We start from the raw sequence: 48514 nt of genomic DNA on the forward strand, positions 1-48514 counted from the left end.
ACAAACAATGGAAGAACCGCCCATGGAAATAGTTACATTTCTAGATAACTTCTCACTCCAATATCCATCTGCTGGTTCAATCGTTACTGTATTTCCTTGTTCGTCCGCAATCGTAACGAATTCAGGCTTTAACCCATCTAAATGAAATGTAACCATTTGTGCTTCAGGAAAAGCTCGTCCCATCGCATCTCCGTCTAAAATTGGAATTCTATTCATTGCAGCAACTGCAACAGGAATAAGGGAATTCACTCCTCCAATTTCAATCGGCATCACAACATCTGTTTTCTTTCCTGTTACTTTTTCAAAAGCTTTTAAAGGGGCTGCCAATTGTTCAAATGAAGGGATTTTTTCAACTAGAACGCTTGGTGAACCCATGCCTGATGCAGGAAGCACCCATTGGTCATCCGTTAACTCGTCTACAGTAATAACTTGAACAGGACCATATTTTTTAATGGCGGAAAGAGCCATCATTTTTCCGATATAAGGATCACCGCCACCGCCAGTTCCAAGAACCGCGGCACCAATCGCAATATTTTCAATATCTTCTTCGTTTAACCACTTCATATTAGATTGCTCCTTTTTGTCCACGTTGTTTAATGATCAGTAAGAAAATCGCCTGACAAATAAATGCAATTACAAAACTGTCCAAGGATGGGATCGTCGTAAATGTGAAAAGCTCCAGTCCAATTGGACGCTCTGTAGTAAACCAGCTGATTAATGTTCCCAGAGCCCATGCTGTTAAAGGCAGGAATTTAAAGGCTTTATCGTTTAATGTGTCAAAAAGCTTTGCCCCGCCAATATAGTAATACGCTGTATATACTCCACCTATTGGAGCAATGAACAATGTCATGATGCTCAAGAAATTAATAAAATAATCATAAATTCCAAGTACTGCGAGAAGAGTTCCAAGTATTCCAGCAATTAAGGTAAGAACCGCTTTGTTCGTACGAGTAAAAATAACAGAAAGACTTAATCCAGATGAATATGCGTTGCTTGTATTAGTTGTCCATTGGGCAAGAATCAGCACCAATATTCCTGGAATTCCTAAACCGACTGTAATCATAATCGTCGTTAAACTGCTTTCGTCCATAATTCTTGATAAAATCATCGCTACAACAATCATGAAGCTATTCCCGAAGAAGAAGCCAAAGAAGGAAGCTAAAACGGCATCTTTTCTCGTTTTTGCCCATCTTGATACGTCTGGTGAAATGACGGCTCCTGTTACGAAAATACTAATAACGAGAGAAATCGCCATACCAAATGAAAAGACATTGTCCACTGGTGCATGAAGTTCGCTAAGACCAAATTTTTTGATGGCTAAAATGACAGCTAAAATAACAAGAATCAGCAATAATGGTACTGACCAGGAACTTAATTTTTCAATAGCTCGATATCCAATAATGGCAGTTGTCATCATTAAGATCCCGCCAATTCCTGCGAGAAGAGGAATAGGAAGCTCAAAACCTAATGCTCCTTTTATAGCTGCAAATGCATTTTCGGCAAAAAATCCGGCTTGAACCCCAAACCATCCTAAGAGCGAGATGGCGATGAAAAAGGAAACGAATTTTGCTCCGGATTTTCCGAATGTAAATCTCGATATCATCGATGTGGAAAGCCCAGTTACGGCTCCTATATATGCACAAAACGCTGCAAGTACTCCCAATATGGCAGAGCCAATAATGACCGAAAGTAAAGCATCATTAAAATTCATACCATTTCCAAGCTCTGCTCCAAAAAGCATAGCAGATAAATCAATACCAACTGCAATCCAAATGAGGCTGATGGAGAACCATTTTTTTCTTTCACTCTCTGGGACAGCTTCTCTTGCGTAATCATTATTCATTGTTGTTTCCCCCTAATAAAATGTCTAAGATGTGTAAAGCTTGTTCGATTTGTTCTGATAATTCTTCGTCATCGTATAAATTAATTTCCCAAAAGATTCCGTCCAATAATAAGATGAATTGTCGAGTTAGGTTAATTGTTTCTTCATCAGATTTTTCCGGATGGTCGCGTTTGATTAGGTGGTGTAAAGAGTCAATCATCCACGCATCAAATTTATTCATATGTTCATGGAGAAACTTTTTTATTTCAGCTGGTGGAGAAGTGATAAGGGAAATATAGGCATTCGTCTCATTCATATTGTTTTTATGGTACTCAACTGTCCCTTTCATCAATGTTGCGAAAATATCTAAGATTGGTTTTTCGCGTACTTCCTCCAGTATGGTTTGCATGCGTTCGAAATGGTTTTCCAATAATTTTTGAAAAGCAGCGACGAATAAAGCTTCTTTATTTTTATAAAAAAAATAAATGGAGGCAGGTTTGATTCCGACCTCTTTCGCGATTTTTTGCATTGTCGCCCCATGATAGTTATGTAGCGAATACTGATGAATCGCCGCTTCCAAAATTTTGTCTTTAGTCAAAATATTCACCACCTAATGATCATTAGGTAAATGATAATACATGTTTTTCTCCAAATCAAGCACATTTTTATTCATAGAAAAGTATATTTATAACCCGAATAAATAATCTATCCTTTATATGATTGTGATAAAGCGCATACATGTTGTATGATTTTGGCAAAGAGAATTAAGGCGGGAGGTGCGGATATTAAGTGCACATTGTCATTGCAGGTGGAAGTGGTTTTGTTGGAAAAGCACTGCAAAATCGACTCTTACAAAACGGGCATGACATTACGATACTTACTAGAAAAAGAGAAAAGGTCGCTGAGTCAAATCGCTTGCGAGCTGTAGAATGGTTAAATCCAAATAGCGAGCCTGAAAAATATCTTAAAAGTGTCGATGCAATCATAAACCTAGCAGGTGAGTCGATTAATGGCATTAGATGGACGAAGGCGAAAAAGAAACGGATCGTTCAAAGTAGAACCCGTGCGACACGAGAAATCGTTAGACTCATAGAAAAATTGGATCCGAAACCAAAGGTGCTCGTAAACGGATCAGCGGTTGGATATTATGGGATGTCAGATGTGGAAACTTTTACGGAGGAATCGAAGCCACACGCTAACGATTTTTTAGCAAGTGTCGTAAGAAGGTGGGAAGACGAAGCTTCACAGGCAGAAAATCTGGGTGTTCGGACTGTTTTTGCTCGGCTAGGCGTCGTCCTTGGTAAGGGAGGAGCACTTCCTCTTATGGCACTCCCTTATAAAATGGGAGTGGGTGGTCGTATTGGCTCAGGAAATCAATGGGTGCCTTGGGTCCATCAAGCTGATGTGGCGGGATTATTGCTTTTTGCCATTGAAAATGAATCGATTTCTGGCCCTCTTAACGTGACTTCACCGAATCTAGTGAAAAATAACGATTTTGGGAAGACGATTGGACATGTCCTCCATCGCCCGCATTGGCTGCCTGTTCCTAGTTTTGCGATGAAAGCGATGCTCGGAGAAATGAGTGAAATGCTTTTAAGTGGACAGTGTGCGATACCGCAAAAAGCGAAGCAAAATGGATATACCTTTCAATATCCTAAACTGGATCAAGCTTTGGAAAATATTTTACGATAATCTACATCTCTGCTATACTAGATATTGATAAAATAATATGGAATGTGGGGGTACCGGTGTGGCCGGTTGAGAGTGCATCCATTAGATGCTGACCCTTTGAACCTGCTCTGGCTCATACCAGCGAAGGGAACATGAATTCATTCATACATAATGAATGTTCTTTCAGGTGTCCAGGTTCTATACTTGGGCATCTTTTTCGTTTATGAGGTTCGCTTTCCAATAACGGAGGGAAAAGTAGAATGAAAAAATGGTTGACTAGTTTGCTTGTTTTGGTGTTACTCACGGGTTGTGGTGGAGTGAAAAAGGAAGACAATGGCGGTCAAAAAAAGGTGACTGTCGTGTTGGATTGGACGCCGAACACGAACCATACGGGTTTATACGTGGCAAAGGAAAAAGGATATTTTAAGGATGAAGGTTTGGATGTCGACATTATCATGCCAGGAGAAGCGGGTGCCGATAATTTAGTCGCATCTGGAAAGTCTGAATTTGGGATTAGCTATCAAGAAAGTATAACTGAAGCGCGTGTACAAGATGTTCCGATTGTCTCAATCGGAGCGGTTATTCAGCATAATACATCTGGCTTCGCTTCACCTGTAGAGAAGAATATTAAATCCCCAAAAGATTTTGAAGGAAAAACATATGGCGGCTGGGGTGCACCGCTTGAACAAGCTGTGCTCGCATCGCTCATGAAAGTAGAAAATGCTGATATCGACAAACTTGAAATCGTGAATATGGGAGACACAGACTTTTTTACAGCAGTAAAACGAGATGTTGATTTTGCATGGATTTATTATGCATGGACCGGAGTCGAAGCTGAACTACGCGGAGAAAAAATCAATATGATTTATTTGACAGATTATACGGATAAACTGGATTATTATACACCGGTTATTTCAACGAATGAGAAAATGATTGAGAATGATCCAGATACAGTAAAAGCTTTTATGGCTGCTGTTTCAAAAGGTTATGAGTTTGCGATTGATAATCCTAGCGAAGCTGCTGATATTTTAATAAAAGCTGTACCAGATCTCGACCCTGAGCTTGTAAAGAAAAGTCAAGAATGGCTAGCTGCTAAGTATCAGGATGATGCACAACGTTGGGGAGAACAGAAACAAGAAGTCTGGAAAAATTATATGGACTGGATGCTTGAAAAGGGATTGCTTGAAAAAGAAATTGATGTTGAAAAAGCATTTACGAATGAATTTTTACCTAAATAGGAGGAGTTTCTGATGGCAAATTCATTAATTAGCATACAAATTATTCCCAAAACAAAAAATGGCGAAAGTGTTATTCCGTATGTAGATGAAGCGATCAAAATCATTGATGAATCAGGAGTGAAATATGAGGTTCATCCACTAGAGACAACAATGGAAGGCGAATTGACTGTGTTAATGAGTGTGATAGAAAAAATGAATGAACGGATGATAGAAATAGGCAGCAGTAATGTCATTTCCCAAGTAAAAATTTTATATCAGCCATCCGGCATTACGATGGATCAGTTGACGGAGAAATATAGCTGATGAGAGATGTGTTTATGAAAGGATGGAGGCCAGCGTTGGTCCTCCTTCTTTTACTTTTCATTTGGGAAGTCGTTGTGAACGTTGCAGAAATACCAGGCTGGCTGTTACCCGCTCCATCGGCAATTTTAAAAGAAATGATCGTTGGCTTCGATCATTTTTCTGCACATTTAATATCTACTATCGGACTTTCAGTTGGAGGATTTATCATAGGATGTTCGATAGGTTTGCTTGTTGCTGTGATATTGCATTTAGTTCCGAAAGTTCAAGAGGCCGTATATCCACTTCTTATTCTTTCACAAAATGTGCCCATTATTGTATTGGCACCATTGCTTGTCATTTGGTTTGGCTTCGGGATTTTGCCAAAAATTATCGTCATTACTCTCGTATGTTTTTTCCCAGTGACGATAGCCGCCTTAGGAGGGTTTCGAAACACACCGCCTGAAATGAAGCATTATATGTTGATGGCTGGCGCATCCAAAAATCAGATGTTTACTAAATTAGAATGGCCAAATTCACTTCCCGCCTTATTTTCCGGATTAAAAATATCCGCAACATATAGCGTGATGGGAGCGGTTATTTCGGAATGGCTTGGGGCTAAAAAAGGAATTGGTGTCTATATGACGCTCGCATCCTCATCATTTCGTACGGATCGAGTTTTTGTAGCAATTTTTATAATCATGATTTTAAGTTTGTTGTTTTTCGGTACCATTACTTTATGTGAAAAATGGCTAGTCAAGTGGAGAAGGGAGGCGTGACGTAAATGGGGTTCCTTGAGATTAAACATATATCCAAAAGCTTTAATGGGCGTAATGTGCTGGATGACATTAGCCTAGAAGTGCAAGAAGGTGAGTTCGTCACGATTTTAGGTCCTTCCGGCAGTGGAAAAAGCACATTATTTCATGTAATTGGTGGTTTGTTGGTACCTGAACAGGGCTCTGTCATGCTTGACGGGGAAAATATTACTGGTAAACGCGGATTCATAAGCTATATGCCGCAGCAACCAGCATTGTTTCCGTGGAGAACGGTATTGGAAAATGTAATGCTGGGACAGGAGCTGCATGAAAAAAGAGATGTTGAAAAAGCAACAGCGATGATTGAAAAAGCAGGACTGAAAGGATATGAGTATTCAAAGCCAAGTGAATTATCAGGGGGGATGAAACAAAGAGCTGCGTTTATTAGAGCATTGTTAAGTCCGCACTCCCTGATTTGCTTGGATGAACCATTCTCGGCTTTGGATGATTTTACACGCCTGGAAATGCATCAATGGTTGTTGTCAATTTGGGCAGAATTTCGAAGGACTATTTTATTTGTGACCCACAACATTGACGAAGCCTTGTTTCTTTCTGATCGTATCATCGTGTTGTCTAGCAATCCAGCTAGGGTTATTCACGAGGTAAAGGTTCCATTTGAACATCCAAGAGAGCGTGATTTACTTTTAATGGACGAATTTTTAACTTTGAAAAAAGAACTTTATGAGGCAGTAGGGAGGTTATGAGAATGGGGAAGATTATAGATGCTCATATTCATTTAGATCATTATAATCAAGAAGAAATTCCTTTGATCATGGAGGAATTGGAAAACATTCATTGTACTAATCTTGTTTCTGTTTCGTTTGACTTGGAATCCTGTAAGAAAAATTTACGGTTGGCAAAACAATTTCCACAAGTGAAACCTGCATTTGGGTTTCATCCTGAACAAGAATTACCTTCAGAACAAGAAGTAATCGAGCTTTTTAACTGGATGTCTGACAATCGGGATGAAATGGTAACTGTTGGGGAAATCGGTTTGCCATATTACTTGCTTAGTGAGAACCCGGGGATTGCTCTCGATCCGTACATACTTTTACTAGATGAATTTCTGAAATTCGCTAAGAGGTGGGACAAGCCAGTTGTGCTTCACGCTGTCTATGATGATGCTCCCATCGTGTGCGATCTTCTAGAAAAGCATAATATTAAACATGCCCATTTTCATTGGTTTAAAGGTGATTCAATTACGATCGAACGTATGATTAAAAATGGCTATTTTATTTCAATAACCCCTGATGTTTTATATGAAGAGGAAATCAAACAGCTCGTTGCTAAATACCCTTTACGTCAAATGATGGTAGAAACAGATGGTCCTTGGCCTTTTGAAGGTGATTTTAAAGGAAAGATGACTCATCCAGCTATGATCCATGAATCGGTTAAGATGATTGCGAAGCATAAGAAAGAAGACCTGCCATTCGTTTATAAAAGTTTATATGAAAATACGAAACATTTTTATAGAATATAAAATATCTTGCTTTTTAGAAAAAGGGTAAATCCTCTCTTATTTGCTAAAATAATAATTGCTATTAATAAGAGAGAAGGTGTTTATAAGAATGAAGAAAAGCTCTTCATTAGTATGGGAATATGTTCAGATCATGTTTGGGGCAACCCTCGTTGGTCTTTCGTATAATATGTTTTTGCTGCCGTCTAAACTAGCAGCGGGTGGTGTGTCGGGCGTCAGTACCCTTTTATACGAGTTGTTTCAATGGAATCCTGCATTCGTTCAAATTAGCATAAATTTACCATTATTTATCATTGGACTTCTTGTTTTAGGGAAAGATTTTAGCGCAAAGACATTAATAGGCACTGTTTTTGTTCCATTGTCTATTTGGTTAACGCAAGGGATGGATCTGCATATTAAGGAACCAATGTTAGGTGCAATTTATGGAGGAATTGTCCTTGGAGTCGGCCTCGGGATTGTATATCGCGGGGGTGGTTCTACTGGGGGAACTGCGATGATTGCACAATTATTAAAAAAATACACCGGGCTATCAAGTGGTTTTTCCCAGTTGCTCGTGGATGGCATCGTTGTTACCGCATCTGCATTTATTTTTAACTTGGAACTTGCCTTGTTTGCGATGATTTCCATTTATGTGACGAGCAAAGTTATCGATTTTGTTCAGCTGCAAACCTCTCCTACAAAGCTAGTGTTAATCATTACGGAAAATGAAGCGAAGATCCAACAGATAATCCGTGAGGAAATAGACCGTGGATTAACAAAAGTGAAATCACTCGGTGGATACACAAACAGAGAAAGAACGATGATTTTTTGCGTAGTCGAGCAATCGGAGGCCGTGTATTTGAAGAAGGTTCTTCAAGAACAGGAACCAACATCCTTTGTTGTTTTTCTAAACGCTTCCGAAATACTTGGCAGAGGTTTTTCAAAAGAAAAAGTGTTTGGTAGCGAAATAGAAACAGATAAGCATTAAATGTTTCATCCCCTTTTATTTAGGTAAAATGAAAAGTAAAAGTGGAGGGATGATGATGAGTCACGAGCGAACCCAAAACAAAATAGACCGAGCCAAGACACTGGAAGAACGAAACGATAAAGACAAAGCATTTAAGAATGATCCGAAAAAGCAAGCCCAGCGTGATCAATTACTCATGCCAATTGATGATATATCGGACAAGCTCGTTGAAGATCGGGAAAAAAATGAGCAAGACAAAAGAGGCTCAAAGTCTTCAAAACAGTTATAACTATACCGCAATCAAGGACCCCAAAAAATCGGGTCCTTTTGCATTTATGGTATTCTATACCGGAATGAAGCAAACTTATTTGGTTTTAAATAATTAAAGCTAATGAATCAGCATACAGAATAATAAATCAATGCTTACACACCTCCGTCGGACAACACTTCATGAATATTGTGTTTCTGTCCTTTTGAAAGCTCCAATTGGACAACAACCATTTTTAACGAATAAAAAGTATCGTCCCATAAGTCTTTCATCGTGTCCTCAAACGCAAAAAAGTCGTTCCCAAGGTAACGATGAAGTGTGCATCGTGCCTTTAAACGAGAAAAAGTGGTTCGAAAGGTAACGATGAAGCCTTCATTATGCCCTTAACCAAGAATAAGGGGGTTGCAAGGTCACGATGGAGCGTCCATCGTGACCTCAGGCAAGAAAAAGTGAAGTTCTCGGTGACGATGATGCGAACATTTCATGCAAAATAAAAACAGCCCAATTACACAAGCTACCCTCAATCCTCTACAATTCAATTTCAAAATTCATGAATGAAAATTAAATTAATATCTTGACATTCCTTTTTTAAACCGATAAGATGATAAATAATTCAAACTTAATGAATATTTCAGGCAGTGATGGAGAGTAGTAGCTGTTTTTTAGCACTATAGAGAGCTGGTGGTCGGTGCAAACCAGTGTGCAGAAATGGTGAATGGGCTTCTGAGCCACCAAACCGAAACTTTTCAAAAAGTAAGTAGGCTTTGGCGCGTACGTCTTTGCGTTAGTAAGACAGGTGATAAGCAGAATGCTTGTTACTGTTAAGAGAGCTGATTTTTGGCTAATAAAGGTGGTACCACGGGTTCCTCGTCCTTTGGATGAGGGCCCTTTTTGTATTTTTTTAAAAGAAAATTGTAAATCGTTGATTAAGAGGAGTACACTTGGAACGACGTAAATAGAGAGCCGGTGATGGTGGAAATCCGGTACGAGCGACCTTGTGGAATGGGCTTAAGAGAGATTTCTTGAATCAAGAGTAGGGAAATCCGGTTTCCTCCGTTAAAAGGATAAAGTATCGGACTATTTTTAAAAAAGTTGGCAATAGCCACTTCATTTTTCCCGGTCCCGTACTTGATGAGATGAAGATCAAAAGTCTTCAATAGAGGTGGCACCGCGGACGATTCGCCCTCTGTAAACACAAAACCAAATTGTGTTTGCAGAGGGCTTTTTTATATTCAAATTGAGAGGAGTATAAACATGAAACTATATTTACAAAAATTGATGAACGGCGAACATTTGACGATGAATGAAATGACTGATGCTGCAAGGAAGCTTTTTTCGGGTGAGATTTCTGAAAGTGAAGCAGGGGCATTACTTGGGCTGCTTGCCTTAAAAGGTGAGACAGCAGATGAAATAGCAGGATTGGTTCATGCGTTGCGTGAAAAATCACCAGCAATTTTATCATTAAAGGATAGTGTGATGGATAATTGTGGAACGGGCGGCGATGGTTCTAGCAGCTTCAACATTAGTACAACATCCGCTTTTGTCATAGCTGGGGCAGGGATAAAGGTTGCGAAGCATGGGAATAGAAGTGTTTCGAGTCAAACGGGAAGTGCTGATGTGCTCGAATATTTAGGAGTCTCTCTTGATAATAGACCTGAAGAAACGGAAGAGCTTTTAGCTGAAAATGGGATTGCTTTTTTATTCGCCCCTCATGTTCATCCAGCGATGAAGGCTGTTATGAAAGTAAGACGTGATCTAAGGGTTCCGACCATTTTTAATTTAATTGGTCCTTTGACAAATCCAGTCGAATTGGATACACAGTTGTTGGGAATCTATCGCCGCGATAAATTAAAGCTGATGGGGGAAGTTTTAAAACAGCTCGGAAGAGAAAGAGCAGTTGTGATTAATGGAGCAGGGTTTCTTGATGAAGGTTCACTTTCTGGGGAAAATCATCTCGTTATTCTTGAAAATGGAAACTTGACTTCCATTACGTTACGCCCCGAACATGTAGGTCTCCCAACATATTCTAATGAAGAAATTATGGGTGGCGATGCCGAACGAAATGCCCATATTATGATGAGCGTTCTTCGTGGTGATGACGGTCCTTTCCGCGATACGGTTCTTTTAAATGCAGGAATTGGGATTTTTGCGAATGGAAAAGTGGACTCCATTCAAGAAGGAATTGAAAAGGCGAAAGAGAGTATTGATTCCGGAGCGGCTTTAGCCAAATTAGAATACCTGATTGAAAGAAGTCAACATACGAAGCAAGGAGTGCTATAAATTGACGATTTTAGATAAAATTATTGAACAGAAAAAAGTTGAAGTCCAAGAGTTGAAAGTAATTTACAGTGTCCAACAATCGGTAAACGAAATTAGACGACCTTCTTTATATGACAGCTTTAGAAATTTAGAGAATATTGGCGTCATTGCAGAAGTGAAGAGAGCCTCTCCATCAAAAGGTGTCATCAATGATGGAGTCGATCCTGTTGCTCAGGCTAAAGCTTACGCACAAGCGGGAGCTAGCGCCATTTCAGTTTTGACAGATCAACAATTTTTTAAAGGGTCGATGGCAGATCTTTCCGCTGTATCAGAAGCAGTAGACTTACCATTACTTTGCAAGGACTTTATGATTGATGAGGTGCAAATTGATGTCGCGAGGGATCACGGGGCAAGCGTCATCCTTCTCATTGCCGCCGCACTTCCAGAAGAGAGGCTCCGCGAGCTATACAATTATGCAAGATCCAGGGATTTGGATGTTTTATTTGAAGTCCATGATGAAAAAGAAGCAGAGATGGCTTTACGAATAGGAGCCCGTATTATCGGAATCAATAATCGCAACTTAAAAACGTTCGAAGTCGATTTGACTGTGACGGAGCGTGTGGCATCCGTTCTGAAACATGCAGATTGCGTGCTTGTAAGTGAGAGCGGCATTCGAACAAAAGAGGATGTAGAACAAGTTGAAGCGGCAGGTGCTAGTGCGATTTTAGTTGGAGAAACATTGATGAGGTCCCCGAATATCGCTGAGACGATGTATGATATTCGCATCCCTCTTTCTAAGGCGGTGAAATAATTGAAGGTGAAAATTTGCGGCATCATATCAGAGGAAGTTGCCGTTGCTGCAAGTGATGCTGGTGCCGACTTTCTAGGGTTTGTTTTTGCAGAAAGTAAAAGAAAAATATCACCTGAAAAAGCAGCACAAATTATTGAAAAAGTGCCGCACCACATAGAAACAGTTGGTGTTTTTGTCAACGAAACATATGAAAATATTATTCATATAGCAGAAAGAGCTAATCTCGATTACATTCAGCTACACGGGGATGAATCTCCGGAGTTTTGCAAGAGTTTGCCGTATCCTGTGATTAAAGCTTTTTCGATCAAAGAAAAAGCAGACTTAAATCAACTAGCTGGATACGATTGCCGCTATTTTTTACTAGATAGTCCAGGTGTAAAATATCGTGGAGGAAGTGGAATTCCATTTGATTGGAGTCTTCTTGAACATTTAGATATTCCGCGGGAAAAAATCATATTAGCAGGCGGACTTGATCGAGAAAATATAAAGAAGGCAACCTCAACAGTTAAGCCAGCCATTGTCGATGTATCGAGTGGCGTTGAAACAAACGGAGTAAAAGACGTGAATAAAATACAACAATTTTTAGTAACAGCAAAATTAGAGGAGCGTGAAGACATTGGCAGTTTACACATCACCTGATGTAAAAGGAAGATACGGTCAATTCGGAGGCAGGTTTGTTCCAGAAACATTAATGACAGCCGTATTGGAGTTAGAAGAAGAATATGAAAAAGCAATTGCTGACCCGGAATTTCAGAAAGAAATGGATCATTATTTAAAACAATATATTGGTCGAGAAACGCCATTATATTTTGCGGGAAATCTTACAAAGCTAGTAGGCGGAGCGAAAATTTATTTAAAACGTGAAGACTTGAACCATACTGGTGCCCACAAAATCAATAATACGATTGGTCAGGCACTTTTGACTCTGCGCATGGGCAAAAAGAAAGTTGTGGCGGAAACAGGAGCTGGTCAACACGGTGTGGCGACAGCGACTGTCTGTGCCTTACTTGGATTAGATTGTATCGTATTTATGGGAGAAGAAGATATTCGTCGCCAACAATTGAATGTGTTCAGAATGGAGCTTTTAGGTGCCGAAGTTCGTAGTGTTTCTCAAGGAAGCGGAACGTTAAAGGATGCCGTCAATGAAGCACTTCGCTACTGGGTAACAAATGTTGAGGATACTCATTATATTCTTGGTTCTGTTGTAGGACCTCATCCATTCCCGAGAATTGTCCGTGATTTCCAAAGTGTTATTGGAAGTGAGACGAAAAAACAAATGCTTGAACAAGAAGGCAAGCTTCCAGATGCAGTTGTCGCGTGTATTGGGGGCGGAAGCAACGCAATGGGGATGTTTTATCCTTTTATTGAAGATGAGGAAGTAAAAATATATGGAGTAGAGGCTGCCGGCTCTGGAATTGAAACAGGTAAACACGCAGCCGTTTTAACAGATGGAAAAGCCGGAGTTTTACATGGTACACTTACGTATCTTTTACAAGATAATCACGGCCAAATTCAAAGTGCCCACTCTATTTCTGCAGGTCTTGATTATCCAGGGGTAGGACCTGAACATGCCTTTTTAAAAGATTCCGGTCGTGTCACGTATACATCTGCTACGGATCAAGAAGCTTTGGCTTCTTTTCAAATGCTTGCTAAAACAGAAGGAATTATTCCAGCTTTAGAAAGTTCGCATGCAGTCGCATATGCATTGAAACTTGCGAAAGAAATGAAGGAATCTGAAACGCTTGTCATCTGCTTATCCGGTCGTGGAGACAAAGATGTCGAAGCCGTGAGAGAGGCAATTGGAGGTGCTATCAATGGGTAAATCTAAAATCAATGCAGCGTTTAAAGGGGTTTTGGATAAAGGCGACAAGGCGTTTGTTCCATATATTATGGCTGGTGACGGAGGACTTGAAAATTTAAAGGAGCAAATTTTATTTTTAGAAAAAAGCGGTGCAACCGTAGTGGAGCTTGGAATTCCTTTTTCCGATCCAGTTGCAGATGGTCCAGTCATTCAAGAAGCAGGATTAAGGTCGTTGGCAAACGGAACGACATTGGAAGGAGTACTCGAAAGCCTACTGGACTGGAAAGAAGAAAGGCAGATTCCAATCGTTTTGATGACATATTTTAACTTAATCTTTTCATATGGAATTGAAAGATTTGCCAAGCGCTGTGAGGAAGTTGGAGTGGATGGTTTAATTATTCCGGATTTACCTTTTGAAGAGGACGAAATGGTTGCTCCTATTTTTTCCAAATATGAACTTGCTTTAATCCATTTAGTCGCCCCAACAAGCCCGCGAAACAGAATTGAACAAATCGCTAAAAAAACGGAAGGTTTTTTATATGCGGTAACGGTTAAAGGAACGACGGGAGTTAGAAACGAGTACGAGGAAGGATTAGCTTCATATTTAGAGCAACTAAAAGAATACTCATCTGTTCCGGTACTTGCTGGATTTGGTGTATCATCTCCGGAAAAGGTAAGAGAATTAGGTGAATATTGCGATGGTGTGATTGTCGGAAGTAAAATCGTCGAGCTTTTGTTTAAAGGAGAAAGAGAAGAAATTACTAATATTATCGTAGCTTCTAAAAAAAGTACAATCCAATCGTGATGTTTTCTTGTGCAAAATAGTGGGTAAATATTATGCAAAGCTAAAAAAGGAGGCAACTTCTAATGTCTAAAAATATTAATCCACTATTTTGGGTAGGACTAGGAATTGCCGGGGCTTCCTATTTATCGAAACAGGAGAATAGGGAGAAAGTAATGGAGTTTTATCAAACGGCTAAACAAAAAGTAGTAGACTTTTTATGCGAACAAAACCCTAGTGCTTGTGAAGACCTTTTGGAAAAGGCGGGGAACCCTGACCCCCACGATTTAGGCGATACGCGAATGGTTGGCGAAGGTGCAATGTATGCGGTCGATTATTACAATAAAGAAGAACAGCAGAAATAAAAGGAAGAGCCTTTCTCTAATAAAAGAGGAGGGCTTGTTTTTTTTGTCATGGTTATTTTTTCATAGAAATATAATGTTATCATGGATTTATATTTATAATCCCGAGAGGAACAAGTTGATGAAACGAAAACTTCTAAAATTAATTGTATTTATCGCTTTTATATGGGCTTTTTTATACATAAATAACGAATGGCTACAAATTTCTGCATATGAAGTGCAATCGGAGCGCATTCCCAAGGCATTTGATGGTCTCAAAATTGTTCAAATATCGGATTTACACGATGCTACATTTGGCGAAAAACAATCTCGGCTCGTTCAAAAGGTGAAAAAATTGAATCCAGATTTTGTTTTTTTGACAGGAGATTTCATTGACAGCAATCGATATGATCTACAGAACAGTTTGGACTTCGTAGAGCAAATCACTCCATTTACGAAAGTATTCTATGTAACTGGCAATCACGAAGTTGCCGTCAATAAAATTAATGAAATAACTCAGGCGTTGAAAGATTTAGGAGTTCAAGTTTTGATGAACGAGTCTGCTGTCATTGAAAAGGGGGGTGAAGAGCTTCTTATTGCCGGGGTTCAAGATCCATTGATAAAAGCGATTTACCCACCAGATGAAATTATTGATGAAGAGTTGGATCAGGCTATAGATTGGAAGAATGATTCTTTCAAATTACTTCTTTCCCATAGACCTGAAGTATTCGATGTATATGTGGACAAAGAAATAGATCTTGTTTTTACTGGCCACGCTCATGGAGGACAGGTCCGCATTCCGGGAATTGGTGGGTTGATTGCTCCTGGTCAAGGATGGTTTCCAAAATATACTTCCGGAATGCACGAAAAAGGAAAAACGAAAATGGTTGTAAGCCGTGGATTAGGAAATAGCTTGATTCCGTATAGAATCTTTAATCGACCAGAAATCGTAATGGTAACATTAAGAAGTTTAAATTAATAGAACCCATAAAAAGTTGTTCTTAAATAAGAGCAGCTTTTTTTTGTTTCTTTAAATTCTTAATATAGAACGGAAAAATCGTTATAGAAGATGAAATAATGAGGAATTTTGAGGAAAGGAGAGATAAAAGGAGATATTTGTTCTTTATAAAGAAAATACGAAGGATTTTGAAGTTTTTCAATTTAATCCCTTTGTCCTATACTCAAATCATTAGTTCTCTAAAAAGAACAGAATGAACATAATATAGAACAAAAGGTAAAGGAGGAATTCCAATACGATTGCAACGTGTAAAGAAATATAAAAGGAAGAACCGATATGTAAACATTCTTTTAAGGCTAGCGGCTGTATTGTATTTATGTGTTGGAATCTCAGCCACCTTTACTGGAAAAACGAATGCATTTTTTTCAAGCAGTATGACGTTGACTGGAACAATTCAAGCTGGAACTTGGGAGACTGAGGATTCAGGCAATGAAGAAAAAGAAGTATGGGATAAGAGTTCTTTAAAATTTGTAAGTGCTCAATATGATGGAAACGAAATTTTTGCCATCATAAAGAACATCGGATCAGATATGAAAGAAAATGGACTATACGAAATCTATTTCAGAGAAAAAGGAAATCCGAAACAAGGAACAGTGACAACTAAAATTCTTACTTTTAAACCTTTGAAAAAGGGTGAGGAAATAAAGCTATCCTTTACTCCAGATAAGACAGGAAATTATATGTTTAAAGCCTATCAGCCAAAAGGTCATCCTGGCACAAGCGAACTATGGAGTGAAGCTATCTCTGTAAATCTAGCAAAGAAAAAGGCTGAAAGCATAGATGAACAAGTTGAGCCCGAAAAGCAGGATGAAACAGTATCACGGGAAACTAAAATCAAAGAACCTGTTCGAGAGGAAAAATCCGAGCCACCTAAAAACGAGCAAATTTCTCAAACAGATGTTGAAAAAGAAAAGGATTTAAATACTTCGGAAGTTCAAGAAGAAAATATCATTAAAAAAGATACACCTTCTGAGGAAATTGAAAATACCGAAAAATAGGCAGGTGGAGAGATGAAAAAAGTATTAAAAATCATCAGCAATGTCATTACAGCGATTCTATTTATTAATTTACTTGTCATGGCATTCCTAGTCGTTTCATCCAAAGCATCAGGAGGGGAACCACAAGCCCTTGGCTACCAACTTAAAACAGTTTTATCTGGGTCAATGGAACCTACCTTCATGACAGGATCAGTCATAGCTGTAAAACCTTTGAATTCTAAAGAAAAAACGGATCTCAAACAAGGCGACATCATTACTTTTATGGATGATGAAAAAATCTTAATCACTCATCGCATAGTCGGAGTAGAGGTGAGCGGCGACCAGGTCATGTATGAAACAAAAGGGGATAACAATAACGCAACCGACATGGACTTAGTTTTATCTGACAATGTAGTAGCAAAATACGCAGATTTCACCATTCCTTATATTGGATATTTCATTAATATTGCCCAATCGAAAGAAGGAAGTGCCATTTTACTGATTGTCCCAGGAATGTTGTTGCTAGGATATGCAGGTTTCAGTATTTTGACGGCACTAAGAGAAATTGAGTTAAAAATAATTAAAAAAGACATCGAAGAAAAATCAGCTTAATACGGTTGAGCTCTTTGCTAACTCAAGGATCAGTATAAAAATATACATACCCAAAAAGGGTAAGGGAGGAAAAATGAAATGAGTATCAAAAAGAAATTAGGTTTAGGATTGGCATCAGCAGCATTAGGATTATCGTTAGTCGGAGGAGGGACGTTTGCATACTTTAATGATGTTGAAATAACAAATAATACTTTTGCAGCGGGTACACTGGATTTAGCTGTAAATCCAACAACAATCATAGATGTTAGCAATCTTAAGCCAGGTGATTCAATTCCTCGTACATTTAATTTAGAAAATAACGGAACATTAGATATTTCACAGGTAATCTTGACTACTGATTATACTGTTAGTGGTTCAATGCTCAAAGACGATGATTTTGGTAAACACATAAAAGTTAATTTCCTGCGTAATGAAGATAAAAGTGGAATATTAGTTCCAAGCAATGTCATAGTAAGTAAAACCCTACATGAGTTAAAAAACATGAGCCCTGATGCGGTTAAAAATTTAAGTCATTCTATTTTTGCTGAAAAAAGTGGCTTAAAGGTAGGGACTAAAGACAAACTTGCAGTACAATTTGAGTTTGTAGATAATGGCAAAGATCAAAATGAATTCCAAGGTGCAAGTTTACGATTAACTTGGACATTTGATGCAAAACAAACAAAAGGTGAAAGAAAATAAGTCTGTTATAAGTCAGGCGGGTCCCCCATCCCGCCTTTTCCTAAATAAATGACTTGCGAGGTATTGCCATGAATCTAAAAAATTCATTAAAAACAATCGGAATTACGGTTCTCCTGTTCTCCATAGTAGGTATTCAATCTATTTCAGCTGAGGCAAAAGACATAAATATTGAAACGACCGCCAATGGCATCCTCTTCAACACAGAGAACCTCAAGCCAGGCGACTGGATCCCACGAGATATTACAATCATGAATAATGGTAGAAAAGATTTTAAGTATACTGCAAAAATAGGAAAAACGAAGTCCACAAAAGGTCTATTTGAAGAACTCGATCTAGTCGTTAAAAATGAAAAAGAAACTCTATTCGAAGGGAAATTAAAGGATTTCAAAGGCTTTACTTCGAGGGAATTAACAAAGGGTTCTTCTGAAATATTGTTTTTCGAGGTGAAATGCCTACTCATTTAGATAATTCATTTCAAGGGGCTAAAGCTGAAGTGGAGATTCAATTTATTGCGGAAGGGTTAAATGATGTTGTCGTTTCCATTGAAACACCTTCAAATAAAGGAACCTCAAACGACAAAATAATTGAGTCGAAAATAGTTAATAAGCTGCCAGATACATCTACTAACAGTTACAATGTGTTGCTATTGGGAGGAGTTTTAACTATGTTAGGTGCTATTCTTCTTATCTGCTCCCCTAAAAAATTTCGAAGTTATTTATTCGACTGAAAATAAGAAGAGGATACAAAATCCAAGTAAACTTTATAACTTTATTAAAAACATAGGTCTTTCAGCAATGATTTTTAAGGTGAAATGTGTCTTTTTTTAATGAAATGTCACGGTTAATTATTTTTACAATAGGCAAAAAGTAACACTTTAAATACTTGAGACCCGTTATTATAAAAAATGAGAAACAATTCCTATTTTGTATAGCACTAGGGAGATGCATATATTAGGGGGTACGGACTTGGGAGAAGAAAAAGACTACATAAATGAAATGGATAAAGAATGGTTGACGTTAATTCTTGAAGCGAAAAACCTAGGGTTTAAGAAGGAGGAAATAAGAGATTTCTTTAGAAAAAAAGAAATAAAGGAACTTATTTCTGAAGGGTAGTTGAGGAAAAAGTATTTCTTAATGAACAAAAAGTTCTTATAGAAATACTTCTTTATATTTTTTAAGGAAATTCTAAAATGAAAACCTTGTGTATAATTTTTCAGAAGATAGTCTCTATCTAGCTTCAGCTCCTAGCAAACTTTCGGTTTCTTCCTTCGATAAGTCAACAGTCCAGCTTCAGGCGCCTTCCGCTTTTCGTGGCTCACCGTGTTTCCTTTATCTCATAAGAACCCTAAAGTCTGTACCTCGCTGATCAGGCACTTGCGCATTTGTTCAGTTTATATTCCATTTTGTATATTTTTTTACGATAATTGGCATCCTTTCATTAGATAGAACTTCAAGGAGGCCCTTGGTCATGCTGAATCTTATTATGAAATTAATTGTTTGTCCAATTGTCGTCATTATAGCAGCGAACTTTTTAACAAATGTACATTTCGAGCGTGTTTATCAGCCGATTATTCTCGGCTTTACATTGGCTGTCGTGGGACATTTGATGGAACTCGCAATCTTAAATAAGGGAACCTTTTGGATTAGTAATACGGTTGATTTTATTGTCTCCGCCGCCGCTATCTATTTCATTTCCTATTTTTTTGTAGGTGCATATGTGACATTTGGCGGGGCTTTAATAACAGCTGCACTTCTAACAGTAGTAGAATTCTTTGTACATTTATGGCTGATTAGATCGGGAAGAGCGCGAAAAGAACCGTCATTATAAGAACGACAAAATCCCTCAATTTTTTGAGGGATTTTTTTTATGCCTTAAAGCATTTTCATCGCAAGCTCAATTTCTTTATCACCTGACAAAACTTCCATAATTTTATTTTTGGCATTGCCGATTTCAAGACAAGTGGCGAGGACATTTGCGACATCACCACGAGGGATAGAGCGTTCATCCATTAGTTCGATTTTCTCCGCTAATTCTACTTTACCTGTGGCTTTGTCGTGAGTTAAGCGTCCCGGTCTAACAATCGTGTACATTAATCCACTGTTTTTTAAGTAGTCATCCGCTATTCGTTTTGCGGTCAAGTAATGTTCGATGGGTCCTTGCGGGTCGTCCGCACCGATGGAACTAAGCATGATGAAATGCTGAACTCCACTTGATTTTGCTGCATCGATAATCTTCACGGCACCTTTTTGATCAACCGCAATTGTTTTATCTGGTCCCGTTTTCGAACCTGAACCTGCTGCAAATATTACAGCATCCATGCCATTTGTCACTTCGCTCACATCTTCTTCCAAATCAGCAACAATGACTTCTACCGCTCCTAATTTCATTAGCTCTTCTTCTTGATCTTTACTTCGCACCATAGCGTAAGGGTGATGATTACTATTGTTTGCCAAGTATTCTACGAGCAACCGTCCGGTATGTCCATTTGCACCGACTATTAATACCTTCATTATTATGATCGCTCCTTTTCACTAATCAGACCTAATATTGTATAATTTCCTCAAATGAATCATTATAAACAAGTTTCATTCAATTAAGATGTATCCAATATCTTTGAGCTATACGTCCATCTTCTGTTACAACTTCAGACTCTAACTGCCCTCCATTGCTTGTAATTGTTTTAGCTGAACCGATATTTTCTTTGTCACAAGTAATGAGGACTTCATAAATATTCATGTTTTTTGCTTTTTCAAGTGCCAAGCTGAGCATTCTTTTAGCGTAACCTTTTTTTCTTTCACTAGGTCTAATTCCATAACCAATATGCCCGCCGATTTTAAGCAATTTTCCGTTCAATCTGTGGCGGATATTTATTGCGCCAATTACACGTTCCTGATCATTTACTAACCAATATGTAGTATGAGGTACAAAAGTGTCAGGTATACCAATTCCTTGTGAAAATCCCTTCAGTTCTTGTAGCAGGCTTTCAAAATCATCCGTCTCCATTTTTAATACAAACGGAACTAAATTTTCATTTGAAGTATTCCATTCTGCAATCATGTCTATATAGGATTCTTTATAATTTGTTGAAGGCTCTACTAATTTAACATCCCTCATCCTTATACCCCCCGTTATATGATATTTTTAATATGATAGATGAGTATTTCTGAGAAAGTCAATAGCGTGGACAATTTCTATTGGAAGGAGTGCTTAATATGTGTGGACGTTACAGTTTATTTGCTCCTAGGGAAGATCTAGCAGTTAGATTTGGATTGGTAGATTTTGAGGAAATTGAATGGGTGGAAAGATATAATATCGCTCCCAGCCAAGATGTGCTAGCCATTGTTAGAACGGAAGTTGGCAACAAGATTGGTATGTTGAAATGGGGCTTGATTCCTTCCTGGGCGGCAGATCCAAAAATTGGTTACAAAATGATTAATGCCAGAGCCGAAACAATTGATCAGAAACCAAGTTTTAGAACACTTTTTAAAAGAAGAAGATGTATCATTCCAGCAGATGGGTTTTATGAATGGAAAAAAGAAGGAGCAAAGAAAACACCTTATCGTTTTCAGCTAAATTCTAAAGAGCCATTTTCGTTTGCAGGCTTATGGGATCGTTGGGAACAAAATGGTACGATCGTTCATTCTTGTACTATTATTACGACAGAAGCGAATTCCCTTGTTAAAGATGTTCACGACAGGATGCCGGTGATTTTAACGAAAGAGTCTGAAAGTGAATGGCTAGATCGTAAAATTCAAGATGAACATGAATTAAAAAGTCTTCTCGTTCCTTTTCGAGCTGAAGAAATGCAAGCGTATCCCGTATCACCCCTTGTGAATAGTCCGAAAAATGATGTGAAAGAGATTGTTAATTCACTTTAGGTACGTTTTTAAATTTACATCATAGCCTAAAATAAATGACAATATTTAGGCTGGTGGTATGCAGTGCATGAAGAGAATAATTTGATTGAAAAGGTTGCGACTGCGATTAACGGGGAATACTCGGCAATACACTGTTACGCGAAATTGATCAATATGGCAACGACAGAAAAGGAAAAAGAAAGAATAACTGAAATTCGAAACGATGAAATCCGACATTTTAATACATTCTGTGCCATCTATACGCTCCTTACAAATCACCAACCGCAACCTCATGTGACTGGAAGCTGTCCGGACCAATATGTGAACGGCCTCGAATTTGCATTTGAAGATGAACAGCATACGGTCGATTTCTATTTAGATGTTGCAGATGAGGCAAAGGATCCTTTTATTAAAGAAAGGTTCCGTAATGCTGCAGCCGATGAGCAAAATCATGCCGTATGGTTTCTATCATTTTTACAAAAACATATGAGGTAGTGTCAACAATCGACGAAATGCTTATGTATTTCGTTTTGTTTTTATATATTTTTTATTCAATGAAATTCTACTCGAAACATATTTAGGATGAATGACAAAACCTCTTCCCATTCTACACCATTAGTGAAAGGACATGCCTCTCTACCTGTTGAATTGTATCAGTACCATTTAAAACAGGAGGGATATAGTGGAACGGCACATTTTTTCTTCCGAAGCGGCAAAAACACTTGGTATTGGGGCAAGTACGATTAGAAAGTATGCAGCACTGCTGGAGGACAAAGGGTATGAGTTTGAACGTGGAACAAATAACGGGCGAATTTTTAAGCAGGCGGATTTAACAGTGATTTCCAACATGATTGAAATGATGAACAAAGACGGTTTGGCAATTGAAATTGCAGCGGAAAAAGCAGCAGGAAAAATCCCTAAAAAAGAAAAACCTGTAAACGAAACAAACCAAGATATAAGGGAATTTATCGAACAGATAAAAGATTTGGAGAAGCAACAGGCTACCTTAACTGAAATGAATCGAGCATTAGCAAAACAAGTTGAGAATTTAACGGAAAAGATAGAAGAAAGGGAAAGAGATCAACAGTTGTTTAGAATGGTAGAGGATTCTAGAAATAAAAAGAAGCGAAAAGGGATCGCATTATTCAGGCCCCTAACAGCATTTTCCGGTAAAAATAAATAATTTTGATTGTTGGAGTGTCAGCGCTAATCTAAATTGAATTAAATAAATTAAGGATTTTCGCATAAATGGATGGAAAGAATCGTTTTTAGCTGCTAAAAACAACAGAATTTGTCATTATTCATTGTCAGAATTTTTTAAAATGATATAATAGACAGAAATGACAGACTGTTGGAGGGTAAAATGCAAATTTCTCTTGAAAAACAGAATTTACCTTGTATTTGGCAGGAGATTATTGAGATTATGAATAACCGTACCGACCCTTTCAAGAATGTCAATACCGTCTATCAATTCGAAATATCCGGCGAACAAAGTGGTGTTTACCAACTTACTTTAAAAGACGGAAAAGCCACTGTAAAAGAAGGAGCCCCTGATGATTCCGAGTGTACCATTATATTAAATTTCCATGACTTCAAAGAATTATTGGCTGGGAATTTAAACAGTACAACATCATATATGAGGGGAAGATTAAAAGTAAACGGGAGTCTCGGACTGGCACTAAGACTAGAAACACTATTAAAACAATATCATTAACTTTTACGAAATAGATCTGGTAATCGTTATTATAGCGATTCTGGATTTTTTTTTGAGGATTTTCTATTAATAGGATTAATCTTTCTATTGAAGGGTATAGTAAATAGCAGAAAAAGCAAAAAAGTTGACAAATTGATTACTTTCTTTAAAAACGATATACAGTGTATGAAATTTAAGGTAATATATCATTAAGATGTCAAATCTTAAAGAGGTGATCTTCTTGCAAAGAGATCATGATCAGCTACAAAAAGTAATAAGCAGTCTGACGGAGATTGGAGTTAAGATTTCCAAAACGAAATCAAGGCTTGAGATTAGCAAGGCACTTGAGGATGTCAAGTCAATCCAAAGTTATACGGAACTTCACTCTTAAAGGCAAACAAGTCAAGTATGTACAGGAATGCATACTTGACTTGTTTTTTTTATAGAAAAGCGCAAGCGCCTGTTTATCGACGTACAGGCCCACAGGATGTGGGTCCGTCGACGTCGCCACAGGAAGTGGCGGTTTTAGTCGACGTTCCTATTTTGGCCTTTGACTTACGCAAAAGAAAAGGACAAGAAGTTTGCTAGTCGATAGGCGCTGTAGCTAGACAAAGAAAAGCTGCAGTGTTATGTCAATCGTAACGCTGCAGCTACAACATTATTTCTTGGGAAATAATGTTGGGAAAAGTCGAAAAAACACGGACAATAAAATCACAAAATGGTTTTTACTTTTTCTTTTCTACTTCTACTACGCTAATATGTGAACCTTCCATCGTGTGGACATGGAAATGATAATTATCCGCGGTAAGCATGTCTCCCTCTTGCAAATCATACTTTTGTGTAAGAAGCCAACCACCTATTGTATCCACTTCTTCTCCTGATAAATGAACTCCCAATAAAGAATTGACTTCTTCAATTAGCATTTTTGCATCCAATAAATAGTGATTATCTGATAGTTTTCGGACATTTGGTACTTCATCCGTGTCAAATTCATCTCGTATTTCTCCAACAATTTCTTCAAGAATGTCTTCAACCGTAATGATGCCAGCTGTTCCTCCATATTCATCAAATAAAACCGCCATATGCATTCTTTCTTTTTGCATTTTAACGAGTAAACTTTGAATGGGAACTGTTTCGATCACTCTAATGACTGGTTTGACATAAGGCATAATCGGCTCGGTACCCATACAGTTTCCTCCGATACAGTCAGAAAGGAACTCTTTTACATTGACAACACCAATGATTGTATCCTTATCTCCGTCCGTGACGGGATAACGGGTAAACCTCTCATTTTTTATTGTTTCTATGATTTCTTCAATTGATGCAGATTTATCGATACTGTACACTTCTATACGTGGCACCATAATTTCCTTGGCAATTCGGTTATCGAATTCGAAAATTTTATTTACATAACGATATTCAGATTGATTTATTTCTCCACTTTTTAAGCTTTCTGATAAAATGATCCGCAATTCTTCTTCCGAATGGGCTATCTCACTTTCAGAGGCAGGCTTGATTCCAAATAACCCAACGATTAAACGTGCAGCACCATTCAACGCCCAAATAAAAGGGTACATAATTTTATAAAACAAAATGAGTGGGGCAGCAAAGTTTAAAGTGATTTTTTCTGCTTTGTGAATAGCGAAAGTTTTCGGAGCTAATTCGCCCACTACTACGTGAATAAACGTAATTGTACTAAATGCAATGATAAAAGAAAGAACGCTGACCAATGACTCCGGCACCGAAAGCTTAACAAAGATTGGAGATAAAATAACTTGAACAGTCGGTTCCCCTAGCCATCCTAATCCCAAGGCGGTAACGGTAATTCCAAGCTGGGTTGCCGATAAGTATCCGTCTAAATTGGATAGCAGACGTTTCGCAGTTACTGCTTTTTTATTCCCTTGAGCAATGAGTTGGTCAATGCGAGAGCCGCGTACTTTAACAATGGCGAATTCTGATGCTACGAAAAAAGCGGTTAATGCAATCAATAAAATAACGAGAAAAATATTAATGGCAAGCAATGGAGCGTCACGCTACTATCCTTCATGAAGCGCGACTTCACCTCCTAGCATTTCGATAGTTATTATTAAATAAGGATATACATACTTTACCCACAAAACGGCAACAATTATCGTCTTCTAGGAAATTTTTAAAAAACAAGGATGAAAAGCCTAAAATAATGGTAAGAATCTGTTATGATAAAGTCATATTTATTGATGGGAGCCATGAACAACCTTTAGATTAGCAATGGAGGGGCTTTTCTTGAAAAAACATGTCTTGGATCGAGAAGTTATCTATGTACATATGAACCAAACTGATCATTTTGTTCTTTCATACGGAATTGAATTTATAGAATTTATGTCAGGAATTCCTGAGCCAATTCAAAATGCATTATTAATTCGTCATAAATTAAAAGATACCCATTTCAATATGCGTACTATGTTAGAATACGTCGACCAAGAACTGATTGGAAAATTAATTGAAGAAGATGTTCATGGATACGGCGATTTTTGTTGGATTGATTTTAATGATGAGGAACATTTAAATCTTTTATCTGGCCAAGAAATAGCTGAAATTCTTTATTTAGGACATCTTAAGGACCATTTACGCCTTCCTTTTTATAGGAAACTCAAAAATAATTATGCCTACCTTGCTGGGGATGATGGTTGGTTCAATAAAACATATTACAAGGATTGGCATTCATTTTTTTCGATGCTAGGTTCAACCATAGTAGGAAAAGTAAATAATCAAAAAGAAAAGTCGTTCTTTTTTAAAGTGAAGAAGAAAAATGTACCCGCAATTCCTAAAGAAATCCTTCATCCTTTTGCTGATTTTATGAAAGAAGGAATTGTTATCTCCCTTGAAAAAGCCAATAGAAATAGATTTACTATTGAGATCCCAGTATGGGTAATCGGGGATTTCTTTGATATGGATGCTATGTACGAGGAATATGAAATGATTGGCGGGAGAAAAGCTGACGGAAAACTTGTATTTGATCGTAAATCGGGAGAATGGCAAGCGTTTGCGGCGTATTCAACAACGTAAAATGTACAAGGAAGCGTGGGCTCACGAGGAGGTGAATCCACGTTTTTTATCTGTTTAATGACACTAATACACGTTTGCCCATATACTATTAGAAAAACGCAAGCACTGGAGCAGGACGGATAAAATACGGGTCTTTATAAACTTGCACTTTCATTTCTTTTAAATAAGAAGTTCACAAGAATTCATTTAGTTATGTCCCCTCTTCGTGGTAAAATAAAAACATCTGCACATCATGGAGGATTAATATGAAGATTAATATTTGTTTATTATACGGTGGAAAATCAGCAGAGCATGAAGTTTCTTTACAAACGGCCAAAGCAGTAATTAAAGCTTTGGATAATAATAAATTTGCAATACATCCTATTTTTATATCTATTGAAGGCAATTGGATTAAAGGACCAGAATTAATAGGACCAATCGAAGAAGTAAAAGAGTTGGAATTCCGTAATGCTGGAGAAGAGGTAGGGCCTAATGCGCTTAGTACAAGGCTAACACCAGAGCAAAATGGAAGTTATGATGTTGTTTTCCCTCTGTTACACGGTCCAAATGGTGAAGATGGTACGGTACAAGGGATGTTGGAATTATTAAATATTCCTTATGTTGGAAATGGAGTGCTTGCTTCTTCAGCAGGCATGGACAAAGTGATAATGAAAAATTTATTCGCCCAAGCGGGTTTAGATCAAGTTAAGTATGTTTCTTTTATTCGTAGTACATGGGATGGTAATCCGGAAAGAGCATACGAACAAGTAGAGTCTGAAATAGGTTATCCTTGTTTTGTAAAACCTGCTAATCTTGGTTCGAGTGTCGGGATTAGTAAATGTGAAAATCGTAAAGAACTTGCTGAAGCTTTTACAAATGCATTTAAATATGACCGGAAAATTATAATCGAAGAAGGGGTTATTGCAAGAGAGATAGAAGTTGGTGTACTTGGAAATGATTTTCCCGAATGCTCAGTCGCAGGAGAAATTGTTCCAAAAAGTGATTTTTACGATTATAAGGCTAAATACTCAGATGGAGATACGGCATTAATTATTCCTGCAGATATTCCTGAGGAACAATATAAGGAAATCACTAGAATTGCGATAAAAGCTTTTAAAGCACTCGATTGTTCAGGACTTGCGAGAGCTGACTTCTTTGTAACGAAGGAAGGCCGTATTATTATTAATGAAGTAAATACGATGCCGGGCTTCACCCCTGTCAGTATGTTCCCGCTTTTATGGAAGCACACTGGAGTAGAATACCCAGAATTAATTGAGCGATTAGTCCAGCTTGCATTGCAGCGACATGAAGAAAAACAGTCAATCATTCATACTTTCTAAAAAGAAAAGCAGAAGCGCCCGTACGGAAAAGGACAAGAAGTTTCTAGTCGATAGGCGCTTGAGATAGACAATAAAGAAGAATTTTTTAAAAAAGCTGTCCCATTCGTATAAAACGAATGGGACAGCTGTAGATGTTAGGGGGATTTATAATGATAAAGCGTACATTAGGGCAATTGGCGACCATGATAAAAGTGGAAAATGACGTAACGGAATTTCAAAATGTTGAAATAAAGGGAGTCTCCTTCGATACTAGACAAATCGAACCTGGAAAATTATTCGTACCTTTAAAAGGGGATGCCAATGATGGACATAAATATGTAAATACTGCATTTGACAAAGGCGCAGCAGCTGTACTTTGGCAAAAAGATGTGCCAAATCCTCCAGTACATGCGCCTGTTTTAATAGTTGAAGACACGCTCCGTGCTCTCCAAGATCTTGCGCATGCTTATCGCAATCAAATTTCGGCAAAAGTCATAGCGATTACCGGGAGTAATGGAAAGACCACAACTAAGGACATTGTAGCAGCTGTTTTTTCCGAGGATTTTAAAGTACATAAAACGGACGGGAATTTTAATAATCATATTGGCTTGCCTTTAACAATCCTTACGATGGAAGAAAATACCGAAATTGCTATATTGGAAATGGGGATGAGTGGAAAAGGTGAAATTTCATTATTAACGAAAATTGCTCAGCCCGACGCTGCGATTATCACAAATATAGGAGAAGCACACCTTCAGGATTTAGGCTCACGTGAAGCAATTGCCGATGCAAAACTGGAGATTACAGAAGGACTACCGAAAAACGGCTTATTAATTTATCCTGGCAACGAGCCATTATTAATTAAAAGAATTAGTGGTCTAAAACAATTCAATACTTGTACTTTCGGGGAAACGCGTGAAAATGATATATATCCAGAAGAAATCAATATTGGAGAGGATGGAAGTTCATTTATCGTTCCAGGTTTTTCTGAGGAACCATTCTTTCTTCCAATTGCCGGAAAGCATAACATCATGAACGCTCTGGCAGCTATTCTTGCTGCAAAAGAATTTTTAATTACCGCATCTTCCATTCAAACAGGTTTGAAATCGGTAAAATTGTCTAATATGAGAATGGAATGGCATGACGGAATAAAAGGAACACGTATATTAAACGATGCATATAATGCAAGCCCCACTGCCATGAGAGCTGTCATATCTATGGTAGAAAATTTGGATGATGATCGTGAGAAAATAGTTGTATTAGGGGATATGTTAGAGCTCGGCGAAAAGGATATAGAATTCCACGAACAAATTGGAAAGGAATTGGATCCTAATAAAATCAAGTATGTTTTTACGTACGGACCACTGGCAAAATATATAGCATCCGGTGCAAGACTACATTTTCCTGAGGAAAGAGTTTTTGATTTTGAAAATAAAGAAAAACTAATAAACGCATTGAATGAAAATTTAGAAGGAAATGAACTCATCCTCTTTAAAGCTTCTAGGGGTGTCAAATTGGAAGAAGTAGTCAATGCTATACTCGTTTGAAAATCCATATAATAAATAACAGAAAAAATTATAAATTTCTTCATAGCGTTGATACTACAATTGTATTCAAAAACGTTTAATGATAGAATAATCAACATCGTTTACAGTTTTCACGGCAGTTCTTAATACTTGAGTTTTGTACCTTAGATGGTATTTAGGAGAGACATTCGTCTCAATTTGATGTTTTAAAAGGAGAATGAATAGCATTGACGAAGTTTGCAGATTTAAATTTAAGCCCTGCTCTTTTAAAAGCAGTTAATAGAATGGGCTTTGAAGAAGCTACACCGATACAAGCAAAAACTATTCCTTTAAGTATGGCAGGAAAAGACTTAATTGGCCAAGCTCAAACTGGTACTGGGAAAACAGCAGCTTTTGGTATTCCATTAATTGAAAAGATTGATGTTAAATCCCCTCATGTACAAGGAATTATCATTGCGCCAACAAGGGAACTAGCCATTCAAGTTTCCGAGGAATTATACAAAATTGGTATGGATGCCCGTGTAAAAGTACTGGCAGTATACGGAGGATCCGATATCCAGCGTCAAATTAGGGCGTTGAAAAAAGGTCCGCATATTATCGTTGGGACTCCAGGTAGGATTTTGGATCATATTAACCGCCGTACATTGAAATTAGGCAATGTTCATACCCTTATCCTTGATGAAGCGGATGAAATGCTTAATATGGGATTCATTGAGGATATTGAAGCGATTTTGGAAACTGTTCCTGAAGATAGACAGACGCTTCTTTTTTCTGCGACTATGCCAGAACCGATTCGCAGAATTGCAGAACGATTTATGAAGTCACCTGAAACGGTACGTGTTCAAGCTAAAGAAATGACTGTTCCATTAATTGAACAATTTTTTGTAAAAGTTCCTGAAAAGGAAAAGTTTGATGTTCTAGCAAGACTAATTGATGTGCAATCACCGGAGCTTGCCATCGTTTTCGGCAGAACGAAGCGTAGAGTCGATGAGCTTTCCAATGCGCTGACATTAAGAGGATATACAGCAGAAGGAATTCACGGAGACCTTAGCCAAGCAAAACGATTGTCTGTTTTAAAGAAATTTAAAGAAGGAAAAGTCGATGTCCTTGTAGCAACAGATGTCGCTGCACGGGGATTAGATATTTCCGGTGTAACGCATGTTTACAATTACGATATCCCACAAGACCCTGAGAGCTATGTACACAGAATCGGAAGAACAGGCCGAGCTGGTAAAGAGGGAATGGCCATCACATTTGTTAGTCCTCGAGAAATGGGTTACCTTCGAATTGTGGAACAGACAACTAAAAAACGGATGCAACCAATGCGTCCGCCCACTTGGGACGAAGCTTTAGAGGGACAACAACGTATTACGATGGAGAAACTCGAAGAGACAATAAAAGAAGGAAACTTGGATGAATACAAAGCAGTTGCAAATGAATTGCTTAAAGAGCATGAAGATGCGCTTACCGTGATTGCGGCTGCGTTGAAAGTATTAACGAAAGAGCCTGATAAAACACCGGTTCATATTACTGAAGAACGTCCACTCCCACAAAAACGCGATAATTATAAAGGTAGTGGAGGCCACGGCCACGGTGGTGGCGGAAACCGCAACAGACGTGGAAAATCAGGACAACAACCATACAAAGGAAATCGTAAACCACAGCGGAGACCGAGTGGAAGAAGACCGTAATATACGAGCGATTTCCATATAGAACTCGCTAAAAAAGCGTAAGCGATCATTTGAAATCATGAATCATGAAAGCAATCGGTGCAGCACTGCAATAGCCGATTGCTTTTTTAATGTAAAATTTTTATGAAACCGTTTTGTAAAGATAGACGTAAGTATAAGGGACGAGGGGGGTCATCAAATGAACATACAACAACCTGCAAAACAAATCTCGGAGTTAGGGCTAAAGGTATGGAGAATTACTGGAGTCATTTATTCGTTAATATTTTGGAGCATTGCAATTAGTATTGGAGTACTCGTATATGTATTCGACTGGCTTATTTGGATTACAATCAGTGCAGCTGGGATTGCCCTAATCTTAACGATCATGAACATTTTCATTATTCCTTCTGTTAGATGGCGGAGATGGAGGTATGAAGTAAGAGAACAAGAAATTGAACTTCAACATGGGGTTTTCTTTATTACTCGTACACTTGTACCAATGGTCAGAGTTCAGCATGTTGATACAGTGCATGGACCGCTTTTACGAAAATATCATTTAGCGACTATTCAAATATCAACAGCTGCAACAAAACATGAAATTCCAGCAGTGGATCTTCATGAAGCCGAAGAATTGCGACATGCCATCTCAAGATTGGCAAGGGTGGCTGAAGATGATGTCTAAACCGAATCGCCTTCACCCTATTACCATTGTCTTTTCAGTTATAAAAAATGTTAAGGAAACCATTATTCCAATCGTATTTTACTTCATTGTCTTCATAGTTCGTGATGATCTGAAAAATGAAATTCAAATTGAAGGATTTGGTCCGTGGATAAAATTTATTCCGTATTTCATTCTGATTTTAGTGTTCTTCATTATGGTTGTCGCTGGAATTATAAAATGGTATCGCTACACGTATAGAGTGGAAGAGATGGAATTACGGATTGAGCATGGGCTATTTGTTAAAAAGAAACGCTATATCCCATTTGAGCGAATTCAAAGCTTAGATTTTTCCGAAGGTATCCTTCATCGTCCATTTGGACTTGTGAAAGTAAAAGTGGAAACGGCAGGAGGAAACATAGAAAAATCCGAAGCGGAAATGAGTGCAATCAAAAAAGAGGATGCTCTGGCACTTCGAAGCCTTATTACGGAATCAAAGAATAAAGAAAAGGAATCAGAAGGATTTGTCGAGAACATCGAAGCAACTCCAAAGGAATCTATTTTATATAAGATATCACCTACGCAATTACTATTTTTTGCATCAACCTCTGGACGCATCGGCGTAGTTGTACTTGCCATTCTTGGATTTGGCAGCCAGTTTGATGAACTTATCCCTTTTGATAAGATTTTTAAAGAGATGGAACATGTTGCAAAAGCTGGTTACACAATCATCGCTATTCTAGTCGCAATAGGATTATTCCTTGCTTGGCTAGCATCCGTCCTATTGGCTTATTTAAAATATAATGATTTTACATTGGAAAAAGTCGGAGATGATCTCGTCATCACAAGAGGTTTATTGGAAAAACGCACAACAACCATTCCGATTAAAAGGGTTCAAGCCGTTACGATAACAGAAAGCCTTATGAGGCAGCCATTTGGGTATGCAGGTGTATCTGTCGAGTATGCGGGCGGTTCTATATTAGACGAAAATACGGAAGGTCTTATCATCCCTGTAGTGAAGAAAAAGAAGATTGCCTCCCTGCTTCAGGAAACTTTATCTGATTATACATTCGATATCGAATTTAATCGTGCACCTAATAGGGCAAAAAGACGCTTCTTTTTTATAAAAATGTTTGCTGCCGCAATACTGACAGCTCTATTATCGATTTGGTTGTGGCCTTATAGCTTAATTTCAATTTTACTAGTTGTCGGCGCTTTGATTTTAGGACTTCTTCAATTTAAATCAGCAGGTTGGAATCTTACTGACAATCAACTCGCATTACGATATAGGGGGATTGATCAAATAACGACATATATGAGAAAAAATCGAATGCAGTCGCTTAATATGTCGGTTAATTGGTTTCAAAAAAGAGCTGACCTTGCTACGATTGAAACCTCCGTCATGAGTGGAGGAAATGCCCATTTCAGTGTAAAACATTTGGAAAACGAAGATGTAAGAAAGATTTATGAATGGTATCGGCCTACTCAAAAGGAATAGTAGAGGAAAAGCCTTCTGAAGCTAAAACAGCTTTTGAAGGCTTTTTTCATGAAAAAATGATATTTGAAATGTTTTAAAACTGATGTTGCCGGGATAAAGTCCGAATCGTACAAGAACACGTGCCCTTGACACAATAGTTGTTCGATTGGTCATGAATTGCACAAGAGCCTGTGCGTTTGACACAATAGTTGTTCGATTGGTCTTGAATCGTACAAGAACACGTGCGTTTATCACAATTGGTGAGTGATTGGTCTTGAATCGCTCGGAAATCTCACATTGACACTTTTCCTTATAAACTCATCCATGTAACAATTACTTCAATCAATAAAGTATATTTATTCTAAAAACGTATTGATCGATAGAAAAGCAGGATTCTACCGATTATGAAGCCGCTTATTAATCCGAATATATGGCCCGTAATATTAATATCTGGTTGGAAGAAAGTCATGACGACACTGATAATGGCAATAGGAAGAATAACTTGTCTTCCTTGAAGGGGAATCGCATCTTTTTTTACAAAAAGAACAGCTAAATAAACCCCGAATAGTCCAAATATTGCTCCGCTTGCTCCTATATGTGTATAGTATGGTGGGTGGATATATAGTGTTGCAATATTGGCTCCTAATCCGCTAGCTAAGTAGAGGATGATAAACGTAAATTTTCCGAGTGCTTTTTCAAGCGCTGGACCGAACAGTACAAGGGAAAATGAATTAAATAATAGATGAGCAAATCCAACATGCACGAATATAGGAGTGACAAGTCTCCAATATTCTCCTTTTTGAATGAGAAGGTTTACTCCCGCCAGCAATTCAAGGATCCAGTTATGTGGAAATATGGGAGTATGCATCATAAGGAATATCAATAATTGGATAGCGATAATAGTAGAAATTACTGGATATAATTTAAGGAATTGGCCGAAACTTTCAGTTCTTACAAACATGCTGATCGCTCCTTAGAGAAAAGTACTTTCCTAATCTTAGCCTACTGGAAAGACTTTGGACAACTATAATATAGTATGTCATATATATTTTTTTAGAAAGGAAGTTTGTCATGATCATCGGAATTGGGATGGATCTAGTAGAGATTGAACGGATTGAGAAGCTGCGTATAAAGCAAGCTCGATTTCCGGAACGGATTTTAACGAAAACAGAATTAAATAAATATGAGTCTTTAAACGATAAAAGGAAATCGGAATTTTTGGCCGGTCGGTTTGCTGCAAAAGAAGCGTATTCTAAAGCTAGAGGTACTGGAATTGGTGGGGAACTATCATTCCTAGATATAGAAATCATGACAGATGAAAAAGGAAAACCAATGATTATAAATCCTAATTTTGGAAAAGTTCATTTATCTATTACCCATACGAAATCATATGCTGCTGCTCAAGTAATAATTGAATCACAAGACTAGAATAAAAACTTCTCATAAATTCCATGGTCTATTGTCTAGGTTTGTCTCATATATTTTTAGTGCGTTAGGAGAGACAAGGTTTTGGCTGTGGGATGGATTGCCACGTTGTGCGGAACGGTTCGCGGGTTAAAAACAATGGTATTGGACAATTTCCCGGCAGCCGGCTTTCTCTCTTCTTTTCATGGTCAAATGAGACAAAAAAGGGGTTGAAGGAATGAGAAAGGGGTTACAGATATTTTGGTTGCTGCTCGCTTCCATTGCTGTACTTTCTGCTTGCGGAGCAAAGTCGCAGGAAGATGTAACAAAGGGGCTGCAAAAAAAGGTAGGTGATTTAAGAGGATACAAGGCCAAAGCCCAAATGACGCTAACGGTAGGTAATGAACCGCAAACGTACGAGATTGATGTTTGGCATAATAAACCTGGTGATTATCGAGTTCATTTAAAAAATGCCAAAAAAGATCAAAGTCAAATGATTCTTCGCAATAAAAGTGGTGTATATGTTTTAACACCAGCTCTGAACAAGAGTTATCGTTTCCAAAGTGAATGGCCTCAAAACAGCAGTCAAGCGTATTTATTTGAGTCGCTAGTAAAAGATATTTCGGATGACAAAGAAGCGAAGTTCAAAGCGACAAAAGATCACTATGTATTTGAAACGAAAACTCGTTATCAAAACAATAAGATGCTCCCTACCCAGGAAATTACTTTTAAAAAGGGATCGCTTGAGCCTGTGAGCGTGAAGGTGATGGATTCAAGCCATAAGCCTGTAGTAACTGTAAAATTTTCAAGTGTAGAGTTCAATGCTAAGTTTGATAAAGGTGCATTTGATACGAAAAAGAATATGACGAGTGCACAATTAGAAGTTCCAGTCATGTCTAATAATATTGACAAAGAATTTACTGTTAAATATTCTATGGCTGATATTCCTGGAATTACATTCGAGAATGAAAAAGCATACGACACGGAAAACGGAAAGAGGGTTCTACTAACATATAGTGGTGATAAGGCATTCACCCTTATCCAGGAAATGGCCGAAGTCATTCCAACAACCTCTATGGAAATGATAGATATGAATGGTGAGATGGTCGATCTCGGATTTTCCATTGGGGCTTTAACGGAAGATTCAATTACTTGGAATGAAGACGGCGTCAATTATGTATTGTTTTCTACTGATTTATCACCGGATGAAATGGTAATGGTTGCACAATCTGTACAAGGGGGAGCAATCAAATAAAAATCGAAATCAAGCAGACCTTTTCCACTGGTCTGTCTTTCTTTTTGTTTTAAGAGGAATACTATTTCGCATTGACATATTCCCGATGGAGTTCGATAATCAATTATATTATTGAACATCTAATGGGAAGTGACCTTCATGGAAGAAAAGAATGTTTTTTATCGAGATACTTGGGCAGAGATAGATTTAGATGCTTTATTTTCTAATATCAGTCAGATTCGTGAATATCTTCCTGAGGATACGCATGTTTTTGCTGCTGTTAAAGCAAATGCATATGGTCATGGTGATATCCCGACTGCTAAAACAGTTTTGGCCGCAGGCGTGCACGGACTAGCTGTTGCGTTTTTAGATGAGGCTTTAGCTATCAGAGATGCTGGAATTACAGCACCTATTTTAGTATTGGGAGCTACTAGGGCGAGCGATGCTGGGATTGCCGCCCGTAAGAATATATCATTGACTGTTTTTCAAATAGATTGGCTGCAACAAGCTGAAAAGTTTATCACTTCTGATTCTAGACTTCCTGTTCATATTAAATGTGACACTGGGATGGGAAGAATAGGGATTACGGACGAAGATGAGCTTCGTAAAATAGACACATTTATACATCAATCCGATAGATTTATTTTTAATGGGATATTTACTCACTTTGCTACTGCAGATCAGCTTGACGAAACTTATTACAACAAACAACTTTCCCGATTTAACCATTTTTTAAGCTGTCTTGAAACATTGCCTCCATATGTACACGCGGCAAATAGTGCTGCAGCTCTCTGTCATAATGATTCCCTTTTTAATACGGTTAGAATTGGGATTGCGATGTATGGATTAACTCCTTCCAATGAAATTAAAGATATTCTTCCATTTAATCGGAAAGAGGTCTTTTCGCTTCATACTAAAATCGTCCATGTAAAAAAGCTTCGTGCTGGGGAAAAGGTTGGGTATGGAGCGGACTATACTGCGTCCGAAGATGAATGGATTGCTACTCTCCCTATTGGGTATGCTGATGGGTGGATACGTAAACTTAGGGGATTTGAAGTCATAGCCGACGGAGAAATGGTTCCCCTCGTTGGTAAAATATGCATGGATCAGACTATGATCAAGCTTCCTAGAAGCATGTCAGTCGGTACGCAAGTCACACTAATCGGTAAACAAAAAGATCGCTTCATATCGGTCGATGATGTTGCAAAAAAACTCGAAACCATTAATTACGAAGTCACCTGTACAATTACAAATCGCGTGCCTCGTGTTTACAAAATGAGTAAAACCTTGGATAAATAGTAAAAGACGGATAATGTTTATTGTCGATTCAACTTTTTGATTGAGCGGAAGGAAAGCGCTTGAAACGGAAATCTACAAATAAGATAAAAATATAAAAATTTATCGAAATAGAGCAGGACTTTTACGGAAAATGGAGAAATGTATGTATTAGTAATTAGTATCTAGGATGATACTAGAATAGGAAGGCTAATTTACTCTTTGCAGATACTGTATTTGATGGTATCATAAACAATGAATGAAATGGCTTGTAGTGATGGTGGAGGTGTAGTCGTTGTCTGAATCCAGCGCAACAACAGAAATTATAATTCGATTGCCGCAGCAATTGATTGCTGAAATGGACGGTTTTGCAGAAATGGAAAATGTAAATCGCAATGAATTTATTTATCGTGCTACAAAAATGTATCTTCGTGAAAGAAGAAAGCGCCAAATTGTAGAGTCGATGAGGCGCGGCTACATGGAAATGGCTAAAATTAATTTGGCGATTGCGTCAGAAGCAATTCAGGCGGAATATGAGGCAGAAAACACAGTTGAACGTCTTGTAAGCGGGGGATAAGCCCTTGGTGGTTAAGCGTGGTGACGTGTATTTCGCTGATTTATCTCCAGTGGTAGGTTCGGAGCAAGGTGGTGTCCGTCCGGTACTGGTTATCCAAAATGACATTGGGAACCGGTTCAGCCCCACTGTAATCGTTGCTGCTATAACAGCGCAGATTCAAAAAGCAAAACTGCCTACCCATGTGGAAATTGATGCTAAAAAGTACGGATTTGAAAGAGACTCTGTTCTTTTGCTTGAACAAATTAGAACGATTGACAAGCAACGCTTAACAGATAAAATTACACACCTAGATGAAGAAATGATGGAAAAAGTTGACGAGGCCCTGCAAATAAGTTTAGGACTGATCGATTTTTAAGCGCTCTGTATTTGCAGAAGCGCTTTTTTTTATTACTGTGTCTATATTTATTAGAGTTTATTTCTTCTCCACTTTGGAAGGTTCAGTTCTATTCTTCAGACTACTCAACTTTTTCCAGCTTGCCGTAAGATGAAGGCTTGATCCTGTGGCGCTTAAGACCACCATAGCATGAAATCGAACTACTACTTGTCTTTTTGCTATAATTACTAAAAGACCAAATTGTCGATTTTACTATATCTTTTTACCTAATTATGTAAAACAAAGGTGACTGTAATTGTTTTTACGCGCCAACTATTGATAAAATTAAATACAAAACTAATCGGATAAAATAAAGGAGAGGGAAGATTGAATAAAGAAGTCGTACAATTTATCAAGAAACATGAGGATGAAATATTAGAATCGTGGATGAATGAAATGAAAAAAATTGGAGACGAACGGACAATCAATATCATCTCTGACCAAGTATTCTATAACACTAGTAAAGAATTTATGGATTTAGTGACTTCGAGTATATTAGATACGAATGAGAAATATTACGAAAAAATCGGGAGTTTTGCAGAAAATGTCGTACGAATGGGTTGGCCTTTAACTTTTTTAACAAAAGGTGTTAGAACGATAAATAAAATCTTATACGATCAAATTATTTCTGAAAATGATTTTACTCATGAGCAAAGCAATGAACTACTATGGGGATTAGACAAATGGTTAGCACCTGTTTATGATGAAATGATTGAAACGTACTCTGCTACATGGGAAAGAACTTTTTCATTGCAAAAAATTGCTTTGCAAGAATTATCTGCACCATTAATTCCTGTGTTCGAGAAAATTTCGATTATGCCTCTTGTCGGTACAATTGATACTGAAAGAGCAAGGTTGATAATGGAAAACTTATTAACTGGAGTTGTAAAACATAGAGCGGATGTTGTCCTGATTGATATTACCGGGGTTCCAGTAGTTGATACAATGGTTGCACATCATATTATCCAAGCAGCTGATGCCGTTCGACTTGTAGGAGCAAAGTGTATGATTGTCGGAATTCGTCCGGAAATTGCTCAGACGATTGTTAATCTAGGAATTGATTTAGACCAAATTATTACGACAAGTACATTACGAAAAGGTATTGAAAAGGCACTCGGTTTTACAAATAGAAAAATGATAACAGTGGAGGGGTAAGCTTGAGGATACCAATTTTAAAGCTTCGTGATTGTCTGCTTATATCAATCCAATGGGAATTGGATGATCAAACAGCATTACAGTTTCAAGAAGATCTATTGCATAAAATTCATCAAACAAGTGCTCGTGGGGTAGTTATCGATATTACATCCATTGATTTTATTGATTCATTTATTGCAAAGGTGCTTGGTGACGTAATCAATATGTCAAAGCTAATGGGAGCGAAAGTGGTTATTACAGGAATTCAACCTGCTGTGGCAATTACATTAATTGAGTTAGGTATTCGTTTGGAAGATGTTGTCACTGCCCTCGATTTAGAAAACGGTTTGGATAAATTAGAACAGGAATTGGGGGACTAGCCTATGGAACTGCAGTCCTGCGTAAAAATAATAAATGAATGGGACATCGTAGCAGTTCGCCAATTAGGCAGAAATGTGGCAAAAGAGCTTGGATTTGGGACAGTGGACCAGGCGAGAATCACGACTGCGATTAGCGAATTGGCCCGAAATATTTACCTTTATGCCGGTCAAGGCGAGGTATGTATTGTGAAAGAACAACTAAATGGTAGAAACGGGTTGAAAATCATTGCGAAGGATAACGGACCCGGCATTGCCGATATTCGCAGAGTTATGGAAGATGGATACACTACGTCTGGAGGGTTAGGAGCTGGACTGCCCGGAGTAAAACGCCTAATGGATGAGTTTGATATCAAATCGAAACTAAATGAAGGCACCGAGATAATTGCAGTCAAGTGGCTCCGATAGAAGGAGTGAACTGATATGGATTTTAGAGATTCTTTTGAAGCAAAATATAAAGACATCATGAATAACTATTTAAAAGATCAAAATGAACAAAGTCTTTATCAAGCGCAAAAATTAAGCAGAAAGTTAATAGAACATCAAATTGCTCCTGAAGAAATCATCAGTCTACATAAAACGATTATGCTTGAGCATGATCTTAACCGGAAAAGCTTTAGTGATTCCTTCGATATATTATTGGAAGTAATGATTGGATATGGTCTATCCTATCGAGAACATCAAAGTCTTCGTACGGAACAAAAGGCCTTAAAAACTGAAATTGAAGTGGCTGCCAGTATGCAGAAAACATTGCTTGGAACTTCCCTTCCAAAAATAGAAGGACTTGATATAGGTGCTGTAAGTGTACCTGCTAGGCAAATGAATGGAGATTACCATCATTTTGTTAAAGATGAAAATAACTGCTTGGGTATCGCACTTGCTGATGTAATTGGCAAAGGTATCCCAGCAGCATTATCCATGTCTATGATTAAATATGCGATGGATAGTCTATCAGAAAATAGACATGATCCGAGTGCTATATTGGAAAGTTTAAATCGAGTAGTAGAACAAAATGTGGACCCGAGCATGTTTATTACGATGTGCTACGGCATGTATAATCCTAAAAATAATACTTTCTGCTATGCGTCTGCGGGTCATGAACCTGGGTTTTATTATTCGTCTAAAACTGGAAAATTTCTAGATTTAGATGGAAAAGGATTATTACTCGGAATAGAGAAGAAAACGAAATATAAAAACTATGAACAAAAAGTTTCGAAGGGTGATTTGATTATTCTCCTTTCAGATGGTGTGACTGAATGCCGGACAAAAGAAGGTTTTATAGATCGAAGCGATTTAACTAGCTATATTCAAAAATACATACATTTAACGGCACAAGATATCGTGACCAATGTTTATAAAGACTTGGAGCGTCTACAAGAATTTGAACTAAGAGACGATTTTACTCTAATTATTTTAAAAAGAACATAATTATATGTTTTATTGTGCTCTATGAGGGTATTTATAAAAAAGTACATATAATTGTGTTACGAGGGGTGGATGTTTTGTGAATATTTCAATAAGTTTGACAGAAGTGAATGAGGAATTACACGCAAAACTAGAAGGAGAAATAGATGCTTACACGGCTCCGAAAGTAAAAGAATCTCTTCATCCCTACGCGGAAAAGTCAGGGATTAAAATAATCGTTGATTTAAAAGAAGTTTCTTATATGGATAGTACAGGTTTGGGTGTTTTCGTAGGTTTATTTAAGACTTTGAGGGCTAATGAAGGGAACTTAATGTTGACAGGCTTGTCAGATCGTTTGCAACGGTTATTTGAAATAACTGGATTGGCTGATGTGATGAACATTAATTCCGAGGTAGAGGGTGGAGTGTAATGATGCAGGATTTTGATTACATTGAAATGAAAATACCAGCAATGCCGGAGTATGTAGGCGTAATTCGGTTAACTCTGTCTGGAATAGCAAGCCGTATGGGTTTTACGTATGATTTAATCGATGATTTAAAAATCGCGGTTAGTGAAGCTATCACGAATGCTGTCCAGCACGCCTATAAAAAGGACGAGGGCGGGGAAATTGTGGTTGGCTTTGGTCTTTATCAAGATAAACTTGAAGTAATGGTTGCAGATTCAGGTAAAAGCTTCGATTTAAATAAAGCACGAGACGAAATAGGACCTTATAATGAAGATAGTCAAATAGAATTTCTTCGTGAGGGAGGTCTAGGTCTTTATTTAATCGAAAGCTTAATGGATGAAGTAAGAATTCATCAAAACGAAGGGGTAACGGTCTTTATGACTAAATACCTTGAAGGAGAGCAGGTGGAGGGGAATGTCAAAACAATCTCAACCTGATCAGACAAAAAATCAAGTGATTGAATGGATTAAAGCCTATCAAGATCACGGGGATGATGAAGCCCAAAACAATCTCGTGCTTCATTATAAAAATCTCGTTGAATCAATAGCCCGCAAATATTCAAAAGGAAAATCCTTTCACGAAGATATTTTTCAAGTAGGGATCATTGGACTGCTTGGTGCGATTCGTAGATATGATGAATCATATGGAAAGACATTCGAAGCGTTTGCTATTCCAACCATTATTGGTGAAATAAAGCGTTTTTTAAGAGATAAAACGTGGAGTGTCCATGTTCCCCGACGTATTAAGGAATTGGGACCAAAAATCAAGTCAACCGTTGAAGAACTTACAGTTAAACTGCAGAGGTCTCCACAAATTAACGAAATCGCGGAGTATTTGGAGGTCTCAGAAGAGGAAGTATTGGAAGCGATGGAAATGGGAAAAAGCTACCAAGCTTTATCTGTGGATCATTCAATTGAAGCGGATGCAGATGGAAGTACTGTTACCTTGCTCGACATTGTCGGAAATGTGGATGAGGGGTACGAAAAAGTTAATCAAAGACTTGTGTTGGAAAAGGTTCTCCATGTTCTGTCTGATCGAGAAAAATTGATCATTCAATATACATACCTGGAAAACATGAGTCAAAAAGAAGCCGGGGAAATGCTGAATATCTCGCAAATGCATGTATCGCGTCTGCAACGGAGAGCAATTAAAAAATTACGGGAAGCTATTTTTGCTGAATCCTTAAATACGGAGAGTTCCACTTTATGATCCATCTTAAAAATGAGCATTCGGAAGCCCATGCTTTCCAAACTGCAAAAGACAGCAATCTCATAAATGGCGATAGTTTCTATCTCACCTTAACGGATGACTATTTTCTATGTATACTAGCTGATGGACTCGGGAGTGGAGAGTACGCTCATGAAGCTTCCCAGGCAGCAGTATCTGTAGTTAAGTCTAATCCTGAAGAAAACGTTGAGACCCTGATGGATTTTTGTAATAAGGTGCTAATCAGGAAACGCGGGGCCGCGGTCGCTATTTTAAAAGTGGATTTCAAGCAAAGAGAATTTGAATATAGTTGTGTTGGAAATATTCGATTTTATTTATACACCCCAGCTGGGAAACTAACTTACCCAATGCCAGTGACAGGATATCTGTCAGGCAAGCCTCAGAAGTACCGCACACAAAAATATACGTACGAACCAAACTCAAAATTTTTAATCCATTCAGATGGATTTGTCAACGTAAATACAAAAGATTTATTAAACAGCTGTCAATCTATTCTTGCCTTGGTTGCACATTTAAAAGTAAAACAAGTTAATCGATCAGACGATATGTCGTTTATCGTCGGAACCTTGCTCTAAGTGAGCGAGGTTTTTTGCTTTCTGAACAATATGATAAAATATAAGAATGACGCAAAGAAATGAGGGAAGTACGTGATTGAAATCGAAAATAAAGAAGAAGTTTTGCTGAGGAGACTAGCAGGCGAGCTTCAATTATCAAAAAAACAAATTCAAAGTGTTATTCAACTTCTGGAGGAAGGCAATACCGTGCCTTTCATAGCCCGTTATCGAAAAGAAATGACTGGTGCGCTTGATGAAGTTCAAATTAAAGGAATCTCGGATAGTTGGACATATTTACAAAATTTAGAGCAACGTAAAGAAGATGTTATAAGACTAATTGATGAGCAAGGAAAGCTCACAGACGAATTAAAGGTACAAATTTTGAAAGCTGATAAGCTTCAGCTCGTTGAGGATTTATATCGACCATATAAACAAAAGCGGCGTACGAGGGCAACCATTGCGAAGGAAAAAGGTCTAGAACCATTAGCGCAATGGATGCTTAGCTTTCCTATAAGCGGAAGTGTTGAGGTTGAAGCGGAAAAGTATATTTCAGAAGAAAAAGAAATTTTAACAAATGCTGATGCAATAAAAGGTGCACAGGACATTATCGCAGAACAAGTTTCAGATGATGCTTCATTTCGTGAATGGATTAGAAAGGAAACATATCAATCGGGTATTATTACTTCCGTCGTCAAAAATGAAGATAAGGATGAGAAACGGATTTTTGAGAACTATTACAGTTATGAAGAACCTGTTAAACGAATCGTTCCTCATCGAATTCTTGCTATAAACCGTGGAGAAAAAGAAGATATACTTCGTGTATCAATCCAATCGAATACGGAACGAATTTTTTCGTTTTTACATAAAAGTGTGCTTGAAAACGAGAATTCAGTAGCAGCAGCCGATATAAAAGAAGCAATAGAAGATGGATATAAGCGTTTGATAGAACCTGCTATTGAAAGGGAAATTCGCAACGAATTGACCGAAGTAGCAGAAAATCAAGCCATTCACATTTTTTCAGAGAACTTAAGAAAATTATTATTACAGCCCCCATTAAAAGGGAAGGTTGTACTTGGAGTCGATCCTGCTTATCGTACAGGTTGTAAATTGGCGGTTGTCGATGAAACAGGTAAGATGCTCTATATAGATGTCATCTATCCGCATCCACCTAAAGCTAAGCCTGATGAAGCAAAGAAAAAAGTGCTCAATATCATTCGGAAATTCGGTGTGGAACTCATCACTATTGGGAATGGAACAGCATCGCAAGAGACGGAGCAGTTTACGGTAGATTTACTAAAAGAAAATCAATTGGATTTGGCATATTTGATTGTAAATGAAGCGGGAGCAAGTGTTTACTCTGCCTCAGATTTGGCTAGAGAAGAATTTCCGGATTTACAAGTAGAGGAAAGAAGCGCCGTTTCAATCGCAAGAAGATTGCAGGACCCGTTGGCGGAATTAGTAAAAATTGATCCGAAATCAGTCGGCGTCGGGCAATACCAACATGACGTTTCTCAGAAAAAACTAAATGAATCACTAAAATTCGTAGTAGAAACTGCAGTTAACCAAGTTGGGGTAAACGTCAACACGGCTTCTTCTTCTCTTTTACAATATGTTTCCGGGTTAAGCAAAACGGTCGCCAATAATATTGTGAAATTTAGAGAAAAAAACGGAAAGTTTAATAATCGTAAGCAATTATCTGGCATCCCTCGTCTAGGAGCTAAAACATATGAACAAGCAATTGGCTTTATGCGAGTTTTAGAAGGGGAAGAACCTTTGGATTCAACTCCTATTCATCCGGAAAATTACGATAGTGTAAAAATGCTTTTAAAAAGACTAGGCTTTTCGACAAATGATATAGGAAGTGAAGAGCTAGGTAATGCATTAAAGGAAATGGACATAAAGGTTATTTCAGAAGAGCTAGGGCTTGGTGTATTGACGCTTCAGGATATTGTGGACGCCTTAACGAAACCTGGACGCGATTTGCGTGACGAACTGCCAAAGCCTCTTTTAAAAAAGGATCTACTTAAACTAGAAGACCTTCAACTAGGGATGGAACTACAAGGAACCGTTCGGAATGTGGTTGACTTCGGAGCGTTTGTCGATGTTGGTGTGAAGGAGGACGGTTTAGTCCACATCTCTAAACTGAGCAATCGTTTCGTTAAACATCCTCTTGATGTCGTTTCGCTAGGAGATATAGTAACGGTTTGGGTAGAAAATGTAGATGTAAACAAAGGTAGACTATCACTGACAATGGTGAAAAAGTGACAAAAGAAACACTGCTAGTTTGATTAGCAGTGTTTTTTTCTATAAAAAAACCAACATTGATTAAGTAATTTGATTTGGTACCGATTTTTTTCTAAGAAAGCTTTTTGAATCTGATTTTGAAACCATGTAGGCATACGAATTACCTCCTATTGAGTATTCGTTTACCAATATTGTATGGTAAAATTGATTGTCTCGTTCGATTAATATTGGAGGGAGAGAAAAGTGACAAATGAGGAATTACAATTATTAACTGAAGAACTTTCAACAAAGTTTTTTCATAAATCTTTTAATCACATAGCATTTTTTAATCCGAGGCTACGTACAACGGGAGGTAGGTATATGTTGACTTCCCATAATATAGAAGTAAATCGTTATTACTTTGAAGAACATGGATTAGATGAATTGGTAGGAATTATTAAACATGAACTATGCCATTATCATTTACATATAGAAGGAAAAGGATATAAGCACGGAGACAAGGATTTTCGATTGTTAATGAAAAAAGTAGGAGCACCAAGACATTGTACACCACTAAAAGAGAGCAAGAGTAAAAAACCTCAGCTAAAAATATACTATTATAAGTGTACAAAATGTGCCTTAGGCTACCAGCGTCGTAGAAGAGTTAATACAAAACGTTACGTATGCGGAAAATGTCGTGGAACATTGGAAGAAGTTATAAATAAGAACGAATCATTTTCTTCATAGATTTTTTTGAAAAATTTAATTAGATTTTTTATTTCAGGACTATTGACAGTTAGTCCATAGCTTATTATAATCGGAAGAGTCATTAATCCGCAGTAGCTCAGTGGTAGAGCTATCGGCTGTTAACCGATCGGTCGTAGGTTCGAATCCTACCTGCGGAGTTTGGTATGGGGAAGTACTCAAGAGGCTGAAGAGGTGCCCCTGCTAAGGGCATAGGTCGCGTAAGCGGCGCGAGGGTTCAAATCCCTCCTTCTCCGCCATATTTAATATTATTCATGGCCCCTTGGTCAAGCGGTTAAGACACCGCCCTTTCACGGCGGTAACACGGGTTCGAATCCCGTAGGGGTCATTATTTTTATTTTTTATAAGTGGTCCCGTGGTGTAGCGGTTAACATGCCTGCCTGTCACGCAGGAGATCGCGGGTTCGATTCCCGTCGGGACCGCCATTATGATATAGAAGATATTTCCTTTTACATAGAATCTAAAGTATGTTAATATAATATTCTTCGATTCTATTTTTATGTTTTAATAAGATCATTGGGCTATAGCCAAGCGGTAAGGCAACGGACTTTGACTCCGTCATTCGTTGGTTCGAATCCAGCTAGCCCAGCCAAAAAAAATATTGACAATCGTTTGTCTAAGTGATAATATATATCTTGCGCTTTTAAAAATGCGGTCGTGGCGGAATGGCAGACGCGCTAGGTTGAGGGCCTAGTGGTAGCAATACCGTGGAGGTTCAAGTCCTCTCGACCGCACCAGAGATTATTTTAGCTATTTAGCTAAGTATTTATGCGCCCGTAGCTCAATTGGATAGAGCGTTTGACTACGGATCAAAAGGCTAGGGGTTCGACTCCTCTCGGGCGCGCCATTTAATAATGCGGGTGTAGTTTAGTGGTAAAACTACAGCCTTCCAAGCTGTTGTCGTGGGTTCGATTCCCATCACCCGCTCCAATATAGTGTTTGATCTTTGAAAACTGAACGAAACGAACGTTAAATTATTTATTTTAAACAATGGTTTTATACCATTGCCAGCAAATGAGCTAACAAACTTATATGAGAGTTTGATCCTGGCTCAGGACGAACGCTGGCGGCGTGCCTAATACATGCAAGTCGAGCGGACCTGAGGGAGCTTGCTCCCAAAGGTTAGCGGCGGACGGGTGAGTAACACGTGGGCAACCTGCCTGTAAGACTGGGATAACTTCGGGAAACCGGAGCTAATACCGGATAACTTCTTTTCTCGCATGAGGAGAGGTTGAAAGACGGTTCTGCTGTCACTTACAGATGGGCCCGCGGCGCATTAGCTAGTTGGTGAGGTAACGGCTCACCAAGGCGACGATGCGTAGCCGACCTGAGAGGGTGATCGGCCACACTGGGACTGAGACACGGCCCAGACTCCTACGGGAGGCAGCAGTAGGGAATCTTCCGCAATGGACGAAAGTCTGACGGAGCAACGCCGCGTGAGTGAAGAAGGTTTTCGGATCGTAAAACTCTGTTATCAGGGAAGAACAAGTACCGTCTAACTAACGGTACCTTGACGGTACCTGACCAGAAAGCCACGGCTAACTACGTGCCAGCAGCCGCGGTAATACGTAGGTGGCAAGCGTTGTCCGGAATTATTGGGCGTAAAGCGCGCGCAGGCGGTTTCTTAAGTCTGATGTGAAATCTCGCGGCTCAACCGTGAGCGGTCATTGGAAACTGGGAAACTTGAGTGCAGAAGAGAAGAGCGGAATTCCACGTGTAGCGGTGAAATGCGTAGAGATGTGGAGGAACACCAGTGGCGAAGGCGGCTCTTTGGTCTGTAACTGACGCTGAGGCGCGAAAGCGTGGGGAGCGAACAGGATTAGATACCCTGGTAGTCCACGCCGTAAACGATGAGTGCTAAGTGTTAGAGGGTTTCCGCCCTTTAGTGCTGCAGCTAACGCATTAAGCACTCCGCCTGGGGAGTACGGCCGCAAGGCTGAAACTCAAAGGAATTGACGGGGGCCCGCACAAGCGGTGGAGCATGTGGTTTAATTCGAAGCAACGCGAAGAACCTTACCAGGTCTTGACATCCTCTGCCACCCCTAGAGATAGGGCGTTCCCCTTCGGGGGACAGAGTGACAGGTGGTGCATGGTTGTCGTCAGCTCGTGTCGTGAGATGTTGGGTTAAGTCCCGCAACGAGCGCAACCCTTGACCTTAGTTGCCAGCATTCAGTTGGGCACTCTAAGGTGACTGCCGGTGACAAACCGGAGGAAGGTGGGGATGACGTCAAATCATCATGCCCCTTATGACCTGGGCTACACACGTGCTACAATGGATGGTACAAAGGGCAGCAAAACCGCGAGGTCGAGCCAATCCCATAAAACCATTCTCAGTTCGGATTGCAGGCTGCAACTCGCCTGCATGAAGCCGGAATCGCTAGTAATCGCGGATCAGCATGCCGCGGTGAATACGTTCCCGGGCCTTGTACACACCGCCCGTCACACCACGAGAGTTTGTAACACCCGAAGTCGGTGGGGTAACC

General features: G+C 38.5%; 57 protein-coding genes, 8 tRNA genes, 1 rRNA gene, 1 riboswitch and 2 other annotated features (1 of these 69 cut by a window edge). Of the genes, 58 read left to right on the forward strand and 8 right to left on the reverse strand.

What is annotated here, in order from left to right; genetic code table 11:
• The 3 genes in view from KHA97_RS19300 to KHA97_RS19310 are tightly spaced (at most 1 nt apart) and all read right to left on the reverse strand, a layout consistent with a single transcriptional unit that may run on beyond the window.
• Positions 1–564, reverse strand: partial view of a DUF917 domain-containing protein gene (locus KHA97_RS19300; RefSeq protein WP_213126376.1) — the 5' portion only. 531 nt of this gene lie to the left of the window's left edge; only the first 564 of its 1095 coding nucleotides appear in the window; the start codon lies at positions 562–564; the stop codon falls past the left edge of the window.
• 1 nt (position 565) lies between these two features.
• Entirely contained in the window at positions 566–1843 is a 1278-nt protein-coding gene (locus tag KHA97_RS19305) for a cytosine permease (protein ID WP_213126377.1), read from the reverse strand.
• Positions 1836–2420, reverse strand: a complete 585-nt coding sequence (locus tag KHA97_RS19310) for a TetR/AcrR family transcriptional regulator (RefSeq protein WP_213126378.1) — start codon at positions 2418–2420, stop codon at positions 1836–1838. Before KHA97_RS19310 ends, KHA97_RS19305 begins: the two co-directional genes overlap by 8 nt.
• Positions 2421–2611: 191 nt before the next feature.
• Between KHA97_RS19310 and KHA97_RS19315 the strand changes: the two genes are divergently transcribed.
• The 22 genes from KHA97_RS19315 (at position 2612) to KHA97_RS19420 (ending at position 19621) form a co-directional block, all read left to right on the forward strand.
• Positions 2612–3514, forward strand: coding sequence for a TIGR01777 family oxidoreductase (locus KHA97_RS19315; protein WP_213126379.1), 903 nt, complete (start codon positions 2612–2614; stop codon positions 3512–3514).
• 36 nt (positions 3515–3550) lie between these two features.
• A riboswitch (TPP riboswitch) is annotated at positions 3551–3660 on the forward strand.
• A 93-nt stretch (positions 3661–3753) separates the two neighbouring features.
• Complete coding sequence (locus tag KHA97_RS19320) at positions 3754–4731, forward strand: ABC transporter substrate-binding protein (protein ID WP_213126380.1); 978 nt, start codon at positions 3754–3756, stop codon at positions 4729–4731.
• Between the two features lie 12 nt (positions 4732–4743).
• Positions 4744–5034, forward strand: coding sequence for a thiamine-binding protein (locus KHA97_RS19325; protein ID WP_213126381.1), 291 nt, complete (start codon positions 4744–4746; stop codon positions 5032–5034).
• Positions 5034–5789 carry an ABC transporter permease gene (locus KHA97_RS19330; RefSeq protein ID WP_213126382.1) on the forward strand — a complete coding sequence of 252 codons (756 nt, stop codon included), beginning with the start codon at positions 5034–5036 and terminating at the stop codon, positions 5787–5789. The genes KHA97_RS19325 and KHA97_RS19330 overlap by 1 nt, the downstream gene beginning before the upstream one ends.
• Positions 5790–5794: 5 nt before the next feature.
• Entirely contained in the window at positions 5795–6529 is a 735-nt protein-coding gene (locus KHA97_RS19335; RefSeq protein ID WP_213126383.1) for an ABC transporter ATP-binding protein, read from the forward strand.
• A gap of 2 nt (positions 6530–6531) precedes the next feature.
• A complete protein-coding gene (locus KHA97_RS19340) occupies positions 6532–7305 on the forward strand; it encodes a TatD family hydrolase (RefSeq protein ID WP_213126384.1) in 774 nt (257 codons plus the stop codon).
• An 88-nt stretch (positions 7306–7393) separates the two neighbouring features.
• Complete coding sequence (locus tag KHA97_RS19345) at positions 7394–8269, forward strand: YitT family protein (RefSeq protein WP_213126385.1); 876 nt, start codon at positions 7394–7396, stop codon at positions 8267–8269.
• A 55-nt stretch (positions 8270–8324) separates the two neighbouring features.
• Positions 8325–8537 carry a hypothetical protein gene (locus KHA97_RS19350; protein WP_213126386.1) on the forward strand — a complete coding sequence of 71 codons (213 nt, stop codon included), beginning with the start codon at positions 8325–8327 and terminating at the stop codon, positions 8535–8537.
• Positions 8538–9145: 608 nt separating this feature from the next.
• Positions 9146–9394: a binding site (T-box leader), on the forward strand.
• A 35-nt stretch (positions 9395–9429) separates the two neighbouring features.
• Positions 9430–9706 (forward strand) — a binding site (T-box leader).
• 64 nt (positions 9707–9770) lie between these two features.
• Positions 9771–10796 carry an anthranilate phosphoribosyltransferase gene (trpD, locus tag KHA97_RS19355; protein WP_213126387.1) on the forward strand — a complete coding sequence of 342 codons (1026 nt, stop codon included), beginning with the start codon at positions 9771–9773 and terminating at the stop codon, positions 10794–10796.
• A 1-nt stretch (position 10797) separates the two neighbouring features.
• On the forward strand, positions 10798–11586 hold the full coding sequence (gene trpC, locus KHA97_RS19360; RefSeq protein WP_213126388.1) for an indole-3-glycerol phosphate synthase TrpC: 789 nt from the start codon (positions 10798–10800) through the stop codon (positions 11584–11586).
• A 6-nt stretch (positions 11587–11592) separates the two neighbouring features.
• On the forward strand, positions 11593–12225 hold the full coding sequence (locus KHA97_RS19365) for a phosphoribosylanthranilate isomerase (RefSeq protein ID WP_325167511.1): 633 nt from the start codon (positions 11593–11595) through the stop codon (positions 12223–12225).
• Positions 12203–13408 carry a tryptophan synthase subunit beta gene (gene trpB / locus KHA97_RS19370; RefSeq protein ID WP_213126390.1) on the forward strand — a complete coding sequence of 402 codons (1206 nt, stop codon included), beginning with the start codon at positions 12203–12205 and terminating at the stop codon, positions 13406–13408. The genes KHA97_RS19365 and trpB overlap by 23 nt, the downstream gene beginning before the upstream one ends.
• The gene (gene trpA, locus KHA97_RS19375) at positions 13401–14192 is read left to right on the forward strand and encodes a tryptophan synthase subunit alpha (protein ID WP_213126391.1); all 792 of its coding nucleotides are present in this window, start codon (positions 13401–13403) and stop codon (positions 14190–14192) included. Before trpB ends, trpA begins: the two co-directional genes overlap by 8 nt.
• A 62-nt stretch (positions 14193–14254) precedes the next feature.
• Complete coding sequence (locus tag KHA97_RS19380; RefSeq protein ID WP_213126392.1) at positions 14255–14533, forward strand: hypothetical protein; 279 nt, start codon at positions 14255–14257, stop codon at positions 14531–14533.
• 118 nt (positions 14534–14651) lie between these two features.
• Positions 14652–15488: a metallophosphoesterase gene (locus KHA97_RS19385; RefSeq protein ID WP_213126393.1), complete on the forward strand. Its 837-nt coding sequence runs from the start codon at positions 14652–14654 to the stop codon at positions 15486–15488.
• A gap of 278 nt (positions 15489–15766) precedes the next feature.
• A complete protein-coding gene (gene tapA, locus KHA97_RS19390) occupies positions 15767–16525 on the forward strand; it encodes an amyloid fiber anchoring/assembly protein TapA (RefSeq protein ID WP_213126394.1) in 759 nt (252 codons plus the stop codon).
• Between the two features lie 12 nt (positions 16526–16537).
• The gene (sipW, locus tag KHA97_RS19395; protein ID WP_213126395.1) at positions 16538–17116 is read left to right on the forward strand and encodes a signal peptidase I SipW; all 579 of its coding nucleotides are present in this window, start codon (positions 16538–16540) and stop codon (positions 17114–17116) included.
• 78 nt (positions 17117–17194) lie between these two features.
• On the forward strand, positions 17195–17794 hold the full coding sequence (locus KHA97_RS19400) for a TasA family protein (protein ID WP_213126396.1): 600 nt from the start codon (positions 17195–17197) through the stop codon (positions 17792–17794).
• A gap of 68 nt (positions 17795–17862) precedes the next feature.
• Complete coding sequence (locus KHA97_RS19405; protein ID WP_213126397.1) at positions 17863–18258, forward strand: hypothetical protein; 396 nt, start codon at positions 17863–17865, stop codon at positions 18256–18258.
• A 29-nt stretch (positions 18259–18287) separates the two neighbouring features.
• Positions 18288–18521, forward strand: coding sequence for an LPXTG cell wall anchor domain-containing protein (locus tag KHA97_RS19410; protein WP_213126398.1), 234 nt, complete (start codon positions 18288–18290; stop codon positions 18519–18521).
• A gap of 238 nt (positions 18522–18759) precedes the next feature.
• A complete protein-coding gene (gene sinI / locus KHA97_RS19415) occupies positions 18760–18906 on the forward strand; it encodes a DNA-binding anti-repressor SinI (protein WP_233713637.1) in 147 nt (48 codons plus the stop codon).
• Between the two features lie 355 nt (positions 18907–19261).
• Complete coding sequence (locus KHA97_RS19420) at positions 19262–19621, forward strand: DUF2512 family protein (RefSeq protein WP_213126399.1); 360 nt, start codon at positions 19262–19264, stop codon at positions 19619–19621.
• A gap of 44 nt (positions 19622–19665) precedes the next feature.
• On the opposite strand, the gene KHA97_RS19425 is transcribed toward KHA97_RS19420, so the two are convergent.
• Both KHA97_RS19425 and KHA97_RS19430 read right to left on the reverse strand, forming a co-directional pair.
• Positions 19666–20304 carry an SDR family oxidoreductase gene (locus KHA97_RS19425; RefSeq protein WP_213126400.1) on the reverse strand — a complete coding sequence of 213 codons (639 nt, stop codon included), beginning with the start codon at positions 20302–20304 and terminating at the stop codon, positions 19666–19668.
• Between the two features lie 79 nt (positions 20305–20383).
• Complete coding sequence (locus KHA97_RS19430; protein WP_213126401.1) at positions 20384–20908, reverse strand: GNAT family N-acetyltransferase; 525 nt, start codon at positions 20906–20908, stop codon at positions 20384–20386.
• 98 nt (positions 20909–21006) lie between these two features.
• Here KHA97_RS19430 and KHA97_RS19435 point away from each other — a divergent pair, with 98 nt between their 5' ends.
• The 5 genes from KHA97_RS19435 to KHA97_RS19455 all read left to right on the forward strand — a co-directional run bounded on the left by KHA97_RS19435 (position 21007) and on the right by KHA97_RS19455 (position 23735).
• Positions 21007–21672, forward strand: a complete 666-nt coding sequence (locus KHA97_RS19435; RefSeq protein WP_213126402.1) for an SOS response-associated peptidase — start codon at positions 21007–21009, stop codon at positions 21670–21672.
• A 63-nt stretch (positions 21673–21735) separates the two neighbouring features.
• Positions 21736–22146: a ferritin-like domain-containing protein gene (locus KHA97_RS19440; protein ID WP_325167505.1), complete on the forward strand. Its 411-nt coding sequence runs from the start codon at positions 21736–21738 to the stop codon at positions 22144–22146.
• Positions 22147–22333: 187 nt separating this feature from the next.
• On the forward strand, positions 22334–22834 hold the full coding sequence (locus KHA97_RS19445) for a MerR family transcriptional regulator (RefSeq protein WP_213126403.1): 501 nt from the start codon (positions 22334–22336) through the stop codon (positions 22832–22834).
• A 180-nt stretch (positions 22835–23014) separates the two neighbouring features.
• A complete protein-coding gene (locus tag KHA97_RS19450) occupies positions 23015–23365 on the forward strand; it encodes an SCP2 sterol-binding domain-containing protein (RefSeq protein WP_213126404.1) in 351 nt (116 codons plus the stop codon).
• Between the two features lie 220 nt (positions 23366–23585).
• The gene (locus tag KHA97_RS19455; RefSeq protein WP_213126405.1) at positions 23586–23735 is read left to right on the forward strand and encodes an Lmo0850 family protein; all 150 of its coding nucleotides are present in this window, start codon (positions 23586–23588) and stop codon (positions 23733–23735) included.
• Between the two features lie 334 nt (positions 23736–24069).
• On the opposite strand, the gene KHA97_RS19460 is transcribed toward KHA97_RS19455, so the two are convergent.
• Positions 24070–25365, reverse strand: a complete 1296-nt coding sequence (locus KHA97_RS19460) for a hemolysin family protein (RefSeq protein ID WP_213126406.1) — start codon at positions 25363–25365, stop codon at positions 24070–24072.
• A gap of 241 nt (positions 25366–25606) precedes the next feature.
• Between KHA97_RS19460 and KHA97_RS19465 the strand changes: the two genes are divergently transcribed.
• From KHA97_RS19465 to KHA97_RS19490, 6 genes are all read left to right on the forward strand, one after another.
• Positions 25607–26389, forward strand: a complete 783-nt coding sequence (locus KHA97_RS19465) for a hypothetical protein (RefSeq protein WP_213126407.1) — start codon at positions 25607–25609, stop codon at positions 26387–26389.
• A gap of 245 nt (positions 26390–26634) precedes the next feature.
• The gene (locus KHA97_RS19470) at positions 26635–27708 is read left to right on the forward strand and encodes a D-alanine--D-alanine ligase (protein WP_213126408.1); all 1074 of its coding nucleotides are present in this window, start codon (positions 26635–26637) and stop codon (positions 27706–27708) included.
• A 149-nt stretch (positions 27709–27857) separates the two neighbouring features.
• The gene (locus tag KHA97_RS19475) at positions 27858–29234 is read left to right on the forward strand and encodes a UDP-N-acetylmuramoyl-tripeptide--D-alanyl-D-alanine ligase (RefSeq protein WP_213126409.1); all 1377 of its coding nucleotides are present in this window, start codon (positions 27858–27860) and stop codon (positions 29232–29234) included.
• Positions 29235–29440: 206 nt separating this feature from the next.
• Positions 29441–30904: a DEAD/DEAH box helicase gene (locus KHA97_RS19480; protein WP_213126410.1), complete on the forward strand. Its 1464-nt coding sequence runs from the start codon at positions 29441–29443 to the stop codon at positions 30902–30904.
• Between the two features lie 178 nt (positions 30905–31082).
• Complete coding sequence (locus KHA97_RS19485) at positions 31083–31565, forward strand: PH domain-containing protein (protein WP_213126411.1); 483 nt, start codon at positions 31083–31085, stop codon at positions 31563–31565.
• Positions 31558–33039, forward strand: coding sequence for a PH domain-containing protein (locus KHA97_RS19490; protein ID WP_213126412.1), 1482 nt, complete (start codon positions 31558–31560; stop codon positions 33037–33039). The genes KHA97_RS19485 and KHA97_RS19490 overlap by 8 nt, the downstream gene beginning before the upstream one ends.
• 340 nt (positions 33040–33379) lie before the next feature.
• On the opposite strand, the gene KHA97_RS19495 is transcribed toward KHA97_RS19490, so the two are convergent.
• The gene (locus KHA97_RS19495) at positions 33380–33979 is read right to left on the reverse strand and encodes a rhomboid family intramembrane serine protease (RefSeq protein ID WP_213126413.1); all 600 of its coding nucleotides are present in this window, start codon (positions 33977–33979) and stop codon (positions 33380–33382) included.
• Positions 33980–34089: 110 nt separating this feature from the next.
• Between KHA97_RS19495 and acpS the strand changes: the two genes are divergently transcribed.
• The 15 genes from acpS (at position 34090) to KHA97_RS19565 (ending at position 45308) form a co-directional block, all read left to right on the forward strand.
• Complete coding sequence (acpS, locus tag KHA97_RS19500; RefSeq protein WP_213126414.1) at positions 34090–34446, forward strand: holo-ACP synthase; 357 nt, start codon at positions 34090–34092, stop codon at positions 34444–34446.
• An 81-nt stretch (positions 34447–34527) separates the two neighbouring features.
• Positions 34528–34656, forward strand: a complete 129-nt coding sequence (locus tag KHA97_RS24335) for a hypothetical protein (RefSeq protein ID WP_267912452.1) — start codon at positions 34528–34530, stop codon at positions 34654–34656.
• 4 nt (positions 34657–34660) lie between these two features.
• Entirely contained in the window at positions 34661–35677 is a 1017-nt protein-coding gene (locus KHA97_RS19505; protein WP_213126415.1) for a LolA family protein, read from the forward strand.
• A 138-nt stretch (positions 35678–35815) separates the two neighbouring features.
• On the forward strand, positions 35816–36955 hold the full coding sequence (gene alr, locus KHA97_RS19510) for an alanine racemase (RefSeq protein WP_213126416.1): 1140 nt from the start codon (positions 35816–35818) through the stop codon (positions 36953–36955).
• Positions 36956–37226: 271 nt separating this feature from the next.
• The gene (locus KHA97_RS19515) at positions 37227–37508 is read left to right on the forward strand and encodes a CopG family ribbon-helix-helix protein (RefSeq protein WP_213126417.1); all 282 of its coding nucleotides are present in this window, start codon (positions 37227–37229) and stop codon (positions 37506–37508) included.
• A gap of 4 nt (positions 37509–37512) precedes the next feature.
• A complete protein-coding gene (gene ndoA / locus KHA97_RS19520) occupies positions 37513–37863 on the forward strand; it encodes a type II toxin-antitoxin system endoribonuclease NdoA (protein WP_213126418.1) in 351 nt (116 codons plus the stop codon).
• Positions 37864–38208: 345 nt separating this feature from the next.
• Complete coding sequence (locus KHA97_RS19525; RefSeq protein ID WP_213126419.1) at positions 38209–39036, forward strand: RsbT co-antagonist protein RsbRA; 828 nt, start codon at positions 38209–38211, stop codon at positions 39034–39036.
• A 2-nt stretch (positions 39037–39038) separates the two neighbouring features.
• Complete coding sequence (locus KHA97_RS19530) at positions 39039–39395, forward strand: STAS domain-containing protein (RefSeq protein ID WP_213126420.1); 357 nt, start codon at positions 39039–39041, stop codon at positions 39393–39395.
• A gap of 3 nt (positions 39396–39398) precedes the next feature.
• Complete coding sequence (locus KHA97_RS19535; protein ID WP_213126421.1) at positions 39399–39800, forward strand: anti-sigma regulatory factor; 402 nt, start codon at positions 39399–39401, stop codon at positions 39798–39800.
• Between the two features lie 15 nt (positions 39801–39815).
• On the forward strand, positions 39816–40820 hold the full coding sequence (locus KHA97_RS19540) for a PP2C family protein-serine/threonine phosphatase (RefSeq protein ID WP_213126422.1): 1005 nt from the start codon (positions 39816–39818) through the stop codon (positions 40818–40820).
• A 76-nt stretch (positions 40821–40896) separates the two neighbouring features.
• Positions 40897–41226, forward strand: coding sequence for an STAS domain-containing protein (locus tag KHA97_RS19545; protein WP_213126423.1), 330 nt, complete (start codon positions 40897–40899; stop codon positions 41224–41226).
• Between the two features lie 2 nt (positions 41227–41228).
• Entirely contained in the window at positions 41229–41699 is a 471-nt protein-coding gene (rsbW, locus tag KHA97_RS19550) for an anti-sigma B factor RsbW (protein WP_325167513.1), read from the forward strand.
• Entirely contained in the window at positions 41677–42471 is a 795-nt protein-coding gene (sigB, locus tag KHA97_RS19555) for an RNA polymerase sigma factor SigB (RefSeq protein WP_213126425.1), read from the forward strand. Before rsbW ends, sigB begins: the two co-directional genes overlap by 23 nt.
• The gene (locus KHA97_RS19560) at positions 42468–43064 is read left to right on the forward strand and encodes a PP2C family serine/threonine-protein phosphatase (RefSeq protein WP_213126426.1); all 597 of its coding nucleotides are present in this window, start codon (positions 42468–42470) and stop codon (positions 43062–43064) included. The genes sigB and KHA97_RS19560 overlap by 4 nt, the downstream gene beginning before the upstream one ends.
• Before the next feature lie 72 nt (positions 43065–43136).
• Positions 43137–45308 carry a Tex family protein gene (locus tag KHA97_RS19565; RefSeq protein WP_213126427.1) on the forward strand — a complete coding sequence of 724 codons (2172 nt, stop codon included), beginning with the start codon at positions 43137–43139 and terminating at the stop codon, positions 45306–45308.
• Positions 45309–45331: 23 nt separating this feature from the next.
• On the opposite strand, the gene cmpA is transcribed toward KHA97_RS19565, so the two are convergent.
• Positions 45332–45442 (reverse strand): cortex morphogenetic protein CmpA, encoded by a 111-nt coding sequence (gene cmpA, locus KHA97_RS19570; protein ID WP_213126428.1) that lies wholly within the window; start codon positions 45440–45442, stop codon positions 45332–45334.
• 88 nt (positions 45443–45530) lie between these two features.
• On the opposite strand from cmpA, the gene KHA97_RS19575 reads away from it, so the two are divergent.
• From KHA97_RS19575 to KHA97_RS19620, 10 genes are all read left to right on the forward strand, one after another.
• Positions 45531–46013: a SprT family protein gene (locus KHA97_RS19575; RefSeq protein ID WP_213126429.1), complete on the forward strand. Its 483-nt coding sequence runs from the start codon at positions 45531–45533 to the stop codon at positions 46011–46013.
• An 86-nt stretch (positions 46014–46099) separates the two neighbouring features.
• Positions 46100–46171 (forward strand) — tRNA-Asn (locus KHA97_RS19580).
• Positions 46172–46179: 8 nt separating this feature from the next.
• Positions 46180–46270 (forward strand) — tRNA-Ser (locus tag KHA97_RS19585).
• A 17-nt stretch (positions 46271–46287) separates the two neighbouring features.
• Positions 46288–46359: transfer RNA gene (locus KHA97_RS19590), tRNA-Glu, on the forward strand.
• Positions 46360–46380: 21 nt separating this feature from the next.
• Positions 46381–46456 (forward strand) — tRNA-Asp (locus KHA97_RS19595).
• Positions 46457–46548: 92 nt separating this feature from the next.
• Positions 46549–46623: transfer RNA gene (locus KHA97_RS19600), tRNA-Gln, on the forward strand.
• Positions 46624–46682: 59 nt separating this feature from the next.
• Positions 46683–46768 (forward strand) — tRNA-Leu (locus KHA97_RS19605).
• Between the two features lie 33 nt (positions 46769–46801).
• A tRNA-Arg gene (locus tag KHA97_RS19610) sits at positions 46802–46878 on the forward strand.
• A 9-nt stretch (positions 46879–46887) separates the two neighbouring features.
• A tRNA-Gly gene (locus KHA97_RS19615) sits at positions 46888–46961 on the forward strand.
• Positions 46962–47059: 98 nt separating this feature from the next.
• Positions 47060–48514: ribosomal RNA gene (locus KHA97_RS19620) — 16S ribosomal RNA — on the forward strand; the annotation flags it as partial.

Origin of the sequence: Lederbergia citri, assembly GCF_018343625.1 — a bacterium.
Classification (GTDB): Bacteria; Bacillota; Bacilli; order Bacillales; family Bacillaceae_C; genus Lederbergia; species Lederbergia citri.

Excerpts from the sequence above, each read along its gene's own strand:
- KHA97_RS19450 (WP_213126404.1), top strand. The coding sequence starts at position 23,015 with ATGCAAATTTCTCTTGAAAAACAGAATTTACCTTGTATTTGGCAGGAG.
- KHA97_RS19380 (WP_213126392.1), top strand. The coding sequence starts at position 14,255 with ATGTCTAAAAATATTAATCCACTATTTTGGGTAGGACTAGGAATTGCC.
- KHA97_RS19340 (WP_213126384.1), top strand. The coding sequence starts at position 6,532 with ATGGGGAAGATTATAGATGCTCATATTCATTTAGATCATTATAATCAA.
- KHA97_RS19345 (WP_213126385.1), top strand. The coding sequence starts at position 7,394 with ATGAAGAAAAGCTCTTCATTAGTATGGGAATATGTTCAGATCATGTTT.
- acpS (WP_213126414.1), top strand. The coding sequence starts at position 34,090 with ATGATCATCGGAATTGGGATGGATCTAGTAGAGATTGAACGGATTGAG.
- KHA97_RS19330 (WP_213126382.1), top strand. The coding sequence starts at position 5,034 with ATGAGAGATGTGTTTATGAAAGGATGGAGGCCAGCGTTGGTCCTCCTT.
- KHA97_RS19495 (WP_213126413.1), bottom strand. The coding sequence starts at position 33,979 with ATGTTTGTAAGAACTGAAAGTTTCGGCCAATTCCTTAAATTATATCCA.
- KHA97_RS19540 (WP_213126422.1), top strand. The coding sequence starts at position 39,816 with ATGGATTTTAGAGATTCTTTTGAAGCAAAATATAAAGACATCATGAAT.
- trpD (WP_213126387.1), top strand. The coding sequence starts at position 9,771 with ATGAAACTATATTTACAAAAATTGATGAACGGCGAACATTTGACGATG.
- KHA97_RS19335 (WP_213126383.1), top strand. The coding sequence starts at position 5,795 with ATGGGGTTCCTTGAGATTAAACATATATCCAAAAGCTTTAATGGGCGT.
- cmpA (WP_213126428.1), bottom strand. The coding sequence starts at position 45,442 with ATGCCTACATGGTTTCAAAATCAGATTCAAAAAGCTTTCTTAGAAAAA.
- KHA97_RS19350 (WP_213126386.1), top strand. The coding sequence starts at position 8,325 with ATGAGTCACGAGCGAACCCAAAACAAAATAGACCGAGCCAAGACACTG.
- KHA97_RS19475 (WP_213126409.1), top strand. The coding sequence starts at position 27,858 with ATGATAAAGCGTACATTAGGGCAATTGGCGACCATGATAAAAGTGGAA.
- KHA97_RS19470 (WP_213126408.1), top strand. The coding sequence starts at position 26,635 with ATGAAGATTAATATTTGTTTATTATACGGTGGAAAATCAGCAGAGCAT.
- KHA97_RS19490 (WP_213126412.1), top strand. The coding sequence starts at position 31,558 with ATGTCTAAACCGAATCGCCTTCACCCTATTACCATTGTCTTTTCAGTT.
- KHA97_RS19420 (WP_213126399.1), top strand. The coding sequence starts at position 19,262 with ATGCTGAATCTTATTATGAAATTAATTGTTTGTCCAATTGTCGTCATT.
- KHA97_RS19505 (WP_213126415.1), top strand. The coding sequence starts at position 34,661 with ATGAGAAAGGGGTTACAGATATTTTGGTTGCTGCTCGCTTCCATTGCT.
- rsbW (WP_325167513.1), top strand. The coding sequence starts at position 41,229 with ATGCAGGATTTTGATTACATTGAAATGAAAATACCAGCAATGCCGGAG.
- KHA97_RS19405 (WP_213126397.1), top strand. The coding sequence starts at position 17,863 with ATGAATCTAAAAAATTCATTAAAAACAATCGGAATTACGGTTCTCCTG.
- KHA97_RS19430 (WP_213126401.1), bottom strand. The coding sequence starts at position 20,908 with ATGAGGGATGTTAAATTAGTAGAGCCTTCAACAAATTATAAAGAATCC.
- sipW (WP_213126395.1), top strand. The coding sequence starts at position 16,538 with ATGAAAAAAGTATTAAAAATCATCAGCAATGTCATTACAGCGATTCTA.
- trpA (WP_213126391.1), top strand. The coding sequence starts at position 13,401 with ATGGGTAAATCTAAAATCAATGCAGCGTTTAAAGGGGTTTTGGATAAA.
- alr (WP_213126416.1), top strand. The coding sequence starts at position 35,816 with ATGGAAGAAAAGAATGTTTTTTATCGAGATACTTGGGCAGAGATAGAT.
- KHA97_RS19385 (WP_213126393.1), top strand. The coding sequence starts at position 14,652 with ATGAAACGAAAACTTCTAAAATTAATTGTATTTATCGCTTTTATATGG.
- KHA97_RS19485 (WP_213126411.1), top strand. The coding sequence starts at position 31,083 with ATGAACATACAACAACCTGCAAAACAAATCTCGGAGTTAGGGCTAAAG.
- KHA97_RS19560 (WP_213126426.1), top strand. The coding sequence starts at position 42,468 with ATGATCCATCTTAAAAATGAGCATTCGGAAGCCCATGCTTTCCAAACT.
- KHA97_RS19400 (WP_213126396.1), top strand. The coding sequence starts at position 17,195 with ATGAGTATCAAAAAGAAATTAGGTTTAGGATTGGCATCAGCAGCATTA.
- sigB (WP_213126425.1), top strand. The coding sequence starts at position 41,677 with ATGTCAAAACAATCTCAACCTGATCAGACAAAAAATCAAGTGATTGAA.
- KHA97_RS19305 (WP_213126377.1), bottom strand. The coding sequence starts at position 1,843 with ATGAATAATGATTACGCAAGAGAAGCTGTCCCAGAGAGTGAAAGAAAA.
- KHA97_RS19325 (WP_213126381.1), top strand. The coding sequence starts at position 4,744 with ATGGCAAATTCATTAATTAGCATACAAATTATTCCCAAAACAAAAAAT.
- KHA97_RS19435 (WP_213126402.1), top strand. The coding sequence starts at position 21,007 with ATGTGTGGACGTTACAGTTTATTTGCTCCTAGGGAAGATCTAGCAGTT.
- KHA97_RS19425 (WP_213126400.1), bottom strand. The coding sequence starts at position 20,304 with ATGAAGGTATTAATAGTCGGTGCAAATGGACATACCGGACGGTTGCTC.
- KHA97_RS19320 (WP_213126380.1), top strand. The coding sequence starts at position 3,754 with ATGAAAAAATGGTTGACTAGTTTGCTTGTTTTGGTGTTACTCACGGGT.
- KHA97_RS19535 (WP_213126421.1), top strand. The coding sequence starts at position 39,399 with ATGGAACTGCAGTCCTGCGTAAAAATAATAAATGAATGGGACATCGTA.